Source organism: Mogibacterium diversum (assembly GCF_938028775.1).
GTDB classification, from domain to species: Bacteria; Bacillota; Clostridia; order Peptostreptococcales; family Anaerovoracaceae; genus Mogibacterium; species Mogibacterium diversum_A.
Window position 1 is genome coordinate 1 of record NZ_CALIZG010000016.1, and the last position, 42128, is coordinate 42128.

Genomic DNA, 42128 nt, shown 5'->3' on the forward strand with positions numbered 1-42128 from the left:
TGTACCGATGTTGATATGTGGCTTGGTTCTCTCATACTTCTGCTTTGCCATGATATCCTCCTTAGAATTGTGATTAAATTTAAAATAATTGGAGCTGTTGAGCAGACTCGAACTGCCGAACCTCTTCCTTACCAAGGAAGTGCTCTACCAACTGAGCTACAACAGCGCGTATACAAGAATAGTACACGAAATAATACATGCTGTCAATATTGCCTGAATTATGACAGATCAGCATCTTTTGACGCTTATATTTTATACTATATCACCAACACAAAATATTACTATTTTAATTAGATTAGCTGACACACTAAGACTATCACACCAGTTGAGTCTCCCTATTTAAAGTGCCTCTATTATCGTTAATGCTACATTTAGTTTATCTAGTCCGTGATTTGCTTCAGACAGTTCTCCTACACTATAGCTTTCATCTGATATAACGTCACCTGCACACAAGAAGCTGTACAACTTCCAATTATGGAAGTCGCACACAGACTGCACCCCGGCAACCTCCATTTCAACAGCAATGCACCCTTCTTGCTTTCTGGCATCTACTAATGCTTTTGTTTCTCTATACATCGAATCAGTTGTCCATATAGCACCTTCGGTATATGGGATATTTGCTTTACAAAAGATATCAGAAACAACTCCTGAGCACTTAACTTCTATATAATCTCCTGCTGGACAGTAGTAGAAAGAAAGGCCTTCACCCCTATATGCCTTGCTTGGTACTATGTATTTACCATCAGTTTGCTCAAAATCAAGTGTCCCTGCTGAGCCAAACATAACAAATTTTTCTGCACCTGTTATCCAATTTGCTTCTATTAACTGATGTGATGCTATCGCTGAACCCATCGAGGACTGGTAAAATGCAATTCGTTTTTTGTCGTATTCAAACACATATATAGGGGTGTTTATGTTGCAGGCAATGAGCTGTCCACACTTTACACATTCAAACTTATTTAATATATAGTCATGGATTTCAAATGATAGAACAGGAATGCAGATGTCTGCAAAATCACCTCTTGGTCCATAAAATGATTCAGGTGTGAATATCGCCTCGTTGGACGCATCGTAAAAATCTGCTTTCATGACAGTCACCTATGCTAGTTCTTCAAGCATTTTAATAGCATCATCAACTAGCGAAGGACAGAAACTGAATAACAACCCTTCATCAAGTATCTTCGTTAGCCCTTCTTGTGTGCCAATATTGTTTCCAAGCAGTTCTTCACAGCGAACCTTACCATATTTTTCATTCCATAGAGCAAGAAATTCTGCTCTTTTCTCGTTCATTTCACCTTTTCTTTCATTATCGTCAGGTCCATTATGGCCATATTTTAGCCCTAGCACAATCATTGCCCCCATTACTGCACCACATGTTTCACCAACACCAAGTCCTCCACCAAATGCCGCAGCAATTCGATTTGCCTCCTCTTTGGAGACACCTATCTTATTTGCAAAATGTTCCACAACAATCTGTCCGCAATCCTGACCTCTGCCAAACAGTTCAGCTATATTCCCCTTATCCATCTTATCGCCCTCCTTACTCTGTCGTACCACCGCAACTAGAACCAGATCCTGCTGTACATGCATAGCAATGTTTGTCAAAGCATATATTTCTAACTTCATAGTCTGAGTCTGCAATATCGAAAATCGTCTGCTTTGTAGATATCTCTATCCCTTCTGCTTGGTTGAAGTCACAATCATAAACTTTGCCATCCCAGCCTACTGAAATCTGATATCTACACATCATATTCTCTAGTGTTTCAGGATTAAACGCATCGTACAGTTTATACATATATCCTTCAAAATTACCCGATTGAACGAGAAATTTTCCAAATCTTCCGATAGGATTGTTAGTTATACAAAACAGATTATTGAACGATATCCCGTATTCTCTTCCCAGCTTTTCCTTATATTCTGTCTCCATAGCTTGCTGATTAGGAGGAAAGAATGCACCGCTCGGGTTATACACCATATTGAGAACGAGATCTGAATCTGTACCATACCCAAGCGCGTTTAGCTTCTTAAGCATCTCAATGGAACCTTCAAAAACAGAGTCTCCACGTTGTTTATTTGTCTTCTTAGCTTTGTAATGCGGAAGCGAAACCACAAGTTCCACCTTGTTGCGTGCATAAAACTCAGGTAAGTCCTCATAGCCTTCTTCAAGCATGATAACCATGTTGGATCTAACGATTACATGATTGCTGATGCGGCAACATTCTTCAACAAACCATCTAAAATTAGGGTTCATTTCAGGGGCACCACCAGTGATATCAATCGTGTCAAATCCCCATTTATTATAAGTTTTGAGACAGGCATCCATAACTTCTTTGCTCATAATCTCAGTGCGGCTTGGACCAGCCTCAACGTGACAGTGCTTACATGCAAGATTGCATAATCTGCCAACGTTAATCTGAAGCACTTTCATATCATCCGTTTTTTGCACCTTTGGATCTTCAATATTTGCTTGAAAATCTGGCACATTATCTAGTTCTTTAAATCTATCTTTCATACCTATATATTTCTCCAAGAGCATGAGCTGCAACACATGTTGCAGCTCATATCAGTAACTGAGTTGCCTATTTCTGCTCTAGCTTTCCAACAACGTTTTTCATCTGCACGCCGTGAACCAATGTAATTCCAGCTTTCATAGCTGCTGCAACATGAACAGCCTCTGTCATTTCTTCTTCATCTACACCCATCTCAAGAAGTGTCTGTGTGTAAGAATCAATGCAGTACGGACACATCTCAGAATGCGCAACTGCAAGTGCTATAAGCGCCTTTTCCCTTGCAGTAAGTGCACCTTCCGCCATTACTGGTCCATAGTATTTAAGAAATGCATCCCATAGTTCTGGTGCTTCTTCACCAATTGTAGGGAATTTTGCCAAATCATCAGGATTATAATAAGTATTCATTTTGCCCTCCTTTGCGCATAAGTGATGCGCTAATTACTATTACTTTTCTTTATTTTTCTCTATGTATACCTGCCTGATGAGGAAAATTATTCCCGACACACCAAACAGGATAAACAGACCTGTTACAAGTAGCTTTGCCCCTCCAGTAAGCATTCCTCCAACGTATGAATATATTATCGTCGCTGGCAACTGCCCTAGGCCTGTTGCTACTATGAACTCTATAAAAGAAATAGACGTCAAACCCGCAGCATAGCTTACGATATCAAAGCTTATAAAAGGCAGCAACCTGGCAATCAAAATGCTCATTCTTCCGTGCCTCTGAAAGAACTCGTCAATCTGTTCTAGCCCTCTTTTGCTAGTAAGTTTCTCAACTGTGTCACGTCCCAGTATTCTAGCTATGTAAAAGCATAGCGTAGCCCCCACCATAGCACTTGTCCACGAAAGAATTGCACCTTTCACCCAGCCAAATAGATTTGCATTTGCAAAAGTAATCAGAAATGAAGGTAGTGGTGCTGCGATAGACTGCAGTATCATGAGAAGGAACGATATAACTGCGGCGTAAGGACCATATGATTTAACGAAATCCTTCACAACCATAAAATCCCCACTCTTGAACATTTCAAACACTCTATTAATAGTGTTGTGGATACTTGGAACGGCTATGTAGCATATTATACATAGCAATAGTATAATCAGCAAAACCGCCTTTTTTATTATGTTTTTTCGCTTCTCACTCTCAGTTTCATGTTTTTCTATATTCATGTTATGCCTCAATTAACTCTTCAATTCTATCCAAAAACTCTGGATCGATGTACTGTTCCAGCTTCCGCGCTGTACTTTCATTAGTAATATCTCTACCCGGCTGTCTGTATTCTACCCATGCCATAGCACACCATGTCACACCCCTGAGACACGTTATAGGTACAAAATCGTGAGTTCTTTCCTTTAATTCAGCTGTGTTGTACCTGCCTGCAACTGCATATATATACTCGTCTATATAATAATCTATTTCCTGTGGCGTAAAAATTGTGTCAGTTTTCCAAAAAGTAGTAGTCGGCGCAAGAAAGTGACCGAGGTCCTGAGCTGGGTCACCGAACAAAGGCTTTTCCCAGTCAATAAGGTAACTCTGTTCTCCAGGTCCATTGATTAGGAAGTTTGTGGAGTTCAATTCTGTGTTTATAATGCAGTTATACGGAGCCACCCCAGTTCTTCTGTCGAATCTCTTCCAGCCGTAGTCGAGTAGCTTTCTGATTTTTTGTTTAATCATGATATCAGCCTGCTCATAATCAAAGAACTTAGCAACCATCTGCTCACACTCTTCAAGAATAGCTTTGAGAGGTTCTCTCGGAGCCAGTAGCGTTGTGCCACTTATGCTTACGGTCTCCCCACCTTTATTCTGAGGTTCTATATTAACGCTGTGGATGTCCGCTAAAACAGCTAGCGCCTTATCCATCTCTTTCTCATATATCAGCGAGTGTCCAGGCAGATATTCCATTACAAGTACGCCATTATTTATAAATTGCTTTGTATCATCAACATAATAAACAGCAGGTGTTCTACCCGAGCGTTCAAGCAATTCTAGTGCCCGATATTCATAGGTTATCTGATTCTCTAAATGCATCTGGGACCCGCAATTCACCCTAAGAACAAGTTTCTTGCCCGTTATAGGATGAGCAAATATATAGTTGATATTGTACTCTCCTTGGGCCAAAAGGGTGTATTCCTCGGTTACTTCATCAGGGAGTCCAAGAGCCTCTCTATATGGTTTCGAGGCAGCTATTCGCTTTAGTCCACTTTCGATTGTTGATTTGCTCATTTATCTAATATCCTTGTACTCTTTAGCAATTTGATACGGATCTATCCCCATCCTGTATTTTCTTCGCAAAAGCCACATCTTGAACATGAGTCGTAGCTTTTTCATATTTCCTTTCGGGTACCGTCTATCAGAGGTGCAAATTCTACCTCTTGTAGCACCTATTCTTATCCCCATTTCCCTAAGTGTCAGCGAAAGCTGGTAGTCCTCCATAATGGGAATTTCTGGAAATCCACCGGCTTTTTCAAACAATTCTCGTGTCATAAATATGCCTTGATCACCGAATGGTATCTGTCTACGAAATGCTCTGTCATTTGAAATGGCTGCGTTGATTTTCATCAGCAGATTATCTGATTGAAACTCTATGCCGAAACACCCTGCATTGTGGGTTTTCATAACCTCTCTTATTTCATGTATTGGCTTGTTAGGTAGCTCACTGTCAGCGTGCATGAAGAACAGCACCTCGCCGCTAGCTGCCCTTGCACCTGCATTTAGCTGAAGAGCTCTTCCCTTATCACTTTTTACAATACGATATCTATCAGGAATATGAGCCAATGTAGAGTCCGTGCTACCGCCATCTACTATGACAATCTCAGCATCATCACAGATGTCATCAAGCTGCTTTATAAGCTTGTCAATTCGCCTTTCCTCATTGTAAGTCGGAACAATTACAGAAACCCGCAGTACCTTTGTAACGAATTTCCCTACTTCACTTTCCATAAGATGGTGTTGATGTCGAATATGCTCCCTATAATACAAAATATCATCTTTTGTATCCAAATCACGATGTTCCGCCACTAAAGTAACGTGAATATTGTTATCCGCAGCGATGTGCAAGAGTTCATCAAGCACCTTGCCGTGCCCATACGATGATTGAGCAAATAACTCCGGTTTAATGTCATTCATGCCTATAAGGTAGTAGCCACCATCCTGTGAAGGGCCAATGACGGTATCACATGATTGTAGCTGCGAAAATGCATCCGTTATATCTGACGATTTAACCTCAGGTATGTCCGATCCCATGAGCAAGACTGACTTGTAACCAATATCGAAAACATCGCTGAGACCATTTTTCATTCGTGTCCCTATGTCATCACCACGCTGAACAATAAAATTTGTCTCTTTACATAGCTCTGCAAGCAAATTACTGTCCCCAGAAGGCTCATAACAAACGAATATATCCACATCTACTTCTCGAAGCATTTCCAACGAATCCTTTATACAGCATTCTTGAAGTTCTGCACACTCACTTGGGCTTAAATAAGGCATCATTCGCGTCTTTACTTTGCCAGGCTCTGGAATTCGAGTGAACAATATTACAGCTCTATCTGATTTTATGTTGTCTAGTTTTTGCTTCATTTGAATTTCGTAAACACCCTGTTAAAATATGATTTCTTTGTGTCTGGACTTTCACACGTTCCAAGAATTTCTGGAAGAACATGCTTTACATCTTTATGCCCATCACGAGTGATTTTACCTGCACAGGTTGCGCAATATACCCATATGCCATCCTCAAGCTTGTTGGTCATATTCTTTGCAAGCTCAGGTTCACAGGCTCCTGCACTTCCTCCCAGTCCACAGCACTGCACTCCATCAATCTTCTCAAAAGGCTTCTTTGCAAATTTCTCTTCAATCTGAGATAAAAGCACTCCCTTATTTCTATCTGGGCATGGCATAAACATCTTTTTGCCACCCTCGACTTCTGCTCCAATGCCGAGTTCAGCCAGCTTATCATAGATGCTCACAACCTTGGCTTCTAGCTTGCCTCCCAGAAAGTCATAACAGTTTGGACAGGCTGTAACAAGCTCGCTTATGCCTAATTCTCTCAACCTATTATCTATATCACTTATTATTCTTTGCTCATCTTCAGCAAGCCCGAGCTCTGCTACTGGTTTCCCGCAACAATCATAAATGACGCCTATATTTACTTCTTTAAGAAGTGCGACAACATGCTTCGTGGTTTTAGGATACATAGATACAAAATTGCATCCAGGGAAGAAGGCCGCGTGCCCATTTCCAGCATGTCTGTAATTTTTAAATATATACTTCCTCTTTTCAAGCAGCATGCCCTTATATCTTTTGCTAATCTGCTCCTCGCCTGCCAGATCATCGATCGCACTCTGCCTAAAACGCAATACGACTTCTCGTCCGTCAATTTTCATCGGACATACCGCCGTGCATTCACCGCATAGAAAGCAGTGATATGCTAGATCATTAAGCTTATCACTATCACCAATATCTATTCTATGTTTTGCAAGAAACTTGCAGCTATTTTGACACTTATGACAATGGATGCACCTTGTCAAATCTAGAGAAAAATCTTTGTCAGCTCCTATATACGGTGCTTTCCCCGAGCCTCTGTCACTGTCCCCAGTCTCTTTGACTACATATTTTTTCTTTAACCACATAGAAATGCCGATTACCACAACTGCAAGAGCAATGGATATGGCGAAGTACACCCATCTATTTCCACTGGTCTCTGTGAAACCAGAGAATCCCACCGTATACATCGCAGTCCCCGGCAAAATAAAAATTAGAGTACCTATAGAGTATGATGCAAATGAAATATCCGTTATACCATATGCAAAATTCTGCAGGTTGTACGGAAAAATCGGTACTAGCCTGGTAATCATCAAAACGAAGAATTCATTTTGCCCTGACTCATCGAACAGCCACTTTTTTAAATACTTATTTTTTTGAACGGTCGGTTTGATGCTGTCCTTTAAAAAATATCTTCCTGTCAAGAAAGCAAGCATAGCACCAAGTGTAGTCGCTATTACGCAGCAAATTGTTCCAAGTATAGGGCCAAAGAGAACACTCGCTGCTATTGCAAATGTTACTCCAGGAAGAGCAAAAACCACGCAGCTAATTATGGTTACAATTATGTAGATTAATATTGCGAGCATAAGGTTTTCTTCAACGAGCTTTTTTAGAAAGCTCAGCCCCTTATCTCCACCTAACCATTCAGATATGCCAAAGAAGTGATTTATAAGCACAATTAATACAACTATCCCGACAAATACCCACAGCTTTTTATTTTTCATCTTTGTGCACCTTACTGCTAATTAAGCATCGTATCGCAGTGAATAGTGTGCCGAGAGCAACTAGTGGTAGCAATAGGAAGTACGCTTCTGAATAATCATATGTGAATGTGATCGTGGCATATAGGTAAAATACTGTCACAATCAGTGTTACAATAGCTATTGCTATATCTACAATCCGAAAGTTTCTTTTCCCTTTTAAAATTCTACCAATTGCTAGTACAGCGATTACTGCAATTATCAAGAAAGTGACGAATTTTATACGATCAATTGGGACTGCCGCTGCTAGCTTACTACCGTTATAATTAAGCCACCTCACAAAACCCAACTTGGTATCTGCGAACATCTTGCAGTAGTATGCACCAACAAACATGGTGATGGCTAGAAAGTCCATTATTAAGTGTGATTTTCTTATTTTCATTTCTCTTTCTCTTCTCAAAAATTCAAATTGAGTATTATCTATTATCGTTTCTATTATATATGAAATAAAGCCGCTGTCAGTAAAATCTAACAGCGACTTATAGCTAAATTTTTGCTTACTTTTTCTTTGTAGCTTTACCAGTCTCTAGCTGTCCAGCAGTTGTGTGCTTGACATTTGAGCTCTTAGGATCTCCAACCTGAACTGGATAATCGTCGTGCATCTGCCACTCATACCAGCCACCATCATAAACTGATATATTATTATATCCATTCTGATATAGTACGAGGAATGGTGGGCATGCTCTCCAACCAGTTCCGCAGTAGAATGCTAGGTGATTATCAAGTGTAAAGTCGCAGTCTTTCCATACTTTCTGGAATCCCTTTAGGGATTTTATAGTTCCATCCTTGTTAACGAACTGTGCTACGTCGGCTGCACTGTTTGCACCTTTACCCCAAACTGCACCTTCTGGCTCTCCAGCCTTATCTATGTAGTCGTATCCACTTGTCTTTCCAAGCCACTCATTCTTTGATCTGATGCTGACAAGCTTGAAGTTCGGGTCCTTACCAAGCTTCTGTCTAACGTCCTGGATGCTTGTATAATATTCAGGATGTGCTGGAACCGCTACACCAAAGTCGGTTGCCTTTTTGCGCTTCGCAGGGTCACCCTTAACAGTTTCATATCCTGCCTTTTCCCATGCAGCGATGCCGCCATCTAGAATCTTAACATCTGAAACTCCGCACCAGATATATGCAAATGCCACTCTTGCAACACCGGAAGTATCCTTTCCATAAAGGATAACTTTTGTATCCTTAGTGATTCCGTGCGCAAGCATATTATCTCTTACCTTCTCAGGTGATAGTAGGTTGTATGCACCTTCCTTAGATCCAGTTGCATCTTCAACTTCCTGATCCGATACATATATAGATCCTTTTATATGCCCCTTAACGAAATCTTTATCCTTTGAGGCTTTCGCTGGGTAGCCTACTTCCGCTACTACATAATCTTCGTAACCCTTCTGGTTTTTGTCGATTACACTCTTAACCCACTTAGGAGTTACGTACACCTGTCTCTCTTTAACAGCAGGCGCTGACACTGGTTTTGCTTTCTCTTCGGATTTGTTTCCACATGCCGTTAGCATAGAAAGAGCAAAGACTAAAATAGTTGTCACTGCAAAGATTTTTTTCTTCATTTCTAGTTGTCCCTTTTCTTAATCAAACAGATATAACTTATGAGATTAATTGAAACACCTACACTAAGTGAATGGACTCACATTAGTTCAAAGGCACCTTCTCTTTCATGGATTATATATCAGTGACGATTTAAATCTCCATTGATAAAATTTATATAGATATATTAGTATATTGATTTTTCTATACTTCGCGAACAGCTTTCAGCCAAAAAGACACTGACCATCATAATATCATGGTCGGTGTCTTTCAGATTAATCTCAAGGATATATATTCATCTAATTTCTTAGTTTTGCGACTTACTTCGCTGGAGTTGTATAAGGCTCTACACCTTTGCAGATGCGGATTCTGTCAACTGCCGCAGCCTTAATTTCACCGAAGTCCTGAAGCTTCTCTTCGCCTTTCAGAACTCTTAAAGCTCCAGCTGCTAAAGCTTCCATCTCATATTCGCCAGGCATCATCTCAACTGGAGCAATCCAGCTTACCATGCCCTCGATGATATCTGTAAGGAACTTGGAGTAAGCGACTCCGCCTGTGAGGATGATTCTATCAACCTTGCCAGCCACTGGAGCAGATAGTTTAGCGATATCCTTAGCGATTCCATATGCCATTGCCTCGTATACGACCTTCGCATACTCGTTGCCTGCGTCTATCATCTTCTCTACCTCGATAGCATCTGTAGTGCCGAGATGAGCTTTGAGTCCGCCTGCACCGTGGAACTTCTTCATTACAGTCTTTGCATCATTACCTGATGTGAAGCAGTAATTTACAAGATCCTTACAACCTACTGCCCCACCACGCTCTGGCGAGAAGTTTCCTTCATCGTCGTTTACGCAGTCGATATTTACACCATTGTGATAAAGTCTAATCGAGCTTCCGCCACCCATGTGAGCAACTATGAATGTGCACTCGTCAAATGGCTTCTTGAGCACTTCATCAGCGCACTTGATAGCCATCGCTCTCGTGTTTAGAGTGTGTCCAACCGTGTAACGAGGAATCTCCGGAACGCCGGAAACTCTTGCTACTGCCTGCATCTCATCTGTTCCGATTGCATCGTAGATGCACGCAGGGATTCCAAACTCTTTTTTGAGATCAAACGCAATCATGCTGCCAAGTAGCGATGCATGCTTCGCTGTGTCCTCTGGTCTCGTCAGATAATCGATCATCTCCTGGTCGATTCCAATAGCGCCGTGTGGGCAAGCGATAATATTTCCACCTCTCGAGCATACTGCTGTAAGTGTATTAACGCCGATACCGTTGCTCTCAAGAGCCTCTCTTACTTTCTCATTACGGAAGTTAAACTGCTCAAGCACATCATCGAACTGAGCCATCTCCTCCTGTGTATGTCTGATTGTTTCCTTAAAAACCTCCTGAGCATCATCGTATACAGCAATCTTACTTGATGTAGATCCTAGATTAAGCACAAGAATTCTTTCCTTACTCATTTTTCCAGTTTCCCTTTCTGAATTAATTATACATACGTTACCTTCGTATTACGAAAAGTAGTATATCACACTCGAAGGCCACAATGTCAGCACTAAACTGAACGTTTTTTCACTATCCCTATTCTTCGCCTCTGAAGTACGAAACCGCTGACTCAAATAGTCCTAGCTCAAACTCCCCTGGTACGTTCTTGTATAGGCCCTCTCCAATTCTTTCGGAGTGTCCCATCTTGCCGAGAATCCTTCCGTCTGGCGAGAGTATTCCTTCGATAGCCATAGATGAACCGTTTGGATTGAACTGGATGTCCATAGTTGGATTTCCTTCAAAATCAACGTACTGCGTCAGGATCTGCCCATTCTCGAGCATTGTATCTATATCGTTAGTGTTAGCTACAAACCTACCTTCGCCGTGTGAGATTGGCACAGTCAGTATCTGTCCAACGCTCGCTTTCCTAAGCCAAGGTGACCTTGTCGAGCACACCTTAGTTCTCACGAGTTTAGACTGGTGTCTGCCGATATTATTGAATGTTATAGTTGGGCTGTTTTCCTTCTGCACGCCGATCTCTCCATATGGTAGCAATCCGAGCTTGATTAGTGCCTGGAATCCATTGCAGATTCCTGCAACTAGTCCATCTCGTTCGTTTAGCAGCTTCATGAGCTCTACAGAAATTGCTTCATTTCTCAGGAACGAAGTGATGAACTTACCAGAGCCATCCGGCTCGTCAGCACCCGAGAAACCTCCTGGGATAAATAAGACGTTCGCCTTAGCGAGTGCTGCTGCAAACTCCTTTACAGAGCGCTTTAGATGGTCTGCAGTAAGGTTGTTAACAACGAATATCTCTGCCTCACCACCGGCCTTCTCAACGGCTCTAGCCGTATCGTATTCGCAGTTCGTGCCCGGGAATACAGGGATTAAGAACCTTGGTTTATCCACAGTGCTTCCTGGAGCTTCATCGCTTCTTGTTCTATATATCATCTCAGGAACTCGTTCCTCTGAAGTCCTCATATTGCAGCTATATACAGGCTCTAGCTTGTCCTCGTAAAGCGCGTTAAGAGCTAGTAGGCGCACGCGACCCTTCTTGCTGCCGATGGATTCGCGGGAAACCGTCTTTCCCAGAAGCTTCATATCCGCTGTCAAATCTATATCCTTACTAGTCTCGATGATAAAGCTGCCGTACGCATAACCGAACATCTCTCTCATGGAGATGCTTTCGTCGAACTCGAAGCCGATGTTGTTGCCGATTGCCATTTTGAAGACAGCCTCTACAGGTCCACCGAATCCAGGAGTGTAGCATGCAGCAACTAGTCCGTTATCAACGAGTGTTCTAACCAGCTTGAAGTTCTTGATGAGCGATTCAGCCTTTGGAAGTCCGTCCTCACCAAGCTCTGGTCTAAGCCACACAACTTCGTGCCCTCTGCCCTTGAACTCTGGTGAAACCACTTTGCAGAGTTCATCTGTAGTTACTGCAAAAGAAATAAGAGTTGGTGGAACGTGAATATCCTCGAAAGTTCCGCTCATGGAATCCTTACCACCGATTGCTCCGATGCCAAGCTCCATCTGCGCTCTGAACGCACCGAGAACTGCGCTAAAAGCTTTGCCCCAAGACTTGTCGTTATCACCTAGCTTCTCGAAATATTCCTGAAGGCTTAGATATATGTGGTCATAGCTAGCGCCTGTTGCTACGAGCTTCGCAACACTCTCCACGATTGCAAGATATGCACCGTGGTAAGGGCTCTGCTCTAGGATATATGGATTGAAACCATACGACATCATCGATACGGTACTGCACTCGCCCTCGAGCATTGGAATCTTGTGAACCATAGCCTGAATAGGTGTTCTCTGCTTGATTCCGCCAAAAGGCATCAGGACTGTATTTCCGCCGATTGTCGAGTCAAAACGTTCTGAAAGTCCTCTCTTCGAGCAGACATTGAGGTCGGATACGAGGTCCTTCATGCCTTTCTCAAAATCTCTAGGTATCTCTTTATCGAATCTACGAGCACCCTCAACCACGACGTCAGCTTCTTTCTCCGCACCGTTAGTATCTAGGAATTCTCTGGAAATATTTACAATCTGCTGGCCTCTGAAGTTCATCGTGAGATAAGCCTTTTCTGTAACAGTAGCTACTGTTGTCGCCTCGAGATTCTCGCTCTCCGCGAGCTTCTTGAATTTATCTGCATCGGATGCTGCAACTACAACAGCCATTCTCTCCTGAGACTCACTGATTGCGAGTTCCGTTCCATCAAGCCCGTCGTACTTCTTAGGCACGTTGTCCAAAGTCACTTCTAGTCCATCTGCTAGCTCGCCGATGGCAACTGAAACTCCACCTGCACCGAAGTCATTACAGCGCTTAATGAGCGTAGTCGCCTCTGGGTTTCTGAACAGTCTCTGAATCTTTCTCTCCTCAGGAGCGTTGCCCTTCTGAACCTCCGCCCCGCATGACTCTAACGATTCCATACTGTGAGACTTTGACGAACCTGTAGCTCCACCGATTCCGTCTCTACCAGTTCTGCCGCCCAGCAGGATGATAACATCGCCTGCTTCTGGCCTCTCTCTCCTGATATTCTCTGCTGGAGCAGCCGCAACCACCGCACCAACTTCCATTCTCTTTGCCACATATCCTTCGTGATACACCTCATCTACGAGCCCCGTCGTGAGTCCAATCTGGTTTCCGTATGAGCTGTATCCTGAGGCAGCGGTTGTCGTAATCTTCTTTTGCGAAAGCTTCCCTGGCCTCGTCTCTGACTCAGGTGTGAGCGGATTTCCCGCGCCCGTTACACGCATCGCTGCATATACGTAGCTTCTGCCCGATAGCGGGTCTCTAATAGCTCCACCGATACAAGTTGCAGCTCCACCAAATGGCTCGATTTCCGTAGGGTGATTGTGCGTCTCGTTCTTGAACAGCAGAACCCAATCCTGCTCTTCTCCGTCGATATTCGCCTTGAAATCAACTGTGCATGCGTTAATTTCCTCCGACTCCACGACATCTACCATCTTGCCGTTCTCCTTGAGCGCCTTAACCGCAATAGTCGCAACGTTCATCAAGCTGATTGGCTTGTGTACTCCTAGCTGCTTACGAAGCTCCTGGTACTCGCTAAATGTCTTGTTGATAGTTTCATCCTTAAAGACAACACCCCTGATGGTCGTGTTGAAAGTGGTGTGACGGCAGTGGTCTGACCAGTATGTATCGATAACCTTAATCTCGGCAACGCTCGGATCTCTGCCCTCCTCTTTGAAATACTCACGGCACATCTTGAGGTCCTCGATATCCATCGCAAGCGAATTTGCCGCCAGGTAAGTCTCGAGGTCTGCGTCTGTATAATTTATAAAGTTCTTAATCGTCGCAACGGGTGCTGGCTCAGGATACTTTGCCTTTAGTGTAGCAGGAACTCCAAGCGAAGCTTCGCGCGACTCAACTGGGTTAATTAGATAATCCTTAATTTTCTCAAGCTCCTCGTTGGATAGCTCTCCCTCCAGGATATAGATTACTGCTGACTTTACTGTCGGCTTCTCATCTGGAGCGATAAACTGGAGGCACTCCTCTGCCGAGCTCGCTCTCTGGTCGAATTGACCAGGTAGATATTCTACAGCAATCACTACCTGCTTACGGAAGTCCATATCCGTGCAGCTAGTATCAGTTGGCGGTTCTGAGAAAATCGTTCCACGCGCCTCTTCAAAAGCCTTATCTGATAAGTCCTCGATTAGGTATCTATTGATCACTCTGATGTTCGTCAAGCTCGCAATCTGCAGGTTTTCTCTGAACTCCTTGATAAGCTCCTTTGCCCTATTTGCGAATTCCGGCTTCTTCTCTACGTATAAAGCTTTGACCATGCCATTACTCCTGTCTCTAATCAGTCATTTATTATTGTTATAGTTTTAAATATAAGTGCTTAGTTAAGCGTCCGTTATCTTCGTGCTGCGAGCGCCTTCGCTCCGATATCTCTTCTAAAATACATATTATCGAAATGCACTTCTCCGAGCTTCGCATAGGCTTTATCCACCGCTTCATCGAGTGTCGGAGCTGTCTCCACCACACCGAGCACTCTGCCGCCGCTTGTCACCTGCTTGCCATCTTTGAGCTTACTGCCTGCGATATAAATGTGCTCATGCTCCTTAGGAAGCTTTATCTCAAATCCCTTTTCATATGATGCAGGGTATCCATCTGAGGCAGCTACTACGCAGCATGCGGCTTCTTCTCTAAATGAGAACTTCACATCAGCCAGTGTGCCGTCTGTAGTTGCTCTCATGATTTCTAGAAGGTCTCCCTCTAGGAGCGGAAGCACTACCTGTGTCTCTGGATCTCCAAACCTACTGTTGTATTCGATGACCTTCGGTCCATCCTTGGTGAGCATGAGTCCGAAGTATAGACAGCCCTTAAAAGCTCTTCCCTCAGCTGCCATAGCTTCGATAGTGGGCCTAAATATCTGCTCCATGCACTGCTCGCTAATTTCCTCTGTGTAGTAAGGGTTAGGAGCAACGGTGCCCATGCCTCCAGTATTGAGCCCCTTATCTCCATCGAGAGCTCTCTTGTGGTCCATCGAGGAAACCATCGGTCTAACTACCTTGCCGTCAGTGAACGATAGCACGCTTACCTCAGGACCTTCTAGGAATTCCTCTATGACTACAGTATCTCCGCTCGCACCGAACTTATGGTCTTCCATAATCGTGCGGAGTCCCTCTCTGGCCTCTTCGCGAGTTTCAGCAATGATTACACCCTTACCTAGCGCAAGCCCATCAGCCTTGATTACCGTCGGCATCGGGCAAGTTTCTACGTACTCTAGAGCAGCGTTCATGTCACTAAAAATCTCGTACTCAGCAGTCGGTATCCCGTATTTCTTCATGAGCTGCTTGGAAAATGCTTTGCTTCCCTCAATAATCGCCGCTGCTTTGTTTGGACCGAAGCAGGGAATTCCCTTTTCTTCGAGCATGTCCACGAGTCCAAGAACTAGCGGATCGTCGGGAGCTACGACAACGTAGTCTAGCTTTTTTTCTACTGCAAAATCAACGATTTTATCAAGGTCCTTCGCACCAATAGCAATGCATTCCGCATCTTCTGCGATGCCGCCATTGCCGGGAAGTGCATAGATGTGCGATACATCATTGCTGTGCTTTAGACTCCTGATTATGGCATGCTCTCTACCGCCGCCACCAATTACTGCAATATTCATTATCCTCTCCTTGCCACTATCTCTGCTGCGACCTTTTCGACTGCCGCTGGCAGAAGCTTCCACTCAGCTTCCTCCATAACTCGTCTCTGGAGAATTTCTGGCGTGTCGCCACCCTTAACATCTACTGCACGCTGAGCGATAATCTTGCCACCATCCGTAACTTCATTTACGAAATGAACAGTTGCACCTGTCACCTTTACACCGTATGAAAGTGCAGCCTCGTGAACGCGAAGTCCGTAGAAGCCGTCGCCGCAAAACGACGGGATGAGTGATGGATGCACATTGATAATCCTATCTGGATATCTGCTGACAAAATCGCTGCTAAGAATCTTAAGAAATCCCGCCAGCACGATGATGTCTATCTCGTGCTCATCTAGAAGTTCTATGAGCTCCTGCTCAAAATTCTCCTTGCCGATATAAACATGCTTTATACCTGCTCTCTCAGCCCTATCAAGACCTCCTGCATTCTTGCGAGAAGAAACCACAAGTGCGAGCTCCACATGCGGAAGCTCACCTGCTGCCAACCTATCTATGATAGCCTGCAGGTTCGTACCCCCTCCAGATATTAGAACTGCGACCTTTGCAAAACTACTCATCTTCACTCTCCACCGTGTATATGCAAGGCTAATTATCCTTCGATAATTACGCCTTCGTCTCCTTTAACGATTTCTCCGATTACATACGCCTTCTCGCCAGCACCGTTAATAATCTCGAGTGCCCTCTCAGAGTCCTCACGAGGCACAACTACAGTCATACCTACACCCATGTTGTAGGTGTTGAACATATCGCGCTCTGGGATGTTCCCTGTCTCAGCTAGTACCTTGAAAATCGCTGGTATCTCAAGGCTGTTCTTGTCTATCTTAGCTGTCATGCCTTCTGGTAGTGCGCGAGGAATATTCTCGTAAAAACCTCCGCCCGTGATATGCATTACTGCATGCGGAGTCATCTCCTTGAATAGCTCAGTCATCGGCTTAACGTAAATCTTGGTTGGCTCGATAAGTGCCTCGCCTAGGGACTTCCCACCGAGGTCGTCTCTCTTTGCCGTGAGATCTACGTTCTCAACGTCGAAAACCTTTCTGACTAGCGAATATCCATTTGAATGAATTCCCGATGATGCGATTCCGATTATGACATCACCCTCGCTCACCTTCTCTATATCGATAACCTTGCTCTTATCTACGATTCCAACCGCAAATCCAGCTAGGTCATACTCGTCTTCAGGATAGAAGCCTGGCATCTCAGCAGTCTCGCCACCGATTAGGCAGCACTCGGACTGGATGCAGCCATCGGCAACACCCTTTACGATGGACGCTATTTTCTCAGGAACGTTCTTGCCACAAGCTATATAGTCGAGGAAGAACAGAGGCTTTGCACCCACGCAGATGATGTCATTAACGCACATTGCAACGCAGTCAATACCCACCGTGTCGTGCTTATCCTGCAGGAAAGCGAGTTTTAACTTAGTTCCCACGCCGTCGGTTCCACTTACTAGGATAGGCTCGCTCATACCTGTGAGATCTGGCTGCAGCAGTCCACCGAAACCACCTACAGGAGCTGTATTTCCGAACTTCATGGTCTTGCCAACGTGTTCCTTCATGAGCTCTACCGCTCTATATCCGCTGGTGATGTCTACTCCCGCTTCCTTGTAGCTCTCGCTCTGGCTCTTCATCTTAGTTCTCCTTTTTCTTGCTTTCGCTTAGCTTAGTCTCGAATTTGAATTTTCCTGTGGTCGCTCTACCAGCTGGATACTCGCCACCAAAACATGCATCGCAGTATCCAACGTTAGGAGCTGTTCCGATCATCTCATGAAGTCTTTCCATCTTAAGAAATCCGATTGAGTCGCAGCCGATTAGCGTGCAAATCTCATCCACGGTATGGTTCGCAGCTATAAGCTGTGACTTGTCCGACACGTCGGTGCCATAGTAACATTCATCAACGAACGGAGGTGCTGTCAGCATGAGGTGAACTTCTTTTGCCCCTGCATGTCTGAGCTTCTCGACGATATTCCTTGAAGTCGTTCCTCTAACGATGGAGTCGTCGATCATGACAACCCTCTTACCTCTCACAGTCTCTTCGATTACGTTGAGCTTGATGTTTACAAGTTTCTCACGCTGTGCCTGTCCAGGTGCGATAAATGTTCGGCCGATGTACTTGTTCTTTACAAAGCCCATGCCGTAAGGAATTCCAGACTCGCGCGCATATCCTACAGCTGCATCAAGTCCTGAGTCAGGTACTCCGATTACGATGTCCGCATCGACTGGATAGTCAATCGCCAGTGCCCTACCAGCTTCAACTCTAGCGCGGTGAACGCTTATGCCGTCAATCTTGGAGTCTGGCCTTGCGAAATAGATATATTCAAATATGCAGATTGACTTAGAATTCTTATTACAGTGATCCTTGATGCTGCGAATACCATCATGGTTGAAAATAACTATTTCACCAGGCTCTATGTCTCTGACGAATTTTGCTCCTACAGCATCGAGTGCACATGACTCGGACGCCACGACATATCTGCCGTCTTCTGTGAGACCGTAACATAGTGGCCTAAAGCCCCTATCGTCACGAACGGCGATTAACTTATTAGGTGACATCACACACAGCGAATATGCACCTTTTAACCTATGCATCGCTGCATTGATCGCATTCTCTATACAATCTGTGCGGAGTCTCTCCTTGGTGATCAGATATGCGATTACCTCAGTGTCACTTGTGGTCTGGAAGATAGAGCCCTCAAGTTCAAGCTCTCTTCTCAAATCGCCGGAATTTACGATATTGCCGTTATGTGCGACAGCCATGCTTCCCTTGATGTGATTTACAACTATAGGCTGAGCATTTGCACGCTCATTCTTACCCGTAGTTCCGTAGCGCACATGACCGACAGCGAGGCTTCCAACCCCTAGCTCATCGAGAGTGCTGTTGTTAAACACATCGTTTACCAGGCCCAAATCCTTGTGGCTGGCAAATACACCATCATCGTTAACCACTATTCCGCAGCTCTCCTGTCCGCGGTGCTGCAGCGAGTAAAGGCCATAATAGACAGTTCTGCCTATCTCATACGTCTCCCTTGGAGAGAAAACGCCCACTACTCCACATTCTTCTCTTAACTCACTCATACTGTTCCTAACCTTAAATATAATCTGTTAAATACTTTTGATTTATCTGTTGAAATCCGTGTATTCTAATCGCCTTTAGCCAATTCTTAAGTCTCCACAACTAAGCAAATTTTAGTTGAATTTTGCGCATACTGCAGCATCCTTCTCAATTACTGCATCGTGTGCCTTTTTGCGCTCTTCTCTGAGCTTGATCCTAAGCTGTTCATCGGAAACCGCGAGAATTTCAGCTGCGAATATAGCTGCATTCTTAGCGCCGTCTATTGCAATGGATGCAACAGGGATTCCCGGTGGCATCTGGACAGTGGATAAGAGTGCGTCCATTCCATCAAGTGCGGAAGCCTTAATCGGAATTCCAACTACTGGCAGGACTGTATTTGCCGCAAGAACTCCACCGAGATGTGCTGCCTTGCCTGCTGCAGAAATTATAACCCCAAAGCCATTCTCTTCAGCAGTCTTTGCAAATCCAATCGCTTCATCTGGTGTTCTGTGCGCAGAGTACACGTGAACCTCTGTCGGTATTTCATATTTCTTTAGCTCATCGATACATTTCTCAACTACTGGCAGATCGCTGTCGCTACCCATGATTACTGCTACTTTTTTCATAATTCTCTTACCTCCATCTTTAATTATCAACACGAGAGTCTTTTACTCGCCTTTAATCAACATGTTTCTAACGCTCTAGCAGCCGATAATTTCAGCTTCCTCAGTGCGGATACAATCTCTATTTATGTCGTAATTTAAATTTATCACATGCGTCATCAATGTCAACAATCAAGGCTTTCTAAATCCGTATTTTATTGTGTCTATTGTAGGTTTTTATGCGGAATTTCAGTGTTTTGCCGAAGTATCTCCGAACATTTGAGTATAACCGTTCGTATTTTATGCGTTTTTAAAGTTTTTGCATTATTGCATTATAAAAGGGATTGGCGCTGCCAATCCCTAGTCGATATTAATTAAATGTAGTTTCCGCTATGCCATTATAGTTGATATTATAGCGAATGCTATTGCTGATGCACTAAAGCAGTAGAACATAATCGCGAATGCTAAGGAGCTTTTCTCGCCATAAGACTTGTAGTCAATCGTGTTATATACACCTATAATTACATACGCCACTGCTGTAAAGGCATATTTTATTGATTCATTTTTGAGTGATATGGCACATATAACTGATACGAGAAACAATACACATATACCAAATTTTAACATCATTCTTTTAGACATAATATCACCTTCTTTCATCTAGAAGGAGCATTGATTTATTATCAACACCTAGAACTGATGCACCGAAATTCATAAGCGTTGCACCTGTACCTCTCCACAACTCTCTTGAAAATTTTGCACTTCTTAAAACTCTGACAGTTGATGTTCTATTTCGTTTTGCAATTGCTTGCGCTTTTTTAACGACACCTATTAATCTATTGCCGACGCGCTAAAGCAGTAGAACATAATTGTAAATACCAGCTACATCCAACCATCAGGGAACAATTCCCGCCTGACTTTATATACATTTGATTCGCAAACTTTACCATGCGCTTCAATCGCTTGCGAAATCGCTTTGTTACGCTTCTCGCTGCTAGTATAGAACGCACACTTTTCTAGATTTTCATTTCTTAAGACAGGTAAAATCGTATCTACATCAAGCGTAGTAGGGCAGACAGTCTCAGTAACTGTTTTGATATGAGGAGCTGCCTCTAAGGATGTAAAGTCTAGAAGCCCCTTCATGTTTTCGAAACACAGATTCTCAATATGTGACTTAGACAGATTAGGCAAGTTCTTTACATTTGTTAGTTGCCCTATCTCAGCAGTGCGGAGATTTGGCAATCCTGCCAGTACCGATAAATTTTCAAGTTTCGCAAGTCTGAACAAATACAGCCCTGTAATCATTTCGTTTCCGTATATTCCTGATAAATCTCCAGCATTCCCTCCACTAATAGAAAGCCTCTTTAGTTTTGGCAGGCTATTTATATACGCGTACGACTCCGGTGTAATTCCGTGTAGCTTTAACGCTTGCAGCTGTTTAAGTTCAGATATAACTCCTAGGTTTTTACAGCACTTATGTAGGCTGAGTATCTCTAATTTGATGAAGCGATTAAGGTTCTTTAAGTCAAATGCCTTGCTTGAGATGTTAAGATCCAGAGATTTTAGACCTGAAGGAAGTCTTTTTAGAAAATCCTTGTCAGAAATCTTCGGGGCCTCTATGCACAGGCTACGCAGATTGTTAAGTTCATACAGGACATCCAAATTCAAGATTTCTGTTGATGACTCGACAATTAGATGTCTAACCTCGCTCATACACTCAATAGCCTTGATATCACAGTCATGCGAACAATAGATCCGTAAGGTTGCATCTCTAAATTTAGCAAAATATCTTCTATTAAGTTCCTGCAGAGTAGCTGTGTCGAGTGGCATATAATTCGTCTGAAGGATAGTATCGCTCCTGCTCTCTGACACCAAGGTCTTTATATCTCTATCCGTTAGTGCACCTTCAAAACTTATAAACTTGTCTGCGTATGATACTCCCACGGACTCCTCCATCTCCTACCTCTGCCCAACACGCGGAATCAGAACCCTCGCTTTAAACAGGTCTCCATCGATTCCCAGTCTGACATCTCCGTCCATCATGTGCATCAGGTCTCTGGCGATAGCAAGACCTAGTCCACTGCCCTCAGTATTTCTGGACTTGTCGCCTCGCTTAAATCTCTCCATCAGCTCATCTGGTTCCATATCGAGAGCATCTCTCGACACGTTGCTGATCTCGAGTGCAGCAAATTTGCCCATCTCTCTTACCTTCACATATGCTCTAGTCCCAGGCATGCTATACTTGCTGACATTGGTCAGCAGATTCTCGATTACACGCCATAGCATCTTCCCATCGGCATTTACGTATACGTGTTCATCGTTCTTTTCACAGTGAACCTCTACATCTGCGGCTACGAAGATATCGTTAAGCTCACCGACGACTTGCTGAGCCATACCGTTTAGGTCAATAACTTCAATATTGATAGGCATGGCCCCACTTGATGCCTTAGTCGCTTCAAATAGGTCGCCGCTCAGTTTCTGAAGTCTCTTTGTCTTCTGATCGATAATCTCGAGGTAAGACATCGCATCCGGACTATCGAGCCCTTGTATCTTGAGTAAATCTATGTAAGTAACCATCGATGTAAGTGGCGTCTTTAGATCATGCGATACGTTGGAAATGAGTTCGTTACGTAGCCTCTGGCTTCGCAGTTCATTTTCGAGGGCAATCTCTTCTGCCTTGGCGATTTCATTTATGTCATTTGCAAGACGCTCGAACTCGCCCCTATGTCTAACGACAACTTTCTTATCGAAGTCGCCTTCCTTAATAGCTCTTAGACCTTGTCTTACTCTAGCGTAGTCATGGTAGTACCGCGGAACGAATATGATTATTAGAATCATCGCTACAAAAATCCATCCATGCCAGATATATACAGGTGCAAAAATCGCAATTATGAGGAGATATAGCCTCTTCATCGTGATATCCTTCGACACGAATATATTGTATATACCCATCAGAACTTTTCCGATGATTGAGCGTTCAAAGAAATCATCATTCTTGATGTTTTTTACTAGCGATGTGAGCAGAATCATCGCAAGGAGCAAGCAGATGGTCATCATCGCAAGCGAGCCGAAACCTTGCACCCACTCTGGTTTAAAGGTCGAATACTGTCTACCCAGCAGCATATCACTTTGCTTGGTGAGTTCCTTGACTGAAAATCCTTTCTTTACAATGGTCTTGAGTATGTGGTCAAGCGATTTTCCTGACGAGATATATACGTAGAATATTTCTTCCGAGGCAGCGACACCAACTCCCATTATAAAAATTCCTAGAATTCGTAGCTCCGGGAATATTCGGTCGAGCAGATTTAACTGAACCCTACCTTTTCTGTCATATTTGCCAGCGAAATATATCGCGAATATCACTCCCGCAATCGTAAAAGCACCGAACACTATGAGAAGTATGAAATTCGTCGTCAGTATGCCAACTAGCTTATTCTTGTCAACATATCTGTTGAAGTATTCGCTCGTATACGCCTCATATACGATAATTCTATTTGCTGAGACGATGAGGAACACCATGCTCACAGTCGCCACCAAGGTGGCGAATTTGGATTTAAGTCCACGAAACTCGTCCCTTACGACTTGTTCCCTCATTAGTTATCTCCTTCAAGCTTATATCCTGTGCCCCATACAACTTTGATGTATCTAGGGTCTTTAGGATTTATTTCAATCTTCTCTCTGATGTGTCTGATATGCACAGCAACTGTATTCTCCGGGTTGTAAGCAGGCTCATCCCATACGGATTCATATATCTGCTCCATTGAAAACACTCTGTCAGGACTCTGCGCTAAAAGCTTCAATATGCCAAATTCAGTAGCTGTCAACGTGACACTTCGCCCGTCGACAGTAACTTTTTTGCTATTGTCATCCACGGTGAGTCCGCCCACTCTATAGATACCTTCTTCAGCTGACTCCTTTGCATTCCCGAACTGAGTATACCTGCGAAGCTGCGATTTAACTCTCGCAACAAGCTCCATTGGATTAAAAGGCTTGGTAACGTAATCATCTGCCCCGATATTGAGCCCGATAATCTTGTCATAATCCTCGGACTTTGCAGACAGCATGATAATAGGAATATCCTTTTCATTTCTAATCATCTGCGTCGCCTGAATTCCATCGAGCTTAGGCATCATAACGTCCATGATGGCGAGTTTAACATCCTCGCTTTTCACCACGTTAAGCGCTTCGAATCCGTCGTGGGCTTTCACAACCTCAAAGCCTTCATTATTTAGATATATCTCTATAGCTCTAGCGATTTCTCTATCATCGTCACAAACTAGAATCTTCACGGTATACCCTCCTTAAGTCATGTCTGTAATAGAAGTATATATCATTTGGCATAAGAAATCCGATTGTATTTATTATGATTTCTTTAAAATAAAATGTATTATTTGTACCAAAGGCCCGGCACATTATTAGTGGTGTACCGGACCTTGCTTTTATTATTTAATTTAATGCATATTTATTTAAATCTAGAGTTGCTATAGAGTTTTATATTTTCTAATTTCTTCATTACTAGTATTTCCGCTTCAAAACTCCTTGAGCATACCATCTTCTATTAGGTAATTTCTTTTGGCAATTTTTTTAAAATCAGCGTCGTGGCTCACAACTATAATCGTTTTACCTTTTTCATTAAGTTCAATGAGTTTATTGGTGACAATATTTTTATTTTTTATATCCAAGGAACCTGTAGGTTCATCAGCTAACAATATATCATATGGTTTCACCATATTTCTTGCCATAGCAACTCGTTGCTGTTCCCCTCCTGATAGTTCATATACATATGCATTTATTTTATCTAGCACCCCTAATTCATTCAATGCTGAATTTATTATTTCTTCTTTGTTTCTCTCTTTAACATACCTTGTAGCTAATAACATGTTCTCCTTTACAGTCATCTTATCTACTAGAGCGAAATTCTGAAACAAATAGGCAATCTTCTCTCTTCTTAAAAGTTCTGCATCTTTCTTTTTCCTAGCAGGGTTTAGTTTAGAAAAACATTTATATTCACCACTATTGAAGTCCTCTAGCGCACCAATAATATTGAGTAATGTGGATTTTCCACTTCCACTCAAACCGTAAATGCAGATAAAATCTCCTTTATATATATCTAGGGTAATATTATTTAAAACCTTATGATTATTATATCTCTTTGCTATATTTTTTAATGATATTTGTAGATTAGTCGAATCATTCATTTAATTACCCTCCCTTAGCCTTTTTGTAACCATATTTTCGTTTTTTAAAAGTAGAATCAGTTCAATGCAAGAACATATCAATATGAAGAGTGCTCCAATTACTATATTTACAGCAATTTGTGAATTAACCCATCCATCCCGTGGCTCAAAAATATCTAATGACCCTGTAATTTTAGGATACATAATCAATACACATACTACGATTAAACTTGCGATATTATCCTTGATGATACTTGCCAATCTATTTTTATGTACATCATAAAATCGGTATCCTAAAAGATTTGATACAGCAATTTTTTGTCTGTTTTTATAATAATAAGTATCATTATCTAATTTGAGCGAAATGAATAGGATTATCATTAATAAAATTGAACTTATTAAATATATAATAAACTCTATTTTAAACGAGCTAATCATATCCACAACTTCGTTGTAAACAGACTTTGAATATAATATAAATTGTTCTGCTTGAGTTTTTTTAGCAATGTTTTTTATTTCATCATATGGCTTTTCTGGATGAAGAACATATGGATGAAATTGCCCATTTACTAATACTGGTAACTTCACTCCTTCGTATGGCGACATATCCGATCCTCGAACTGCAACTAGGACGTACCCCTTAACTTTAGCTCTATCAATCCTTTTATTTGTATCATAGGAAAATGTTTCTTGATTAGATTTTATTAAAATATATTTTTCCTTCAAATTCTCTTTTTTTAGGCTTTGAAATCTATGATCTTCTCGGATTTTTGCTTTATCCTTTTTGCTTACTTTTAGGTCATCTGGCACATATATAATCCACTCATTTTCATTTACTGTATTCCTATTTATTTTGTTCCCGCTTATGTCCACTATGTTTGTTGTTCTTAAATAATTATCATTTACATACGCATATTTCCCATAAAAAGCTTGATCTTTCATATATTTATCATCATAGCCAGTGCTTCCATATTCTGGATTAGGTGCAAAGAAAAGTATCCCCCCTTCGTTATCAAGCTGATTCCAAAGCTTATTTAGTTTAGGGGCAACTACATTATTAAACTTGTCATCATCTTCGACATAAGCCCATGACCAAGTACAAGCTGTATTCGTATAATGCTTTGAATCTCTCCAATTTTCAAGACACCCTCTCAGACTTATGTATTGTTTGTAAGACATGACACTTATAGTTGCAAAATATATGGTTATAGCAGTCACAATTATTTTCGTTAGTTTAGAGTTTCTGATAGAGTATTTTCTGTAACCTTTTAACCATTTAATTAAATTTATTGATTTTATCTTTCTATATAACAGAATCCACTCGACAAAAAATAGCACGGCAATTATCTTAATGATAGCCACATATATATCTTTCATAAGAAATACGCATTCAAAATTCATATATGCATTTATTAATAGCAGAATAAATGCTATAGAGCCCACTACTCCTATACAGCTAGGAAGTAATAGGATATCAATTGTTTTTCTTATTGATAACCCAAAGTTGTTGTAACCAAGAAGTCCTTCAACAGCCAATTCTTTCGAAATTAGATTGTTAAATAGGATGCACGAAACAACGAATATGGATATAATGCATCCTACAAGTATCATATATAAAACCACTTGGTTCCATGTGATTCCACTTGTCACAACATAGCTTTTATCAATCACCGCAGTCATTTCTTTTGATTTATTAATTTCTTTAACAAATTCATTTATTTCTTTTTCCGTGCCCCTTACATGATAATCCCCACTAAAACTTACTTCATTCATTTTTTCAAAAGACTTTAACTGAACTTTTTTTCTTGTAAGCAAACTTTTAATTTCTCCTCTAGAGAATTTATTTAGCTTATTCTCCTTTTTATTTATCTTGATATTCCAATAGCTATCCTGAAACCAGTTTGCATCATTTAAATAAATATATAATTTTAAAGTTTGGCGTTCTCTGGTACCATTCATTGGTTTTCGTTCAGATTTTATGAAGTTAATATTATTATTTTGGGCTATCCCTTCAAGTTTTATAATTGAATTTTTATTTGCATGTTCATTTGATGTTATGTTAATAGTAGTGTCAAACTCATGAAGAAAATAATTTAAGAAAACGTCATCTTCTTCATAGAATTTACCAATGCTAATTATCATAATTAGCAAAACCGTTATGGCACCAATAAGCTTCTTCATGTCTTTCCTCCATTTTCTTGTCAATAAAACTAAAAGGATATCCTCTATTAATTTGTAGGATATCCTTTACTTATATTGATTACATTTTCTTTTATTATTTCTTGCTTTTTCTTTGCTTTTTATCGTTTATAGGGTAGTATCACCTTTGCGCAAACTTTCCCCTCACTTTCATTAATTTCAAAACTACCACCAAGATGATTTGCAATATCGTTTACAATAGCAAGTCCAAGCCCTGATCCAGTTTCACCTATTCGTCTCGATAAGTCACCCCTATAAAATTTCGTTTTCACCACGCCCCAGTTTACAATCTCATCTTTTTTAATATTATTAAGTATATTGATATTAAGCATGTCATTTGCTATATCTACAATTACCTCTATATCTGAATCATTGCTAGAATAGTTGATTGCATTTGTTGTTAGATTGTCTAGAATCCTTAAAAGCAACTGTGTATCCATTTGAACATCTATAAAGTCTTTTTCTGCAACTTTTAGCTTTAGTTTATGGTTTTTAGTTATTATTCTTTTTTCATCTTCCCATTGTCTGAAAAATATACCTATATTGAAAGTTGTTAAATTTACAGGTATATCATTTAAGCTGAATTTTAAATACGAAAAGAACTCTTCCGTTAACTGGTTTAGATATTTCACGTTTTCATAAATGATATTAATGAACTTTGATCTGTTCTGTTCTGAGATGTCTTTTTCTTCGTTTAGCAATACAATATACCCCATCATATTTGCAATAGGAGTTTTAATATCATGGGCAAGATATGTTAGAAGATCTGTCTTCTCCTGATATTCTTTTTCATACTTTTCTTCTAATTCCTTATTGTAATTCCTTAGCTCAATAAACACATCTCTTTCTGCGGATAATGATTCGTGAAATTCTAATAATTCATTGCATTCTTGTGTTAAATACATCAATCCAGACTCGATGTATTTATTATATTTGTCAAAACGCTTCTTCTGAATATAGAAAGTTCCACAAATTATTATTAACAACAGCAAGACTATTATTCCGTATCTTCCAAAGCTAAAATATGCGGAATATAAGCCATTAAATTGATTACCTGATATATTTTTATACACAATTGTGTCCAAACCTTCATATATAATCATGCTTATAACAGAGCTTGTAATAATCCATATGATTTGATGAATAATTGTCGCTATAAGATATCCTTTATTTTTAAACATTTATTTTATACCCCACTCCCCACACAGTGGCTATAATTGAATCTGCTCCATATTTTTCAAATTTGCTTCTTATTCGTCTAACATGTACCATGACTGGGTTTACTTCTGACTCTAACACTTGATCACCCCATATCTCATAGTGAATATCATTCATATTATAAATCTTGTCAGGGTCTTCCATAAGAAGCCATAGTATTTCAAATTCCTTTGGTGTTAAATCTATATTATGTTTTTTATAGTATGCTTTATGGGTCTTTTTACTTAACTTTAAGTCACTAATTTCCCTTTCATAATCGTTTTTTTCGCTATCTTTTTTAGAATACTCATAAGTCCTTCTAAATTGTGATTTTATCCGAGCAATCAGTTCATACGGTTCAAAGGGTTTTACTATGTAATCATCTGCGCCAATATTTAAGCCATATATTCGATGGGCAGAATCCTCAAGAGCCGTTACCATTATAATAGGTATGGTGGAATACGCTCTAATTTTAAGACACACCTCTAGACCACTAATGTCTGGTAATAGCAGATCTAATAAAATTAAATCAAACTTATCTTCTAGCATCATGGCTATTGCATCACACCCTGTAGATGCAACTTCTGTTTCCCATTCTTCAGACATTAAATATATCCTTATTAATTCGGCTAGGCTATTATCATCTTCAACGATCAAAATCCTTCTCTTCATAAGTATCTCCATAGTTCTAGTCATGTATACACTAATCATTTCATTAACTATATCTACTAGCCCTAGCTTGATTTTACACTTTTTCATACTAAAAAATCGAGCAAAATAAAAAAATCAGCAATTGTAGATTTTGTAATACATGAAATGCATATGTTACTACTCTATTGCTGATTCTTTGATTTATATTTATTTTTTCTGCTAATTCATCAGATAAATCTTCTCAATAATTAAATCTTACTTATACCCCTCATTATCGCTCTTCTTACTCGTCACATTAAGCGCAACCCATAGCACGAATGCTACCAAGGTGAATACGATTAGCGCATAGAAGTTCGAATCATACTTTCCACCCGCAGCCTCGAGCAGCTTAGCAGAGATATTAGGTCCGATAATAGCTGCTGGGATTAGAGAGAAGTTTGCGATACTGAAGTTAGTCGGAAAATACTTATGTCCGAACGCCTTATTGATGTATGCAGATGTGAGCGTTGGAGTTCCTCCATAAGCTAGACCTACGAAGATAAGCCCAACGACGATTGCGATGAGCGAATGACTCATGCCGCCGATTACAAGCAGGACACCTGCTATAAACATAAATAAGTTATTTACAATAGCAGTCGTCTTTCTGCCAAACTTATCAAAGTTATTACCTGTAACGATTCTTCCTGCTCCGTTAAACAGCGAAACGATCATTCCGAGTACCGCAGATCCACCGTAAGCAAGCGAGATATTAGCTGCGCTGTTGATAACCATCAGACCTGCCGAATTGAGAGCAACAGCCCAGATGAAGAACACCCAGAATCTGCCTGTCTTCATCATCTCTGCAGCTGAATAGTGATGAACCTTGTCATCAGATGCTGCAGCCTTGCTTGCACCTGCTGCAGGCGCTTCTGGAGCCTTAATGATAATAGCTGCAACAACCATTACTATGAAAATTGTGATAGCTAGAATCTTGAATGTTGAGAAAATTCCATACTTCGCAATGAACTTAGTTACAACACTTCCGAGGGCAAGTCCACCTAGACCGAATCCCATGAGCATGATTCCCGAAGCAAGACCAACTTTGTCTGGGAACCACTTAGTGATAGTGGTGATAACGGCATTATATCCAACACCTACGCCGCCGCCACCGAATACGCCGTAGAATATATAAAGCTTCGTGAGACTTCCTGAAGCATCTGCTGGATTCAAAGTCGAAACCATAAAGAATCCGATGAGAAGCAGTGCTCCAGAGATGAGAATTCTGAGCTTTACACCGAAAACCTTGCCGAGATGACCTCCGATGAGTCCGCCCAAGCAGAACATGATCATCGATATAGTGAATGTCATCGACATCTGTGCTACTGTCCATGTCTTGAATACCTCTGCAAAAGGAGTTCTAAACAGTGACCATGCGTAAATAAGTCCGAGGAACAGCGTTGAAATAGTCGCCATTCCGAGGTACAACCATCTTTTGTTGTTATTCATTTCTTAAACCACCTGTCCTTACCTAATTGCGCTGCCATTACCTCCATGTAGCGCTTATATAATTTAACGCTCCATAGCTCTACGCTGAGCGCCAATGCAAAATATAATAACATTTTTTACGTGTATTTTCTAGCAATTATTATCATATCAGCCACATAACTTTTTATTTATGCTTCGAGAACCTTCTTCACCTTCCTGTATGAGAAGTTGGTTGTACTACCGATTTCATCATATATGAATGATTCTAAAGTTGTAATCGTGCATCCGATATCCCTGAGTGTTTTCATCGCCTCCTCGAGGTCATCCTTCTGCTTGGAAGCACAGCAATCCTTGATGACCTGAACGTCATACCCCTTCTCTATAAGGCTCCTAGCGCTCTGCAGTATCCCAATATGTGCCTCTAGGCCAGCGAGCACAATGCGTTTACCTTTATGAGACTGTAGCAAGCTCTCCATGTCTGGGGAAGATGTACAGTCAAAATCAACCTTATCCAGCTTCTCAAAGCTATGTAACTCACTCTTGAGTTCACCTAAAACTGGCTCTGTATCGTGTCCGAACTGCTCTGTTAGGAGCGTTGGAAGTTCTAGTATTCTGAGGCATTTTGCTAGCTTTAATATGTTCCCCATGAACTTCTCGCTCTTACGAACCTTTGACACTGTGTGCCCTTGGACATCCATGATTATGCACATTGTACTATCCGAGCTAAGACCACGGAGCTTTGCGAGCAAGCCGTTATCCACGCGGTTCACCTTATATGGAGTGATGGTCGCATATCCATTTGCCAGGCAGTAGAGGTCGGTATTTGACGGCTGAACGCTGCCGTCCGTCACCTCACCGTTATACTTATATTCTCCTTCTGAAAAAGGTTTATTTTCGCGCTCCTCATCCTCGTCATCCGGATTTTCTTCCATGACCCTCTCAAATTTGTTGTTGAAACCACAGATGCCAGCCTCGGCATACCTCACACCCTTAATCTGCCACTTGGGAAGGTCAGGTGCATTTACATTGAGAATGCTCCCAGGCTGTAGCTTCTTCGCTACTTCGAGCAGCTCTGGTATCATCTCGCAGATGAATTCAAAGTGCGTCGCTTTTCTGTTTGTCACGGACAGTGCAAGCGCTCTATACCCGTTCATAGCGCCTTCGTTTGCAATCGCGAACGTTCCGGAATAGTTTATATCTGCACCAGCATTTCCGCCGTGATTGATTCCGCCTATGACAAAGTCTGGTGGCGTCCCCGCCTCCCTCATCATATCTATACCGAACTTAGCGCAGTCTGCAGGAGTTCCAGATAAGGCGATTGCCTTCTTGGCTCCATCCATCTCTACCTGCTTAGCAGTCACTTTGCCACCAAACGTAATCGCCTGCCCGCTAGCACTCCGCTGCTTGTCAGGAGCCACAACATATACCTCTGCCATGTGCGAAAGAAAACGTACCAATGTGCGGATTCCGTGCGCCTCTATTCCATCATCGTTGCTAACTAATATTCTAAGCATTGATATTCCTCATTCCCTTCTTGATATTACCGACAAACATCTTTATAAGCAGCCGTAGTAGCGGTTCAGACACCCTATAGAAGTAGAAGTACACTACCTGTTCTTCCTCAGTGCAGAGGTCCGTAACAGGGTTCATCATAAGCCCGACATCCTTGCCTACCTTGCATAATTGTTCAACCGGCACAGGAGCTTTGATGCGCAGCATAACCGCCAATCCAGACTTAGAGTCAAGTGCCTCAATCAGTCCTTCTCCATATTCCTTAAACATCTCCATAGTGGTGTGAAGCTTTTCAGAATTTCTTTTTCTGCACTTCTTGATATGCCTGTAGTAATAGCCATTGTCCATGTACAGAGCTAAACAAATCTGCTCCGCCTTGGAACACGTCTGCGAATACTTGCTCTTGATTCTGTCAAATATCTCCATGAGCTCCTTCGGCAGCACCATGTAGCTTATCTTAATCGATGCAAAAAGTGTCGACGAGAACGAGCCGAGATACACGACTCTTCCCGACCTATCGAGGCCTTGTAAGGCTGGTATAGGTTTCCCAAAGTACCTGAGTTCGCTATCGTAATCATCCTCTAGGATATAGCTATCGTTGGCTTCCGCCCATTTAATCAGTTCATATCTACGGCCAATAGGCATAACAGCGCCTGACGGAAACTGATTTGACGGATTCACGTAGACGAGGCTTCGCATGTTGACCGGAAGACGCTCAATCATGATCCCATTATCTTGAACTGGGATATTAGATAGACTGACACCTTCATCCTTGAATATCTCCCTAACGGGTCCATACCCCGGAGACTCCATCGCTGCGTTGCTGATGCCAAGCTCTTTTAAAATACGTATGAGATGTGTTGCGAGCTGCTGTGAGCCAGCGCCTATCACAACCTGATCTGGCGAGCATTTAACCCCTCTGCCAGCATATAGATATTTTGCAATTTCGTAGCGAAGTGCTGCTTCACCCTGTACATCAGCTTCAGACTGCAGCGCGTAGGCATACTCATTGAATACCTTGCTCATGCACTTCTTCCACTTCGAGAACTCGAAACTCTCCTCGTCGTAGATGAGCGAGCGCTCCTTAACAGTCTTGGTGCTCTCTGGGGGGAGAAGCTCGTCCAGTGTGAGTTCTCCGCCTGTACTTCCATTTCCGACCGCACCAGATATATCATCGCTGACATAGTAGCCTGACTTAGGTCTGCTCTCTATGTAACCCTCTACGAGCAGCTGATTGTATGCGGTCTCAACAGTAGTGACACTGATACCATTTTCCTTCGCAAGCTGACGTAGCGAAGGCAGCTTCGTGCCGAGCTCAAACTCGCCGGAAAGAATTTTACCCTTTATGTAATCAAAAATCTGTATATATAGATTTTGTTCATTATTATCGGCAAAATCGAAAATAATGCTTCTCATCGTCTGTTTTCCCCTATCTGTATTCTAAAAATTTGCATAAATTGTATATTTTTATAATTGCACTATGTTGTTATTATAATACTTGTCGAAAGAGTGCACAACGACAATTCGATAATAAAAACAGCATTTCTATAAGGAATTATAGATTGCTATATGGAGGATAAAAAGTATGATTGAAACTAAAAACCAGACAAACGGCACCAGCCGTGCCGACAGAAGCGATAAGACTTTAATTCTAGTAACCACTGCGATGATGACTGCTATGGTTATGATTGCAACTACATTCTTCAAGATTCCTAATGCGATGGGCTACATTCACCTTGGTGACGGATTCGTGCTTCTCGCAGCGATCATCTTGCCTAAGAAGTACGCCTGCTTCGCTGGAGGTGTTGGTGCTGGGCTAGCAGACATCTATGGTGGTTATGCCGTTTGGGCACCTTGGACATTGGTAATCAAAATAATTATGGTGCTGATTGTGCAGCTATTCTTTGACCTACTGAATAAGCGTGCGGCAAACGGAGGTCATGTAGCTAAGGTTGCAGGACTACCTTTTTCAGAGCTATTCGCATACGTACTTGCAGTTCTCTGGACTGTATCTGGTTACTATGCAGCGCAGGGCTTCATATATGGAAACTGGGCTGCCCCACTCGCTGATGTTCCCGGCAATGTCCTACAGGCAACTGTTGGTGCAGTTGTTGCTATCATAGTTTCTGCGGCATTAGGCAAGACGGCACTAGGAAGAGGATTCTATTATAAGAGAACTTCTCTCTAACCAACGAATACTTAGAAGTAAATTACGGAAATTGAGGTTAATAATGGAATATAAGAGAATATTATCTGTACAAGATATATCGTGCGTCGGACAGTGCTCGCTGACCGTCGCACTACCTATACTTTCGGCATGCGGACACGAGACAGCAATTTTACCAGCAGCCGTACTTTCGAATCACACTGGTGGATTTAAAGGTTTTACTTGCCGCGACTTAACTAGCGATATGCCTGATATCATCAAGCAATGGGAGATCGAGGGAATTACATTCGATGGAGCATATACGGGATACCTCGGAAGCAGCGAGCAGATTTCATATGTCAAGGATATATTTGCAAGGCTTGTATCTCCGTCCGGTCTACGGATAGTCGACCCTGCGATGGCCGATGGTGGCAAGCTATATCCAGCATTTGACATGGACTTCGTGGAGGTCATGAAGTCGCTTGTTGCTGTGGCAGACGTAACACTTCCTAATATAACGGAGGCTTCACTTCTAACAGGTAATGAGTACAAGGAGAACTACGACGAAGAGTATGCGGAGATGCTTGTAAGGGGTCTGCACGAGTTGGGTGCCAAGACAGTCATCATGACTGGTGTCAGCTATGATGATGAGAGCACAGGAATCCTCGTATCAGACGAAAACGGCATAAATTATATAAGGCACGAGAAGATGCCTATTTCTTGCCACGGAACGGGTGATGTGTTCGCATCTGCATTTGTAGGTTCTTGCCTTGCAGGCAAAGATAAGGCTGAAGCAGCTAGAATTGCTGGCGATTTCGTCCTCAGCTGTATCAAGAATACGATAGATGACAAGGAGCACTGGTATGGTGTAAAGTTTGAACCATTACTTGGAGATTTAATTTCAGCCATTCGCGGTTAATCCGCTAGGCATGTAGCCATATGTTTTAACGACATGTAGTCGGGAGCGCAAGTTCCCGGCTTATTGTTTTGTTCGTAATTATTTACTGTTTTGTTCCCACCTATTATTACGATTTAATTTATCTAAAAAAATTTAACTATTTACGCGTTTACATCCCTTTTACAAGTCAGTATATGGTAAAATGGCAAAGATAATCGTTAATGAAAATATTTAAGTTAGTCGTTAATAATCATTAATGACAGCGATGCATATTGATGACAATTGTTACCGGAGGTCATAATGAACGATAAAATCGCAGGAAAATTCCGCGGCACAGGGGTAAAGGCCGGTCTTATGTACGGAATGGCTGAGTTCTACGGAGGTGGTGCTTTCGTAATCATCAACACATTCTTTTTAGTCTTCCTTACTAAGGCTCTTGGCATGCCCGCTGCACTCGCTGGCGCTATACCAATGGTCGGAAAAGTATGGGACGCCATTACCGATCCGATGATGGGAAATATCACCGATAGAACATCATCGAGATTTGGACCTAAGAGGCTGTATATATTGATAGGCGGAATCCTATCGGCTATCGCATTTATCTCGCTTTGGACAACGATTCCATCTCGAAGCACTACGGTACAATTTATCTATTATATAGTGATGTACTGCTTATTTTCGACGTGCTTCACAATCATAATGGTCCCTTACAACGGTCTCCTGCCGGACATGGTTGATAGCTATGATATTCGTTCAAAGTTCTCGAGTCTCAGGATGATTTGGTCTACTGTAGGAGCTATCCTCGCTGGGCTCGTTCCAACACTAATGATAAAGGACACTTTGAACACGAGCATGTATCTTAAGGTAGCGATCATTTTCGGCATCCTGTTCGGTTTTGCAGCCGTGGTGACATTTATAGGAACTTGGGAAAAGGTAAAGCCACCAGTTAAGACGAAGCTCCGCGACAGCTTCTCCGAGGCATCGTCAGTATTGAGGAGCCGTTCATTCAAGATTTTCATCGGTATATACCTCTCCGGTCAGTGTGCGATGGACTTCGTATCAGGTATGGCAATTTATTATGTCGACGATGTTTTAGGTGGATATGATAAGGGATACCTGACCATGCTGATGGGTGTACTTCTCTCATCTCAGCTCGTTGGAATGATAATCTTCACACCGATAATGACCAGAACCTCAAAACGCACCACAATCCTCATCGGTGCTCCTATAAGGTTAGCTTCAACCGTTGGACTGCTCGCGTTTTCATACGCAGGTGCCCCAATTGTTCCAGTCCTTCTACTCTCCGCAGGAGTGGGAATTGGAAACGCAGCAACTTTGACGAGCATATTTGCAATTCTGGCCGATATGGCGGATATAGACGAACTTATTACTTCCACAAGGCGTCCAGGCATCGTATCTGGAATGGCGACATTTGCGAGAAAAATCTCGGCGGGTCTATCAGTGTGGTTCATCGGGCTCCTACTGTCGCTAGTAGGTTACGATACTAAACTCGCGCATTCAGGAGTCAGTCAAGCTTTAACAACGCAGCGCGGAATCGCTATGATTTTTATTGTAATACCAGCTATTCTCGTAGTATTACTGCTGATATTCGGATACATCTTCCCTATAACGAATAAGGAGTTCGATATCGTAAAGAAGGAAATAGGTAGAAGGCGCGGCACCGATAACAGCACCATAACTGACGACGAGAAGCGAATCCTCGAACGTGTAACGGGTTTCAAATACGAGGATTTGTGGAATGTTTCTAACGAACACAAGGTTAAGTAATAAAGGGTAGAGTCGTGCGATACAAGCTGCAGTTTGCATCGTATGACTTAACGAAAGCACAAGGTGAACACAGATGACTAATGATTACACTAATAACGGCAAGCGAATTACTACATTAAAGAATCGACCACTCATATGGGCGCATCGTGGCGCAAGCGGATATTGCCCTGAGAACACTCTCGCAGCATTTCAGAAGGCAGTCGAACTCTGTGCAGACGGCATCGAGTTAGATGTGCAGATGACCAGAGATGGCGAACTCGTCGTTTGTCATGACGAGACAATAGATAGAACCTCTAATGGCAGCGGATGGATTAAAGACAAAACGCTCGCGGAATTGAAAGCTCTTGATTTCTCCTCTGGCAAAAAAAATTTCTCAGGAGCCACTATCCCGACTATGCACGAGGTGTTTGAACTGCTGAGCGATACCGACATACTGATCAATATAGAGCTTAAGACAGGCATTGTTTTTTACCCAGGCATGGCAGAAAAACTTTTAAAATTGACCAGCGAATGCGGATTCTCAGATAGGGTCATCTATTCGTCATTTAACCACTACACGATAAAGCATATGCGAGAAATATCTCCTGAGGCGAAGTTAGGATTCCTCTATGCTGACGGAACAATCGATATGCCAGCATATGCGCAAAAATACGGAGTTCAAGCTCTACACCCAGCTCTCTACAACATACAGTTTCCTGGATTTATAGAAGAGTGCCATAAGGAAGGTATTGCCGTCAACGTGTGGACGGTTGATTCCGATGAGTATATCGAGATGTCATATAGAGCTGGCGTTGACGCCATTATTACCAACTACCCTGATAAAGCATTTGAAGTAATCGAGAGGCTGATATGAAGGTTCATACGCAGGCAAGAGTAACACGGGTAAACGCATCTGAAGCTCATAATTTAAGTGATGCGAACCTTCCATCAGACATTAATATCGTGAGAGAAAGCGAATACGGCGAGCACATGGCCTATACCAATAAACAGTGGAGAGAAAGCCATGTAACCGAAGGTCAGTTTACCTCATATGATGGTCTATCTATACGGTACTACCATGCACCGCAGGAGGATTCTCCGAAGGGCTGCATCGTCATGCTCCATGGTTACTGTGGCTTCTGGGGGAAATTTCACGAGATGGCGGAATATTACTGGCTTGCTGGCTACGAAGTTTTCTTCATGGAGCACCGTGGCCACGGCTATTCGGGTAGGCAGATAGATGAGGCTGATATCGTCCATGTAAATAGCTACAATGACTACACCCAGGACATACATCAGTTTATGACTGAAGTTGTTAAGCTACGCATTGGAAATCTCACATGCATAATGTTCGCACACTCCATGGGCGGTGCAATCGGCGCTCTATACCTAGAGCAGCATCCAGGAGTATTCGACGCTGCAATTCTAAGCTCTCCAATGTTCGAGATAAAAACTGATGGCACGCCTAAGTTTTTAATCAGCCTCATGCTAGCTAAAATCAAGCTTCTACGTCAGGAAAAGCTACCGTTTCCCGGTGGCAAACGCTGGGATGGCATCCCTACTTACGAGAAGAGCAGTGCAATGTCAGAGGCGAGGTACACTTATATATTTAATCAGCGCCTTGAAGATAGCCACTATCATACAAATATGATGTCTAACGGCTGGGGCTACGCGAGTTTCCGTACGACTCCTAAAATTCTAAGGGACGCTGGCAAGATAGATATCCCTGTTTTGCTCCTTACATCTGGAAATGATGCGCTTGTGGATTCAAAAGGTCACTATAAATTCGCATATAGTACGCCGAACACCGAGTTCGTCATATACGAAGGTGCTAAGCACGAGCTATATAATGGAACCGATGAGATACTCGAGGACTACTACAGGAGGATATTTGGGTTTCTCGGCAAAGTATGCGGACAAAATCTATAAAAAACAAGCATCTATACGTTCTTATTACTGTATCGCATCCGAGAATTTCATAAGAAAAAACACCACCCCAGCACTCTGGAGTGGCGTTTACATGCTCATGTTGATTATATTTAAAATGATGTTATCACCGCTCCTAGACCGAAGATAATCCCCGGTATATTTGCAACAATGATAGGGTAGTCTCTCTTTTGTTTACAGAGACCGTATGTAACCCACAGCGTGCAGTTTATGGTTGCAGCTAGTGGCTGGATGAAGCTGCCTTTGTTTCCGTTTAGATTGCTCATTATCTGAGCTATGTATGCTACGTACATTAGAATGGACATGCATGTTCCTGCCCATCCCAACATATTTGCTTTCTTCTCACTCATATTATTACCCCTTTGCTTTTTTGAAAAATTATCGTTTTTACGAACTTGCGTATTATATACAAATGAGAAAAGTCATTCAATACTGTAATTTAATTAATGCAACATGAAAATGCACTTTATACCGAACAAGTCTCTATCGCTTTCTCCTCCTGAGTTCTGTTATAAGGCTAAGATCTGAATCGAAGACAGGTCTCTTACTCACGCCGAGTTCACCGATTTCTACATTTTTATTCTTGCCGTGAAAATCACTTCCTCCACTCACGATAAGCCCCCGACTCTCCGCAATCTCAAGCAGCATCGCAATTTCACGGTCGTCGTATCTAGAATAAAAACACTCCAGTCCTTCAATTCCTATGCCTTGCAGGACATCTAGCTTCCCCTCAAGTTCCTCTCTATTCATATGGATTTCATTCTCCCCACCGAGAGGGTGAGCCCAGATAGCAACTCCACCAGATGACTTAATCGCCCTAATAGCTAGCTCTGCAGAAATCCTGCTTTCCACTCCAAACTCAAGATATCTGTTTATAATCTCAGTTCTGGTGCCTGGGATTCCTCTCCTCATGAGGATATTAGCTATATGGGGCTTCCCAGCTGAAGGAATCGCCTCTAGCTCTGCAATTTCTCCTCCAGTTAGCTCTATGCCATCCACTTCCCTAAGGTGTTCAATTCTAGTCGTGAGCTTATCTTCTCTCTTCGCCTCTGCAGCGGCGAGTGCTTTCATAAAATCGGGGTGATTATCGTCATACGAGTAGCCGAGTATGTGACACTTAATGTCGCCGGCTTTGCAGGAGAATTCAATTCCTTTGAAAAATTCCATTCCCTCCGGTATATCATCTTCGACTTCGTGCACACCGGCAGTCGTATCATGATCAGTCAGCGAAAATACTTTGACGCCCGATGATTTTACCCTCTGTACAACCTCCGAGGGACTAAACGAACCATCTGATGATGTGGTATGGAGGTGCATATCGACCAGAATTCTATTCTTATTCATACTATACACCTCCTGCTTACTTAATATTTGCAATCTGCATATTGCGCGCTAGCTGCTACGCTTGATATTATGATCATCTGACAGCCGTGCGTTAATTCGCTATTCGGCTGTGAACTTCATGCCCTTAGTCTTGGCAACTTCCTTGCCCTGTGCGCTAAAGACAGCCTCAACACCTTTCTGCTTCTTGATAAACGCCTTTCCGCCATCTACACCTTTCATCAGGCAGATTGTGCTCATGGCATCTATATCCATCGAGCGACCTTTCTTAGCCACCAAGCTGACAGCCTCAAGCTGTGTCTCGACAGGATATCCCGTCTTGCTGCTTAGCACATGGTGGTAAATCTTACCATCCTTTTGGAACTGCCTCTCGTATATTCCTGAAGTTACAACGGTCTGGTTATCCGCTGTCGTGGTTCCTATTATTTCGGTCCTGTCAGTATATGGCTTCTCTATTCCGATGATAAATGGACTGCCATCCGGTTTGCCACCTATCGTGGAAATGTTACCTCCAAGGTTAATTACAGCAGATGTTACGCCTTCTTTCTCGAGCAGTGTCGTAAGTTCGTCTGCAACATACCCCTTGGCAATTCCTCCTAGATCGAGCTTAGCCTCAGGATCTATGATTCTTATCTTGTTTCCGTCGAACTGAATATTCTTATAGTTTACATGCTTCAGCGCTTCAGTAATCTTAGACTGCTCTGGAACTACTGGATTCTCAGACTGAAAGTCCCATAGCCCTGAAACCGATCCGATAGTTATATCGAAATCACCATCCGATAGTTCTCCATACTTCACACCAGCCTTAACGACTTTGAGTGTGTCTTTTCCTACAGTTACCCATTTGCCGCCAGCACTATTAATCTGACTGACTTCACTTGACTCGATTGTGTTGCTTAAAGTATTCTCGAGCTCGCGGCATCTTTTATAAGCCTTGTTGATTGCAGCCTCTGCCTTCTCCTTGTCCAGATCTCCATCCATGTCGTATATCGAAATCTTGCACACTGTATCAAGATAGAAGCCCTCCTTTGATACTGGCTCAACATCCTTGGTGTTCTTGCAGGCTGTCTGTGTTATAATAACCGTTGCGATTATTACGAATATTAACGAAAGTTTTATGGTTTGTTTGCTAAGTTTAATCAATTTATTACCTCACATTTAAGGGGTTACAGGGAATAACGAACAATGTTAAAAGGATTTATAAAAAAAGCTGATATCATCCTCTTTATAATCCTCATTTCACTCGGTATCGCCTCCTCGGTATGGCTCAGCACGACGAGTCATTCAGGAGACAAAGTCACCGTGACAGTAGATGGCAAGAAGTACGGAGTGTACAGCTTGTCCGAGGATAAAACTATCGCTGTAAAGCGCGGGAATAAGCTAAATGTAATCAGAATTAAGCACGGCTACGTGACCATGTCCGAAGCATCATGCGAAAATCAGGTGTGCGTAAAGCACAAAGCTATAAGCAAGACCGGGGAAAGCATAATCTGCCTTCCTAACAAAGTGGTCGTTTCGATAAGCGGAAAGGAGGCAAACAAGTATGACTCAGTCTCGAGTTAAACACTCAACCGAGCCTTCACGGAGGACTCCTCACGGCCGCAGCAGTAACGTCGCAACCGTTGCGCTTCTAGCTTCACTGGCGCTAATTTTATCGTACGTCGAAGCTATTATACCATATACTCCAGGCATTCCGGGGATCAAATTAGGGATAGCTAACTTAGTGGCTGTCGTTGCGCTGTATAAGCTCTCTGCCAAATACGCAGTTATGTTAAATGTCATTAGAATAGTAGTAGCAGGATTACTTTTTACCGGTGTGTTCGGCATGCTCTACTCTCTCGCAGGTGCTACGATCAGCTTGATAGGAATGATTTTGCTAAAGAAGACCAATCTCTTCAGCATTACCGGTGTCAGTATGGCAGGTGGTTTCCTGCATAATATGGGGCAGCTCACCATTGCGGCATTACTCATCAATGACATCAGAATCTTCTACTACCTACCGGTGCTGATGATTTCTGGAACGATAGCCGGAGTTGCCATCGGCGTAGCTGCAGAATTGGTGATTAGAAGAGCTAAGTTTATAAGGTAGGCTTCTAATAGATCCGATATAAATATCGAGTATCAGTTCAAGAACGCCGCTCTCGGAACAACT

General features: G+C 42.3%; 38 protein-coding genes and 1 tRNA gene. 7 read left to right on the plus strand and 32 right to left on the minus strand.

Annotation, left to right across the window (positions count from 1 at the left end):
* Positions 1–89: 89 nt before the first annotated feature.
* The 29 genes from Q7O90_RS03595 to pdxR all read right to left on the minus strand — a co-directional run bounded on the left by Q7O90_RS03595 (position 90) and on the right by pdxR (position 33293).
* Positions 90–166 (minus strand) — tRNA-Thr (locus Q7O90_RS03595).
* A gap of 173 nt (positions 167–339) precedes the next feature.
* On the minus strand, positions 340–1089 hold the full coding sequence (locus Q7O90_RS03600) for a nucleoside phosphorylase (RefSeq protein ID WP_304127611.1): 750 nt from the start codon (positions 1087–1089) through the stop codon (positions 340–342).
* A 9-nt stretch (positions 1090–1098) separates the two neighbouring features.
* On the minus strand, positions 1099–1527 hold the full coding sequence (locus Q7O90_RS03605; protein WP_304127613.1) for a C-GCAxxG-C-C family protein: 429 nt from the start codon (positions 1525–1527) through the stop codon (positions 1099–1101).
* Positions 1528–1540: 13 nt separating this feature from the next.
* Entirely contained in the window at positions 1541–2512 is a 972-nt protein-coding gene (arsS, locus tag Q7O90_RS03610) for an arsenosugar biosynthesis radical SAM (seleno)protein ArsS (protein WP_304127616.1), read from the minus strand.
* 67 nt (positions 2513–2579) lie between these two features.
* On the minus strand, positions 2580–2915 hold the full coding sequence (locus tag Q7O90_RS03615) for an arsenosugar biosynthesis-associated peroxidase-like protein (protein WP_106057538.1): 336 nt from the start codon (positions 2913–2915) through the stop codon (positions 2580–2582).
* Positions 2916–2954: 39 nt separating this feature from the next.
* Complete coding sequence (locus tag Q7O90_RS03620; protein WP_304127621.1) at positions 2955–3677, minus strand: TVP38/TMEM64 family protein; 723 nt, start codon at positions 3675–3677, stop codon at positions 2955–2957.
* A gap of 1 nt (position 3678) precedes the next feature.
* Positions 3679–4731, minus strand: coding sequence for an aminoglycoside phosphotransferase family protein (locus Q7O90_RS03625; RefSeq protein ID WP_304127624.1), 1053 nt, complete (start codon positions 4729–4731; stop codon positions 3679–3681).
* Positions 4732–6087 carry a TIGR04283 family arsenosugar biosynthesis glycosyltransferase gene (locus Q7O90_RS03630; RefSeq protein ID WP_304127626.1) on the minus strand — a complete coding sequence of 452 codons (1356 nt, stop codon included), beginning with the start codon at positions 6085–6087 and terminating at the stop codon, positions 4732–4734.
* Positions 6084–7772: a VTT domain-containing protein gene (locus Q7O90_RS08165; protein WP_330667039.1), complete on the minus strand. Its 1689-nt coding sequence runs from the start codon at positions 7770–7772 to the stop codon at positions 6084–6086. Before Q7O90_RS08165 ends, Q7O90_RS03630 begins: the two co-directional genes overlap by 4 nt.
* Positions 7762–8190, minus strand: a complete 429-nt coding sequence (locus tag Q7O90_RS03645) for a hypothetical protein (RefSeq protein ID WP_304127629.1) — start codon at positions 8188–8190, stop codon at positions 7762–7764. Before Q7O90_RS03645 ends, Q7O90_RS08165 begins: the two co-directional genes overlap by 11 nt.
* Before the next feature lie 115 nt (positions 8191–8305).
* Positions 8306–9379, minus strand: coding sequence for a sulfurtransferase (locus Q7O90_RS03650; protein WP_304127631.1), 1074 nt, complete (start codon positions 9377–9379; stop codon positions 8306–8308).
* A gap of 297 nt (positions 9380–9676) precedes the next feature.
* Positions 9677–10822, minus strand: a complete 1146-nt coding sequence (gene buk / locus Q7O90_RS03655) for a butyrate kinase (protein WP_304127633.1) — start codon at positions 10820–10822, stop codon at positions 9677–9679.
* A gap of 118 nt (positions 10823–10940) precedes the next feature.
* Positions 10941–14648, minus strand: coding sequence for a phosphoribosylformylglycinamidine synthase (locus tag Q7O90_RS03660; protein WP_304127635.1), 3708 nt, complete (start codon positions 14646–14648; stop codon positions 10941–10943).
* Between the two features lie 74 nt (positions 14649–14722).
* On the minus strand, positions 14723–15985 hold the full coding sequence (purD, locus tag Q7O90_RS03665) for a phosphoribosylamine--glycine ligase (RefSeq protein ID WP_304127636.1): 1263 nt from the start codon (positions 15983–15985) through the stop codon (positions 14723–14725).
* Positions 15985–16581 (minus strand): phosphoribosylglycinamide formyltransferase, encoded by a 597-nt coding sequence (purN, locus tag Q7O90_RS03670; protein ID WP_304127637.1) that lies wholly within the window; start codon positions 16579–16581, stop codon positions 15985–15987. Before purN ends, purD begins: the two co-directional genes overlap by 1 nt.
* Before the next feature lie 32 nt (positions 16582–16613).
* Complete coding sequence (gene purM / locus Q7O90_RS03675) at positions 16614–17654, minus strand: phosphoribosylformylglycinamidine cyclo-ligase (protein ID WP_304127638.1); 1041 nt, start codon at positions 17652–17654, stop codon at positions 16614–16616.
* Between the two features lies 1 nt (position 17655).
* Positions 17656–19098, minus strand: a complete 1443-nt coding sequence (gene purF / locus Q7O90_RS03680) for an amidophosphoribosyltransferase (RefSeq protein ID WP_304127640.1) — start codon at positions 19096–19098, stop codon at positions 17656–17658.
* A 111-nt stretch (positions 19099–19209) separates the two neighbouring features.
* Positions 19210–19701 (minus strand): 5-(carboxyamino)imidazole ribonucleotide mutase, encoded by a 492-nt coding sequence (gene purE, locus Q7O90_RS03685; RefSeq protein ID WP_304127642.1) that lies wholly within the window; start codon positions 19699–19701, stop codon positions 19210–19212.
* Between the two features lie 366 nt (positions 19702–20067).
* Positions 20068–20319: a hypothetical protein gene (locus Q7O90_RS03690; RefSeq protein ID WP_304127644.1), complete on the minus strand. Its 252-nt coding sequence runs from the start codon at positions 20317–20319 to the stop codon at positions 20068–20070.
* 240 nt (positions 20320–20559) lie between these two features.
* Positions 20560–21621, minus strand: coding sequence for a hypothetical protein (locus tag Q7O90_RS03695; protein WP_304127645.1), 1062 nt, complete (start codon positions 21619–21621; stop codon positions 20560–20562).
* A 15-nt stretch (positions 21622–21636) separates the two neighbouring features.
* Positions 21637–23271 carry a HAMP domain-containing sensor histidine kinase gene (locus Q7O90_RS03700; protein WP_304127647.1) on the minus strand — a complete coding sequence of 545 codons (1635 nt, stop codon included), beginning with the start codon at positions 23269–23271 and terminating at the stop codon, positions 21637–21639.
* On the minus strand, positions 23271–23966 hold the full coding sequence (locus tag Q7O90_RS03705) for a response regulator transcription factor (RefSeq protein ID WP_106057552.1): 696 nt from the start codon (positions 23964–23966) through the stop codon (positions 23271–23273). Before Q7O90_RS03705 ends, Q7O90_RS03700 begins: the two co-directional genes overlap by 1 nt.
* Positions 23967–24206: 240 nt before the next feature.
* A complete protein-coding gene (locus Q7O90_RS03710) occupies positions 24207–24875 on the minus strand; it encodes an ABC transporter ATP-binding protein (protein ID WP_304127650.1) in 669 nt (222 codons plus the stop codon).
* Positions 24876–27035 (minus strand): hypothetical protein, encoded by a 2160-nt coding sequence (locus tag Q7O90_RS03715; RefSeq protein ID WP_304127652.1) that lies wholly within the window; start codon positions 27033–27035, stop codon positions 24876–24878.
* Between the two features lie 119 nt (positions 27036–27154).
* The gene (locus Q7O90_RS03720) at positions 27155–28234 is read right to left on the minus strand and encodes a sensor histidine kinase (RefSeq protein ID WP_304127654.1); all 1080 of its coding nucleotides are present in this window, start codon (positions 28232–28234) and stop codon (positions 27155–27157) included.
* Positions 28227–28922: a response regulator gene (locus tag Q7O90_RS03725; RefSeq protein ID WP_304127657.1), complete on the minus strand. Its 696-nt coding sequence runs from the start codon at positions 28920–28922 to the stop codon at positions 28227–28229. The genes Q7O90_RS03720 and Q7O90_RS03725 overlap by 8 nt, the downstream gene beginning before the upstream one ends.
* A 234-nt stretch (positions 28923–29156) precedes the next feature.
* Positions 29157–30386, minus strand: a complete 1230-nt coding sequence (locus tag Q7O90_RS03730) for an MFS transporter (RefSeq protein WP_304127658.1) — start codon at positions 30384–30386, stop codon at positions 29157–29159.
* 167 nt (positions 30387–30553) lie between these two features.
* Positions 30554–31879, minus strand: a complete 1326-nt coding sequence (gene surE / locus Q7O90_RS03735; protein ID WP_304127659.1) for a 5'/3'-nucleotidase SurE — start codon at positions 31877–31879, stop codon at positions 30554–30556.
* On the minus strand, positions 31872–33293 hold the full coding sequence (pdxR, locus tag Q7O90_RS03740; protein ID WP_304127662.1) for a MocR-like pyridoxine biosynthesis transcription factor PdxR: 1422 nt from the start codon (positions 33291–33293) through the stop codon (positions 31872–31874). Before pdxR ends, surE begins: the two co-directional genes overlap by 8 nt.
* 169 nt (positions 33294–33462) lie before the next feature.
* On the opposite strand from pdxR, the gene Q7O90_RS03745 reads away from it, so the two are divergent.
* The 5 genes from Q7O90_RS03745 (at position 33463) to Q7O90_RS03765 (ending at position 38617) form a co-directional block, all read left to right on the plus strand.
* Positions 33463–34065, plus strand: a complete 603-nt coding sequence (locus Q7O90_RS03745) for an ECF transporter S component (protein ID WP_304127688.1) — start codon at positions 33463–33465, stop codon at positions 34063–34065.
* Between the two features lie 43 nt (positions 34066–34108).
* Positions 34109–34942: a pyridoxamine kinase gene (locus Q7O90_RS03750; protein WP_304127691.1), complete on the plus strand. Its 834-nt coding sequence runs from the start codon at positions 34109–34111 to the stop codon at positions 34940–34942.
* A gap of 279 nt (positions 34943–35221) precedes the next feature.
* Positions 35222–36709: an MFS transporter gene (locus Q7O90_RS03755; RefSeq protein WP_304127692.1), complete on the plus strand. Its 1488-nt coding sequence runs from the start codon at positions 35222–35224 to the stop codon at positions 36707–36709.
* Positions 36710–36782: 73 nt separating this feature from the next.
* On the plus strand, positions 36783–37562 hold the full coding sequence (locus Q7O90_RS03760) for a glycerophosphodiester phosphodiesterase (protein ID WP_304127693.1): 780 nt from the start codon (positions 36783–36785) through the stop codon (positions 37560–37562).
* Positions 37559–38617 carry an alpha/beta fold hydrolase gene (locus Q7O90_RS03765; protein WP_304127694.1) on the plus strand — a complete coding sequence of 353 codons (1059 nt, stop codon included), beginning with the start codon at positions 37559–37561 and terminating at the stop codon, positions 38615–38617. The genes Q7O90_RS03760 and Q7O90_RS03765 overlap by 4 nt, the downstream gene beginning before the upstream one ends.
* Positions 38618–38727: 110 nt before the next feature.
* Here Q7O90_RS03765 and Q7O90_RS03770 read toward each other — a convergent pair whose 3' ends face one another.
* From Q7O90_RS03770 to Q7O90_RS03780, 3 genes are all read right to left on the minus strand, one after another.
* A complete protein-coding gene (locus tag Q7O90_RS03770; protein WP_304127696.1) occupies positions 38728–38985 on the minus strand; it encodes a SemiSWEET family transporter in 258 nt (85 codons plus the stop codon).
* A gap of 133 nt (positions 38986–39118) precedes the next feature.
* Positions 39119–39979: a PHP domain-containing protein gene (locus Q7O90_RS03775; protein WP_304127698.1), complete on the minus strand. Its 861-nt coding sequence runs from the start codon at positions 39977–39979 to the stop codon at positions 39119–39121.
* A 99-nt stretch (positions 39980–40078) separates the two neighbouring features.
* Positions 40079–41119: an FAD:protein FMN transferase gene (locus Q7O90_RS03780; RefSeq protein ID WP_304127700.1), complete on the minus strand. Its 1041-nt coding sequence runs from the start codon at positions 41117–41119 to the stop codon at positions 40079–40081.
* 42 nt (positions 41120–41161) lie between these two features.
* Between Q7O90_RS03780 and Q7O90_RS03785 the strand changes: the two genes are divergently transcribed.
* Both Q7O90_RS03785 and Q7O90_RS03790 read left to right on the plus strand, forming a co-directional pair.
* Positions 41162–41539 (plus strand): NusG domain II-containing protein, encoded by a 378-nt coding sequence (locus Q7O90_RS03785; RefSeq protein ID WP_304127702.1) that lies wholly within the window; start codon positions 41162–41164, stop codon positions 41537–41539.
* A complete protein-coding gene (locus Q7O90_RS03790) occupies positions 41520–42065 on the plus strand; it encodes a Gx transporter family protein (RefSeq protein ID WP_304127704.1) in 546 nt (181 codons plus the stop codon). Before Q7O90_RS03785 ends, Q7O90_RS03790 begins: the two co-directional genes overlap by 20 nt.
* Positions 42066–42128 lie beyond the last annotated feature (63 nt).

Coding starts and splice junctions, on each gene's coding strand:
- Q7O90_RS03710 (WP_304127650.1), bottom strand. CDS start 24,875: ATGAATGATTCGACTAATCTACAAATATCATTAAAAAATATAGCAAAG.
- Q7O90_RS03605 (WP_304127613.1), bottom strand. CDS start 1,527: ATGGATAAGGGGAATATAGCTGAACTGTTTGGCAGAGGTCAGGATTGC.
- Q7O90_RS03725 (WP_304127657.1), bottom strand. CDS start 28,922: ATGAAGAGAAGGATTTTGATCGTTGAAGATGATAATAGCCTAGCCGAA.
- Q7O90_RS03760 (WP_304127693.1), top strand. CDS start 36,783: ATGACTAATGATTACACTAATAACGGCAAGCGAATTACTACATTAAAG.
- Q7O90_RS03770 (WP_304127696.1), bottom strand. CDS start 38,985: ATGAGTGAGAAGAAAGCAAATATGTTGGGATGGGCAGGAACATGCATG.
- buk (WP_304127633.1), bottom strand. CDS start 10,822: ATGAGTAAGGAAAGAATTCTTGTGCTTAATCTAGGATCTACATCAAGT.
- Q7O90_RS03625 (WP_304127624.1), bottom strand. CDS start 4,731: ATGAGCAAATCAACAATCGAAAGTGGACTAAAGCGAATAGCTGCCTCG.
- Q7O90_RS03700 (WP_304127647.1), bottom strand. CDS start 23,271: ATGAGGGAACAAGTCGTAAGGGACGAGTTTCGTGGACTTAAATCCAAA.
- Q7O90_RS03630 (WP_304127626.1), bottom strand. CDS start 6,087: ATGAAGCAAAAACTAGACAACATAAAATCAGATAGAGCTGTAATATTG.
- Q7O90_RS03620 (WP_304127621.1), bottom strand. CDS start 3,677: ATGAATATAGAAAAACATGAAACTGAGAGTGAGAAGCGAAAAAACATA.
- Q7O90_RS03755 (WP_304127692.1), top strand. CDS start 35,222: ATGAACGATAAAATCGCAGGAAAATTCCGCGGCACAGGGGTAAAGGCC.
- purM (WP_304127638.1), bottom strand. CDS start 17,654: ATGAAGAGCCAGAGCGAGAGCTACAAGGAAGCGGGAGTAGACATCACC.
- Q7O90_RS03645 (WP_304127629.1), bottom strand. CDS start 8,190: ATGAAAATAAGAAAATCACACTTAATAATGGACTTTCTAGCCATCACC.
- Q7O90_RS03745 (WP_304127688.1), top strand. CDS start 33,463: ATGATTGAAACTAAAAACCAGACAAACGGCACCAGCCGTGCCGACAGA.
- Q7O90_RS03690 (WP_304127644.1), bottom strand. CDS start 20,319: ATGTCTAAAAGAATGATGTTAAAATTTGGTATATGTGTATTGTTTCTC.
- purF (WP_304127640.1), bottom strand. CDS start 19,098: ATGAGTGAGTTAAGAGAAGAATGTGGAGTAGTGGGCGTTTTCTCTCCA.
- Q7O90_RS08165 (WP_330667039.1), bottom strand. CDS start 7,772: ATGAAAAATAAAAAGCTGTGGGTATTTGTCGGGATAGTTGTATTAATT.
- Q7O90_RS03660 (WP_304127635.1), bottom strand. CDS start 14,648: ATGGTCAAAGCTTTATACGTAGAGAAGAAGCCGGAATTCGCAAATAGG.
- arsS (WP_304127616.1), bottom strand. CDS start 2,512: ATGAAAGATAGATTTAAAGAACTAGATAATGTGCCAGATTTTCAAGCA.
- Q7O90_RS03650 (WP_304127631.1), bottom strand. CDS start 9,379: ATGAAGAAAAAAATCTTTGCAGTGACAACTATTTTAGTCTTTGCTCTT.
- Q7O90_RS03775 (WP_304127698.1), bottom strand. CDS start 39,979: ATGAATAAGAATAGAATTCTGGTCGATATGCACCTCCATACCACATCA.
- surE (WP_304127659.1), bottom strand. CDS start 31,879: ATGCTTAGAATATTAGTTAGCAACGATGATGGAATAGAGGCGCACGGA.
- Q7O90_RS03715 (WP_304127652.1), bottom strand. CDS start 27,035: ATGAAGAAGCTTATTGGTGCCATAACGGTTTTGCTAATTATGATAATT.
- pdxR (WP_304127662.1), bottom strand. CDS start 33,293: ATGAGAAGCATTATTTTCGATTTTGCCGATAATAATGAACAAAATCTA.
- purE (WP_304127642.1), bottom strand. CDS start 19,701: ATGAAAAAAGTAGCAGTAATCATGGGTAGCGACAGCGATCTGCCAGTA.
- Q7O90_RS03615 (WP_106057538.1), bottom strand. CDS start 2,915: ATGAATACTTATTATAATCCTGATGATTTGGCAAAATTCCCTACAATT.
- purN (WP_304127637.1), bottom strand. CDS start 16,581: ATGAGTAGTTTTGCAAAGGTCGCAGTTCTAATATCTGGAGGGGGTACG.
- Q7O90_RS03730 (WP_304127658.1), bottom strand. CDS start 30,386: ATGAATAACAACAAAAGATGGTTGTACCTCGGAATGGCGACTATTTCA.
- Q7O90_RS03765 (WP_304127694.1), top strand. CDS start 37,559: ATGAAGGTTCATACGCAGGCAAGAGTAACACGGGTAAACGCATCTGAA.
- Q7O90_RS03790 (WP_304127704.1), top strand. CDS start 41,520: ATGACTCAGTCTCGAGTTAAACACTCAACCGAGCCTTCACGGAGGACT.
- Q7O90_RS03600 (WP_304127611.1), bottom strand. CDS start 1,089: ATGAAAGCAGATTTTTACGATGCGTCCAACGAGGCGATATTCACACCT.
- Q7O90_RS03785 (WP_304127702.1), top strand. CDS start 41,162: ATGTTAAAAGGATTTATAAAAAAAGCTGATATCATCCTCTTTATAATC.
- Q7O90_RS03720 (WP_304127654.1), bottom strand. CDS start 28,234: ATGTTTAAAAATAAAGGATATCTTATAGCGACAATTATTCATCAAATC.
- purD (WP_304127636.1), bottom strand. CDS start 15,985: ATGAATATTGCAGTAATTGGTGGCGGCGGTAGAGAGCATGCCATAATC.
- Q7O90_RS03750 (WP_304127691.1), top strand. CDS start 34,109: ATGGAATATAAGAGAATATTATCTGTACAAGATATATCGTGCGTCGGA.